51 protein-coding genes and 1 tRNA gene (2 of these 52 only partly in view) are annotated in these 57,671 nt (G+C 69.2%); 26 read left to right on the top strand and 26 right to left on the bottom strand.

Going from position 1 to position 57,671, the window contains the following annotated elements:
* Positions 1-23, top strand: the final stretch of a protein-coding gene (locus K9S39_RS21095) for a hypothetical protein (RefSeq protein WP_248864923.1). Its footprint begins 175 nt before the window's first position; 23 of the gene's 198 nt are visible here — the last part of the coding sequence; its start codon lies off the left edge, out of view; its stop codon occupies positions 21-23.
* Between the two features lie 64 nt (positions 24-87).
* Here the strand turns inward: K9S39_RS21095 and K9S39_RS21100 are convergent, their stop codons facing one another.
* The 3 genes from K9S39_RS21100 to nth form a co-directional block, all read right to left on the bottom strand.
* The gene (locus tag K9S39_RS21100) at positions 88-1,287 is read right to left on the bottom strand and encodes a MarP family serine protease (protein ID WP_248864924.1); all 1,200 of its coding nucleotides are present in this window, start codon (positions 1,285-1,287) and stop codon (positions 88-90) included.
* A 13-nt stretch (positions 1,288-1,300) separates the two neighbouring features.
* Positions 1,301-2,053 carry an NUDIX hydrolase gene (locus K9S39_RS21105; protein ID WP_248864925.1) on the bottom strand — a complete coding sequence of 251 codons (753 nt, stop codon included), beginning with the start codon at positions 2,051-2,053 and terminating at the stop codon, positions 1,301-1,303.
* 82 nt (positions 2,054-2,135) lie between these two features.
* Entirely contained in the window at positions 2,136-3,212 is a 1,077-nt protein-coding gene (nth, locus tag K9S39_RS21110; RefSeq protein WP_319949569.1) for an endonuclease III, read from the bottom strand.
* A 442-nt stretch (positions 3,213-3,654) separates the two neighbouring features.
* Between nth and K9S39_RS21115 the strand changes: the two genes are divergently transcribed.
* Entirely contained in the window at positions 3,655-4,329 is a 675-nt protein-coding gene (locus tag K9S39_RS21115) for a Crp/Fnr family transcriptional regulator (protein ID WP_006604164.1), read from the top strand.
* Between the two features lie 115 nt (positions 4,330-4,444).
* On the opposite strand, the gene K9S39_RS21120 is transcribed toward K9S39_RS21115, so the two are convergent.
* The 4 genes from K9S39_RS21120 to K9S39_RS21135 all read right to left on the bottom strand — a co-directional run bounded on the left by K9S39_RS21120 (position 4,445) and on the right by K9S39_RS21135 (position 7,025).
* Positions 4,445-5,275, bottom strand: a complete 831-nt coding sequence (locus K9S39_RS21120; RefSeq protein ID WP_248864927.1) for an MBL fold metallo-hydrolase — start codon at positions 5,273-5,275, stop codon at positions 4,445-4,447.
* Positions 5,272-6,261 (bottom strand): NUDIX hydrolase, encoded by a 990-nt coding sequence (locus K9S39_RS21125; protein ID WP_248864929.1) that lies wholly within the window; start codon positions 6,259-6,261, stop codon positions 5,272-5,274. The genes K9S39_RS21120 and K9S39_RS21125 overlap by 4 nt, the downstream gene beginning before the upstream one ends.
* Positions 6,262-6,405: 144 nt before the next feature.
* Positions 6,406-6,870, bottom strand: a complete 465-nt coding sequence (locus K9S39_RS21130) for a RidA family protein (protein WP_248864930.1) — start codon at positions 6,868-6,870, stop codon at positions 6,406-6,408.
* On the bottom strand, positions 6,867-7,025 hold the full coding sequence (locus tag K9S39_RS21135) for a DUF4177 domain-containing protein (protein ID WP_003967454.1): 159 nt from the start codon (positions 7,023-7,025) through the stop codon (positions 6,867-6,869). The genes K9S39_RS21130 and K9S39_RS21135 overlap by 4 nt, the downstream gene beginning before the upstream one ends.
* A 210-nt stretch (positions 7,026-7,235) precedes the next feature.
* On the opposite strand from K9S39_RS21135, the gene K9S39_RS21140 reads away from it, so the two are divergent.
* Both K9S39_RS21140 and K9S39_RS21145 read left to right on the top strand, forming a co-directional pair.
* The gene (locus K9S39_RS21140) at positions 7,236-8,294 is read left to right on the top strand and encodes an ArsA-related P-loop ATPase (RefSeq protein WP_248864931.1); all 1,059 of its coding nucleotides are present in this window, start codon (positions 7,236-7,238) and stop codon (positions 8,292-8,294) included.
* A complete protein-coding gene (locus K9S39_RS21145) occupies positions 8,291-9,739 on the top strand; it encodes an ArsA family ATPase (protein ID WP_248864932.1) in 1,449 nt (482 codons plus the stop codon). The genes K9S39_RS21140 and K9S39_RS21145 overlap by 4 nt, the downstream gene beginning before the upstream one ends.
* A 192-nt stretch (positions 9,740-9,931) precedes the next feature.
* On the opposite strand, the gene K9S39_RS21150 is transcribed toward K9S39_RS21145, so the two are convergent.
* Positions 9,932-10,090 carry a hypothetical protein gene (locus tag K9S39_RS21150; protein ID WP_248864933.1) on the bottom strand — a complete coding sequence of 53 codons (159 nt, stop codon included), beginning with the start codon at positions 10,088-10,090 and terminating at the stop codon, positions 9,932-9,934.
* Between the two features lie 179 nt (positions 10,091-10,269).
* Complete coding sequence (locus tag K9S39_RS21155) at positions 10,270-10,611, bottom strand: WhiB family transcriptional regulator (protein ID WP_248864934.1); 342 nt, start codon at positions 10,609-10,611, stop codon at positions 10,270-10,272.
* A 382-nt stretch (positions 10,612-10,993) separates the two neighbouring features.
* Here K9S39_RS21155 and K9S39_RS21160 point away from each other — a divergent pair, with 382 nt between their 5' ends.
* Positions 10,994-13,195 (top strand): transglycosylase domain-containing protein, encoded by a 2,202-nt coding sequence (locus K9S39_RS21160; RefSeq protein ID WP_248864935.1) that lies wholly within the window; start codon positions 10,994-10,996, stop codon positions 13,193-13,195.
* 452 nt (positions 13,196-13,647) lie between these two features.
* Here K9S39_RS21160 and K9S39_RS21165 read toward each other — a convergent pair whose 3' ends face one another.
* Positions 13,648-14,115: a GatB/YqeY domain-containing protein gene (locus K9S39_RS21165; protein ID WP_248864936.1), complete on the bottom strand. Its 468-nt coding sequence runs from the start codon at positions 14,113-14,115 to the stop codon at positions 13,648-13,650.
* A gap of 164 nt (positions 14,116-14,279) precedes the next feature.
* On the opposite strand from K9S39_RS21165, the gene K9S39_RS21170 reads away from it, so the two are divergent.
* From K9S39_RS21170 to K9S39_RS21190, 5 genes are all read left to right on the top strand, one after another.
* Positions 14,280-15,212: a metallophosphoesterase gene (locus K9S39_RS21170; protein ID WP_248864937.1), complete on the top strand. Its 933-nt coding sequence runs from the start codon at positions 14,280-14,282 to the stop codon at positions 15,210-15,212.
* Between the two features lie 139 nt (positions 15,213-15,351).
* Positions 15,352-15,425: transfer RNA gene (locus K9S39_RS21175), tRNA-Pro, on the top strand.
* 632 nt (positions 15,426-16,057) lie between these two features.
* Positions 16,058-16,513, top strand: coding sequence for a very short patch repair endonuclease (locus K9S39_RS21180; protein ID WP_248864938.1), 456 nt, complete (start codon positions 16,058-16,060; stop codon positions 16,511-16,513).
* On the top strand, positions 16,510-17,517 hold the full coding sequence (locus K9S39_RS21185) for a DNA cytosine methyltransferase (RefSeq protein ID WP_248864939.1): 1,008 nt from the start codon (positions 16,510-16,512) through the stop codon (positions 17,515-17,517). The genes K9S39_RS21180 and K9S39_RS21185 overlap by 4 nt, the downstream gene beginning before the upstream one ends.
* Positions 17,514-18,830 carry a DNA cytosine methyltransferase gene (locus K9S39_RS21190; protein ID WP_248864940.1) on the top strand — a complete coding sequence of 439 codons (1,317 nt, stop codon included), beginning with the start codon at positions 17,514-17,516 and terminating at the stop codon, positions 18,828-18,830. Before K9S39_RS21185 ends, K9S39_RS21190 begins: the two co-directional genes overlap by 4 nt.
* Here K9S39_RS21190 and K9S39_RS21195 read toward each other — a convergent pair.
* From K9S39_RS21195 to K9S39_RS42450, 3 genes are read right to left on the bottom strand one after another with little or no spacing between them, the layout of a single operon-like run.
* Positions 18,751-19,686, bottom strand: a complete 936-nt coding sequence (locus K9S39_RS21195) for a DUF6339 family protein (protein ID WP_248864941.1) — start codon at positions 19,684-19,686, stop codon at positions 18,751-18,753. The genes K9S39_RS21190 and K9S39_RS21195 overlap by 80 nt on opposite strands.
* Entirely contained in the window at positions 19,683-20,639 is a 957-nt protein-coding gene (locus K9S39_RS21200; RefSeq protein WP_248864942.1) for a hypothetical protein, read from the bottom strand. The genes K9S39_RS21195 and K9S39_RS21200 overlap by 4 nt, the downstream gene beginning before the upstream one ends.
* Before the next feature lie 32 nt (positions 20,640-20,671).
* Positions 20,672-24,130 carry a sigma-70 family RNA polymerase sigma factor gene (locus K9S39_RS42450; protein ID WP_319949570.1) on the bottom strand — a complete coding sequence of 1,153 codons (3,459 nt, stop codon included), beginning with the start codon at positions 24,128-24,130 and terminating at the stop codon, positions 20,672-20,674.
* Positions 24,131-24,403: 273 nt separating this feature from the next.
* Between K9S39_RS42450 and K9S39_RS21215 the strand changes: the two genes are divergently transcribed.
* The 8 genes from K9S39_RS21215 to K9S39_RS21250 all read left to right on the top strand — a co-directional run bounded on the left by K9S39_RS21215 (position 24,404) and on the right by K9S39_RS21250 (position 35,782).
* Complete coding sequence (locus tag K9S39_RS21215; RefSeq protein WP_248864943.1) at positions 24,404-26,020, top strand: nuclease-related domain-containing DEAD/DEAH box helicase; 1,617 nt, start codon at positions 24,404-24,406, stop codon at positions 26,018-26,020.
* A complete protein-coding gene (locus K9S39_RS21220; RefSeq protein ID WP_248864944.1) occupies positions 26,017-29,175 on the top strand; it encodes a helicase-related protein in 3,159 nt (1,052 codons plus the stop codon). Before K9S39_RS21215 ends, K9S39_RS21220 begins: the two co-directional genes overlap by 4 nt.
* A 5-nt stretch (positions 29,176-29,180) precedes the next feature.
* Positions 29,181-31,079, top strand: coding sequence for a DUF1998 domain-containing protein (gene drmB, locus K9S39_RS21225; RefSeq protein WP_248864946.1), 1,899 nt, complete (start codon positions 29,181-29,183; stop codon positions 31,077-31,079).
* The gene (locus tag K9S39_RS21230) at positions 31,076-32,176 is read left to right on the top strand and encodes a DEAD/DEAH box helicase (RefSeq protein WP_248864947.1); all 1,101 of its coding nucleotides are present in this window, start codon (positions 31,076-31,078) and stop codon (positions 32,174-32,176) included. The genes drmB and K9S39_RS21230 overlap by 4 nt, the downstream gene beginning before the upstream one ends.
* Positions 32,177-33,515: 1,339 nt before the next feature.
* On the top strand, positions 33,516-33,737 hold the full coding sequence (locus K9S39_RS21235) for a hypothetical protein (protein WP_248864949.1): 222 nt from the start codon (positions 33,516-33,518) through the stop codon (positions 33,735-33,737).
* A gap of 96 nt (positions 33,738-33,833) precedes the next feature.
* A complete protein-coding gene (locus tag K9S39_RS21240) occupies positions 33,834-34,907 on the top strand; it encodes a sporulation protein (protein WP_248868886.1) in 1,074 nt (357 codons plus the stop codon).
* Between the two features lie 122 nt (positions 34,908-35,029).
* Positions 35,030-35,485: a tellurite resistance TerB family protein gene (locus K9S39_RS21245; protein WP_248864951.1), complete on the top strand. Its 456-nt coding sequence runs from the start codon at positions 35,030-35,032 to the stop codon at positions 35,483-35,485.
* 33 nt (positions 35,486-35,518) lie between these two features.
* Positions 35,519-35,782, top strand: a complete 264-nt coding sequence (locus tag K9S39_RS21250; protein WP_248864953.1) for a GlsB/YeaQ/YmgE family stress response membrane protein — start codon at positions 35,519-35,521, stop codon at positions 35,780-35,782.
* Between the two features lie 69 nt (positions 35,783-35,851).
* On the opposite strand, the gene K9S39_RS21255 is transcribed toward K9S39_RS21250, so the two are convergent.
* Together K9S39_RS21255 and K9S39_RS21260 are read right to left on the bottom strand one after the other, a co-directional pair.
* Positions 35,852-36,781: a M56 family metallopeptidase gene (locus K9S39_RS21255; protein WP_248864954.1), complete on the bottom strand. Its 930-nt coding sequence runs from the start codon at positions 36,779-36,781 to the stop codon at positions 35,852-35,854.
* A gap of 4 nt (positions 36,782-36,785) precedes the next feature.
* Positions 36,786-37,190 (bottom strand): BlaI/MecI/CopY family transcriptional regulator, encoded by a 405-nt coding sequence (locus tag K9S39_RS21260; RefSeq protein WP_248864955.1) that lies wholly within the window; start codon positions 37,188-37,190, stop codon positions 36,786-36,788.
* 412 nt (positions 37,191-37,602) lie between these two features.
* On the opposite strand from K9S39_RS21260, the gene K9S39_RS21265 reads away from it, so the two are divergent.
* Complete coding sequence (locus tag K9S39_RS21265) at positions 37,603-38,187, top strand: TerD family protein (protein WP_248864956.1); 585 nt, start codon at positions 37,603-37,605, stop codon at positions 38,185-38,187.
* Here K9S39_RS21265 and K9S39_RS42140 read toward each other — a convergent pair.
* From K9S39_RS42140 to K9S39_RS21290, 6 genes are read right to left on the bottom strand one after another with little or no spacing between them, the layout of a single operon-like run.
* Positions 38,184-38,312: a hypothetical protein gene (locus tag K9S39_RS42140; RefSeq protein WP_283112584.1), complete on the bottom strand. Its 129-nt coding sequence runs from the start codon at positions 38,310-38,312 to the stop codon at positions 38,184-38,186. The two genes, K9S39_RS21265 and K9S39_RS42140, sit on opposite strands and share 4 nt — an antisense overlap.
* A complete protein-coding gene (gene nhaA, locus K9S39_RS21270) occupies positions 38,309-39,739 on the bottom strand; it encodes a Na+/H+ antiporter NhaA (RefSeq protein ID WP_248864958.1) in 1,431 nt (476 codons plus the stop codon). The genes K9S39_RS42140 and nhaA overlap by 4 nt, the downstream gene beginning before the upstream one ends.
* Before the next feature lie 53 nt (positions 39,740-39,792).
* Positions 39,793-40,254 carry a CBS domain-containing protein gene (locus tag K9S39_RS21275; RefSeq protein WP_248864959.1) on the bottom strand — a complete coding sequence of 154 codons (462 nt, stop codon included), beginning with the start codon at positions 40,252-40,254 and terminating at the stop codon, positions 39,793-39,795.
* Positions 40,241-40,738 carry a DUF3040 domain-containing protein gene (locus K9S39_RS21280; RefSeq protein WP_248864960.1) on the bottom strand — a complete coding sequence of 166 codons (498 nt, stop codon included), beginning with the start codon at positions 40,736-40,738 and terminating at the stop codon, positions 40,241-40,243. Before K9S39_RS21280 ends, K9S39_RS21275 begins: the two co-directional genes overlap by 14 nt.
* Positions 40,739-40,762: 24 nt before the next feature.
* Positions 40,763-41,563 (bottom strand): slipin family protein, encoded by an 801-nt coding sequence (locus tag K9S39_RS21285; protein WP_248864961.1) that lies wholly within the window; start codon positions 41,561-41,563, stop codon positions 40,763-40,765.
* Entirely contained in the window at positions 41,560-42,909 is a 1,350-nt protein-coding gene (locus tag K9S39_RS21290) for an NfeD family protein (RefSeq protein ID WP_248864963.1), read from the bottom strand. The genes K9S39_RS21285 and K9S39_RS21290 overlap by 4 nt, the downstream gene beginning before the upstream one ends.
* A gap of 173 nt (positions 42,910-43,082) precedes the next feature.
* Between K9S39_RS21290 and K9S39_RS21295 the strand changes: the two genes are divergently transcribed.
* A complete protein-coding gene (locus tag K9S39_RS21295) occupies positions 43,083-44,294 on the top strand; it encodes a PucR family transcriptional regulator (protein ID WP_248864964.1) in 1,212 nt (403 codons plus the stop codon).
* A gap of 364 nt (positions 44,295-44,658) precedes the next feature.
* Positions 44,659-45,060: a MerR family transcriptional regulator gene (locus tag K9S39_RS21300; protein ID WP_248864965.1), complete on the top strand. Its 402-nt coding sequence runs from the start codon at positions 44,659-44,661 to the stop codon at positions 45,058-45,060.
* A gap of 76 nt (positions 45,061-45,136) precedes the next feature.
* On the opposite strand, the gene K9S39_RS21305 is transcribed toward K9S39_RS21300, so the two are convergent.
* Together K9S39_RS21305 and K9S39_RS21310 are read right to left on the bottom strand one after the other, a co-directional pair.
* Positions 45,137-45,625, bottom strand: coding sequence for a VOC family protein (locus tag K9S39_RS21305; RefSeq protein WP_248864967.1), 489 nt, complete (start codon positions 45,623-45,625; stop codon positions 45,137-45,139).
* Between the two features lie 172 nt (positions 45,626-45,797).
* Entirely contained in the window at positions 45,798-46,475 is a 678-nt protein-coding gene (locus K9S39_RS21310; protein WP_319949571.1) for a TetR/AcrR family transcriptional regulator, read from the bottom strand.
* A gap of 55 nt (positions 46,476-46,530) precedes the next feature.
* On the opposite strand from K9S39_RS21310, the gene K9S39_RS21315 reads away from it, so the two are divergent.
* A complete protein-coding gene (locus K9S39_RS21315) occupies positions 46,531-47,985 on the top strand; it encodes an MFS transporter (RefSeq protein ID WP_248864969.1) in 1,455 nt (484 codons plus the stop codon).
* Positions 47,986-48,029: 44 nt separating this feature from the next.
* On the opposite strand, the gene K9S39_RS21320 is transcribed toward K9S39_RS21315, so the two are convergent.
* Both K9S39_RS21320 and K9S39_RS21325 read right to left on the bottom strand, forming a co-directional pair.
* The gene (locus K9S39_RS21320; RefSeq protein WP_319949572.1) at positions 48,030-48,683 is read right to left on the bottom strand and encodes an MFS transporter; all 654 of its coding nucleotides are present in this window, start codon (positions 48,681-48,683) and stop codon (positions 48,030-48,032) included.
* Positions 48,667-49,347 (bottom strand): antibiotic biosynthesis monooxygenase, encoded by a 681-nt coding sequence (locus K9S39_RS21325; RefSeq protein WP_248864972.1) that lies wholly within the window; start codon positions 49,345-49,347, stop codon positions 48,667-48,669. The genes K9S39_RS21320 and K9S39_RS21325 overlap by 17 nt, the downstream gene beginning before the upstream one ends.
* A 144-nt stretch (positions 49,348-49,491) precedes the next feature.
* On the opposite strand from K9S39_RS21325, the gene K9S39_RS21330 reads away from it, so the two are divergent.
* The 4 genes from K9S39_RS21330 (at position 49,492) to K9S39_RS21345 (ending at position 56,363) form a co-directional block, all read left to right on the top strand.
* On the top strand, positions 49,492-50,172 hold the full coding sequence (locus K9S39_RS21330; RefSeq protein ID WP_248864973.1) for a TetR family transcriptional regulator: 681 nt from the start codon (positions 49,492-49,494) through the stop codon (positions 50,170-50,172).
* Between the two features lie 613 nt (positions 50,173-50,785).
* The gene (locus tag K9S39_RS21335; protein ID WP_248864974.1) at positions 50,786-54,889 is read left to right on the top strand and encodes an nSTAND1 domain-containing NTPase; all 4,104 of its coding nucleotides are present in this window, start codon (positions 50,786-50,788) and stop codon (positions 54,887-54,889) included.
* A gap of 291 nt (positions 54,890-55,180) precedes the next feature.
* Positions 55,181-55,939: a glycosyltransferase family 2 protein gene (locus K9S39_RS21340; protein ID WP_248864975.1), complete on the top strand. Its 759-nt coding sequence runs from the start codon at positions 55,181-55,183 to the stop codon at positions 55,937-55,939.
* A 163-nt stretch (positions 55,940-56,102) separates the two neighbouring features.
* A complete protein-coding gene (locus K9S39_RS21345; RefSeq protein ID WP_248864976.1) occupies positions 56,103-56,363 on the top strand; it encodes a transcriptional regulator in 261 nt (86 codons plus the stop codon).
* A gap of 179 nt (positions 56,364-56,542) precedes the next feature.
* On the opposite strand, the gene K9S39_RS21350 is transcribed toward K9S39_RS21345, so the two are convergent.
* Positions 56,543-57,671, bottom strand: partial view of an amidohydrolase family protein gene (locus tag K9S39_RS21350; RefSeq protein WP_248864977.1) — the 3' portion only. The gene runs 89 nt beyond the window's last position; only the last 1,129 of its 1,218 coding nucleotides appear in the window; its start codon lies off the right edge, out of view — the gene reads right to left on this strand; it ends in the stop codon at positions 56,543-56,545.

Below are 57,671 nucleotides of genomic sequence, written 5' to 3' on the forward strand. Positions count from 1 at the left end.
GCCTGCGCCATCCCCGCGGCTGAGCCCCGCGCGCCGCCGGCATGTGGCGTGGGAACCCACCCCGCAGGCCCCCGCGCCCCGCACCGCTCAGATCGCGCAGCCCTGGCTGTCGACCTGCCGCTGGGCCGTACGCCCCTTGGCGATGTCCCCCCGGACCTCGTCGACGGTCAGCGCGTAACCGGTGCGCGAGTCGTCCAGCGACTTCGCGAAGACGACGCCGTAGACCTCACCCTGAGGAGTGAGCAGCGGGCCGCCGGAATTGCCCTGCCGGACCGTGGCGTAGAGGGAGTAGACATCGCGGCCGACCGTGCCGCGGTGGTAGATGTCCGGGCCGTTGGCCTGGATGCGGCCGCGGATACGGGCGGCGCGGACGTCATAGCCGCCGTTCTCCGGGAAGCCGGCCACGATGGCGCTCTTGCCGGTGTTCGCGTCCTTGTCGGCGAAGCGCAACGTCGGGGCGTTCAGCGACGGCACGTCCAGGACGGCGATATCGCGCTGCCAGTCGTAGAGCACGACCTTGGCGTCGTACGTCCGCCCCTCGCCGCCCACCTGCACGGTCGGTTCGTCGACGCCGCCGACGACATGCGCGTTGGTCATCACGCGATGCCGCCCGAAGACGAAGCCGGTGCCTTCGAGAACCTTCCCGCAACTCGGTGCGGTGCCGACGACCTTGACGATGCTGCGCTTGGCCCGCACCGCCACCGGGCTGTCGGCCAGCGCGGGATCGGGCGCGGGCACGGAGGTGATCGGCTCGTTGGCGAACGGGGAGAAGACCTGCGGGAAGCCGTTCTGCGCGAGCACGGAGGAGAAGTCGGCGAACCAGGTGTTGGCCTCGGGGGGCAGCACGCGGGACACCCCCAGCAGCACCTTGGAGTTCCGTACCTCCTTGCCGAGCGTCGGCAGGGACGTACCGGCCAGGGCGGAGCCGATCAGCCAGGCGACCAGCAGCATCGCCAGGACGTTGACCACCGCGCCGCCGGTCGCGTCCAGCGCCCGCGCCGGTGACCAGGTGATGTGGCGGCGCAGTTTGTTGCCCAGATGGGTGGTGAGCGCCTGGCCCACGGATGCGCACACGATCACGATGGCGACCGCGGCGATGGCCGCGAAGGTACCGGGCGACGCGCCGTCGGTGATCTCGTTCCAGATCAGCGGCAGCAGATAGACCGCGATCAGGCCGCCCCCGAGGAAGCCGATCACGGACAGGATGCCGACGACGAAACCTTGCCGATAGCCGACGATCGCGAACCACACGGCCGCGACCAGCAGCAGAATGTCCAGGACGTTCACGCCCGACACCGTCTCACGAGCGCCAGTCCAGCGGGACGTGCTTGTCACGGTCCCACGGAATCTCCCAGCCCGCGTAATGCAGGATCCGGTCGATGACTCCGGCCGTAAAACCCCAGACCAGGGCGTTCTCGACAAGGAAAGCCGGGCCGATGTGGCCGCTGGGATGGCGTGTGGTCACGCGATGGCCGGGGTTCGTGAGATCCGCCACGGGAACCGTGAACACCCGGGCGGTCTCCGCCTGGTCGACCGCGCCGACCGGGCTCGGCTCGCGCCACCAGCCCAGGACGGGTGTCACGACGAAGCCGCTGACGGGGATGTAGAGCCGCGGCAGCACGCCGAAGACCTGGACACCGCGCGGATCGAGGCCGGTCTCCTCCTGGGCCTCGCGCAGCGCCGCCCGCACCGGGCCGCGCCCGTCGGGATCGCCGTCCTCCGGGTCGAGGGCGCCTCCGGGGAAGGAGGGCTGGCCGGCATGCGAGCGCAGGGTGCCGGCGCGCTCCATCAGGAGCAGCTCGGGGCCGCGCGGGCCGTGGCCGAACAGGATCAGCACCGCGGACTGCCGGCCGCCGCTCTCGGGCGGCAGGAAGCGGCTGAGCTGGCGGGGCTCGATCGTGTCCGCAGCCCGGGCCACCGGGGTGAGCCATTCCGGCAGACCGTCGGCTGTGACGGTGACCTCCCGCCCGCCGGCAGCGCCGCAGGGGCCCCCGGCCCCCGCCCGGCCGGGGGCGTCCGTCGTCTCCCCGTACTGCTCCCGTGCTCTCGTCATACGCGTCCCTAGGGTCTCGGCTTCGATGGTCGGGGCCGCGCGGCCGGTCCCGGGCCGACCCCCGCGGTCCCCGCGACTGCCGTCATGGTGCCGCCATCGGGGGCGCGGGCTGCCCCGGATAGCCGGCCGGCGGCTTGAGCCGCTGCCCCGGCTGGCCGCCCAGCTCGTACTTGAGCAGCTTCTTCGCCTTCTCCGGGTCCGTCTCACCCTCGCCGTACGCGGGGCACAGCGGGGCGATGGCGCAGGCACCGCAGGCGGGCTTACGGGAGTGGCAGACGCGGCGGCCGTGGAAGATCAGGCGGTGCGAGAGCATCGTCCACTCGCTCTTCGGGAAGAGCGCGGCGACCTCGGCCTCGATCTTGTCCGCGTCCTCCTGGGTGGTCCAGCCGAAACGGCGCGCCAGGCGGCCGAAGTGTGTGTCCACCGTGATGCCCGGTACGCCGAAGGCGTTGCCCAGCACCACATTGGCGGTCTTGCGGCCGACCCCGGGCAGCGTGACCAGATCCTCCATACGGCCCGGCACCTCACCGCCGAAGCGGTCGCGCAGCGCGGCCGACAGCCCGAGCAGCGATCTCGTCTTGGCGCGGAAGAAGCCGGTCGGCCGGATCAGCTCCTCCAGCCGCTCCGGATCCATCGCGGCCATGTCCTCGGGAGTCGGGCAGACCGCGAAGAGCCGGGGAGTGGTCTGGTTGACCCTCAGGTCGGTGGTCTGCGCGGACAGCACCGTCGCGACCAGGAGCTCGAAGGGGTTGGTGAAGTCCAGCTCCGGGTGGGCGTACGGATACAGCTCGGCGAGCTCGCGGTTGATCCGCCGGGCCCGCCGCACCATGGCGGCCCGCGATTCGGGCTTACGGGCGGCGGGGGCCTTTTTCTTGGCGGCGGTCTTCTGGGAGGTGGCCTTCTTGGCGGCGGGGGCCTCCTTGGCGGTCGCGGCGGTCTTCTTCGTCGCTGCCGCGTTCTTCGTCGCGGCGCCCTTGGCCGTCACGGCCTTCTTGGCGACGGCTTTCTTCGCGGCTGCCTTTTTCGCGACGGTCTTCTTCCCGCCGGTCTCCGCCGTCGCGGCCTTTTTCGTGACGGCTTTCTTCGTGACGGCTTTCGTGACTGCCTTCTTCGTGACGGCCTTCTTGGCCGCCGCCGGCTTCTCGTGGGTCTGCTTCACGGCGGTCTTCTTCCCTGCCGATCTCTTGCTTGCCGACGTCTTCCTTGCTGAGGTGTTCGCCATCGGGTCCCGCACCGCCGGACTCGACGCGCCGGGATCCCGCCTCGCGGGCCTCCGGCCGGACACCACACTGGAGGGCGATTTGTCACTTTTATCCGCATCCGAGACGCCGGAGGGCAGCTGTTCGCCCACAGCGGAATGACATCCTGCGCTCACTCGCCCAGCCCCCAGTCCTGTGCTCCCACCGGCGTATTGGACACTCGGCCAGACTAAGGCCAGCCACTGACATCCGGCCCGATCACCGTGATTCGTGACCCCAATCGGCCCCCTGCCGTACGGCTCGGAGCACGGGTCCGGCAAACTTGTGATTGATCGCACTGTTTTGCATTCCGGCATGATGGGGACCACAGTCCCCCGGAGCATGTCGACAAGGAGAGATCTCGTGGACGACGTTCTGCGGCGCGCACCGCTCTTCGCGGCGCTCGATGACGAGCAGGCGGCCGAGCTGCGCGCCTCGATGGGAGAGGTCACGCTCGCCCGCGGCGACGCCCTGTTCCACGAAGGGGACCCCGGCGACCGCCTCTACGTGGTCACCGAGGGCAAGGTGAAGCTGCACCGCACTTCCCCGGACGGCCGGGAGAACATGCTCGCCGTCCTCGGTCCCGGAGAGCTGATCGGTGAGCTCTCGCTCTTCGACCCGGGCCCGCGCACGGCTACCGCATCCGCCCTCACCGAGGTCAAGCTCCTCGGCCTGGGCCACGGTGACCTCCAGCCCTGGCTGAACGCCCGCCCCGAAGTGGCCACCGCCCTGCTGCGCGCGGTCGCCCGCCGCCTGCGCAAGACCAATGACCAGATGTCCGACCTGGTCTTCTCGGACGTTCCGGGCCGTGTGGCCCGCGCCCTGCTGGACCTGTCGCGCCGCTTCGGCGTGCAGTCCGAGGAGGGCATCCACGTCGTGCACGACCTGACACAGGAGGAGCTGGCCCAGCTCGTCGGCGCCTCCCGCGAGACGGTCAACAAGGCACTCGCCGACTTCGCGGGCCGCGGCTGGCTGCGCCTGGAGGCGCGCGCCGTGATCCTCCTGGACGTCGAACGCCTGGCCAAGCGCTCGCGCTGACACCAGCCGCGCGACCGCACCGCGCACACGCACAACGAAGGGCCCCGCTCCGGCGGGGCCCTTCGCGCGTGTTCATCGCGTGCCACCCGCCCTCAGACCAGCCCGTACTCCCCGGTCAGATCAACCCATGCTCCCCGAGGTAGTCCAGCTGCGCCCGGACCGACAGCTCCGCCGCCGGCCACAAGGAGCGGTCGACGTCGGCGTAAACGCTGGCCACGACCTCGGCGGGGGTGCGATGACCGGCCTCGACGGCGGTCTCCACCTGGGCGAGACGGTGGGCACGGTGCGCCAGGTAGAACTCCACCGCGCCCTGGGCGTCGTTGAGCACCGGCCCGTGGCCCGGGAGGACGGTCGAGACGCCATCGTCGACCGTCAGGGAGCGCAGCCGGCGCAGCGAGTCGAGGTAGTCGCCCAGCCGGCCGTCCGGGTGCGCCACCACCGTGGTGCCGCGCCCCAGGATCGTGTCGCCCGTGAGGACCGCGCGGTCGGCCGGGAGATGGAAGCAGAGGGAGTCGGAGGTGTGGCCCGGTGTGGGCACCACGCGCAGCTCCAGTCCCCCGGTGGTGATGACATCGCCCGCTTCCAGCCCTTCACCGCCGAGACGCAGCGCCGGGTCCAGGGCTCGTACGGGCGTACGGGTCAGCTCGGTGAAGCGGGCGGCGCCCTCGGCGTGGTCCGGATGACCATGGGTCAGCAGGGTGAGCGCGACCCGTTTGCCGGCCCGTTCCGCGGTGTCGACGACAGCCCTGAGGTGGGCGTCGTCGAGCGGCCCCGGGTCGATGACGACGGCGAGGTCGGAGTCCGGCTCGGCGACGATCCAGGTGTTGGTGCCGTCCAGGGTCATGGGCGACGGGTTAGGGGCCAGTACGCAGTGGGCGCGCGCGGTGGCCGGTCCCGAGATCACCCCGCCACGGGGCTGGCCGGGAAGGGCGGCTGCTTCGGTCATGCGGGGGCTCCTCCGGAGGGGCTGGGGGTGCCTGAGGGACCGTCGGGGGCGCCGTCCCCTGGGCCGCCGTCGTCCGGAGCGATGTCCTTGGTGAATTCCTCGTGGCCGGGCCAGCTCAGCACGATCCTGTCGTTCACGATCTTCGCGCGGGCCAGCACCGGCGTCAGGTCCTGGGCCGGTGCCGCGGCCAGCGCTTCGGCCACGGTGTCGTACGGCTGGAGCGCGCGCAGCATCGCGATGGTCGGCGGCATCATCAGCAGCTCACCACGGTCATACCCGTCGGCGGCGTCCGCCGGCCTGATCCACAGCGCCCGGTCCGCCTCCGTCGAGGCGATGCGGGTCTCCCCCGGACCGGAGCCGGCCTGCGGCCCTTGGGGGAGTGTGCGCTGCCCCTCGGGCAACGCGGCGACGAAGAACCACGTGTCGTAGCGCCGCGGCTCGAACTCCGGCGTGATCCAGCGCGCCCACGCACCGAGCAGATCGGAGCGCAGCACCAGGCCGCGCCGTCCCAGGAACTCGGCGAAGGACAGCTCATGGCCGATCAGCGCGGCGCGGTCCGCCTCCCAGTCCGCGCCCGTGGTGTCCGCCACGACGGTCCCGGCCGACGCGCCCGCGAGCAGCACGCCGGACTCCTCGTACGTCTCCCGCACCGCCGCGCAGACGATGGCCTGGGCGGCGGCCGGGTCGACGCCCATCCGCAGGGCCCACTCGGTGCGCGAGGGCCCGGCCCAGGCCACCGGGGCCTCGTCACGCGGGTCGACGGAACCGCCCGGATAGGCGTACGCGCCCCCGGCGAAGGCCATGGAGGCGCGTCGGCGCAGCATGTGAACCGCGATGCCACCGGACGCGCCAGGGGGCGCGTCCCGCAGCAGCAGGACGGTCGCGGCCCGCCGGGGCGTGGCCGGAGTCAGCTCACCGCTCGCGAGCGCCCGGATGCGGTCCGGCCATTCCGGCGGATACCACTGGCCATTGGTCGTGGACGACATGACCGGATGCTATGCGTTCGCGGGCGGATGTTCGAGGGTATCGCCCGGCGCGAACGACGCTCAGCGTCGGCGCCGGGCACGTCAGGCGTAGCGTAGGCGCCGGGAACCGCGAGGCTCCCCCACCAACCACCCCACGCCCAGCGGCTATTCCGCGGTCTCGACCTGGATCTCGACCTCGACCGGCGCGTCGATCGGCAGCACCGCCACACCCACCGCGGACCGGGCGTGTACGCCCTTGTCGCCGAGGATCTCGCCCAGCAGCTCACTGGCGCCGTTGATGACGCCCGGCTGGCCGGTGAAGTCCGGCGCGGAGGCCACGAAGCCGACGACCTTCACGACCCGCTGGATCTTGTCCAGATCGCCGATCACCGACTTCACCGCGGCCAGCGCGTTGAGCGCGCAGGTCGCGGCGAGTTCCTTGGCCTGCTCCGGTGAGACCTCGGCGCCGACCTTGCCGGTGGCCGGCAGCGCGCCGTCCACCATCGGCAGCTGGCCGGAGGTGAAGACGTACGCCCCGGAGCGCACCGCCGGCTGGTACGCGGCCAGCGGCGGCACGACCTGCGGCAGCTTCAGCCCCAGCTCCGCGATCGTGGCCTCGACGGCACTCACGCCTTCTCCCGCTTCAGGTAGGCCACCAGTTGCTCGGGGTTGTTCGGGCCCGGTACGACCTGGACCAGCTCCCAGCCGTCCTCGCCCCAGGTGTCCAGAATCTGCTTCGTCGCGTGCACGAGCAGCGGCACGGTCGCGTATTCCCACTTGGTCATGGGCCGAGCGTAATGCCTGCCCCCGGCCGCGGTGGACGGCGCCCGGCGTGGCCCGCTCATGAGGCGGCCTCAGAGGGATCCGCAAGCGCCTCCGGGGAACAACCCTGACCCGACCCTGACCCGACCCTGAGATTTCCGCGGCGGAACCTCAGGGTCTTCCCCGGTGTATCCGGTGCGTAGCCGCGACGCGGACTGGTTAGGCTCCTGGGCGTGAGCAGGCTCCATGTCGTCAGCGGCAAGGGCGGCACCGGCAAGACCACGGTCGCCGCCGCCCTCGCCCTCGCGCTGGCCACCGAGGGACGACGCACCCTCCTGGTCGAGGTCGAGGGCCGGCAGGGCATTGCCCAGCTGTTCGAGACAGAAGCGCTTCCCTACGAGGAGCGCAAGATCGCCGTGGCACCAGGGGGCGGCGAGGTGTACGCGCTGGCCATCGATGCCGAGCGCGCTCTCCTGGACTACCTCCAGATGTTCTACAAACTCGGCACCGCGGGCCGGGCCCTGAAGAAGCTCGGCGCGATCGACTTCGCCACGACCATCGCCCCCGGCCTGCGGGACGTCCTGCTGACCGGCAAGGCGTGCGAGGCGGTCCGCCGCAAGGACAAGAGCGGCGCGTTCATCTACGACGCCATCGTGATGGACGCCCCGCCGACCGGCCGGATAACCCGCTTCCTGAACGTCAATGACGAGGTCGCCGGGCTGGCCCGGATCGGTCCGATCCACAATCAGGCGCAGGCCGTGATGCGGGTCATCAAGTCCTCCGAGACCGTGGTGCACATGGTGACCCTCCTGGAGGAGATGCCGGTCCAGGAGACCTCGGACGGCATCGCCGAGCTGCGCGCCGCCGGCATCCCGGTGGGCGGCATCGTCATCAACATGACCCGCCCGGCCGTGCTGGAGAACGGCGATCTGGACATCGCCGCCCCCGGAACGCGTACGGCCGTCGCCAAGGCGCTCGCCCAGGCCGGCCTGGGCGGCGCGCGCCGCGGCGGTGAGGAAATGGCGCGGCGCGAGGGGGGTCCCCCCGGACGAAGTCTGGGGGAGGCTCCGGCCGGGGCGGCGGCGGGCGACGGGTGGGCGGACGGGCTGATTGACCCCCTGCTGGAGCAGGCCCGCGAACACGCCGAGCGGGTCGAGCTGGAGCGCGTCGAGCATGCCGAGCTGACCGCCATCGGCCTGCCCACCTACGAGTTGGAACTGCTCCCCGAGGGAGTGGATCTCGCCGGGCTCTACCGCCTGGCGAGAGACCTGCGGAAACAGGGGCCCATATGACCTCGGACGACACGACGCTGGACGCCTCGGCCCCGTGGCTGGAGGTCGACGCGCTGATCGACGACCCGCACACCCGCATCGTGGTGTGCTGCGGCTCGGGCGGCGTCGGCAAGACCACCACCGCCGCGGCGCTGGGCGTACGCGCCGCCGAGCGCGGCCGCAAGGTCGTCGTACTGACCATCGACCCGGCCAGACGGCTGGCACAGTCGATGGGCATCTCCGAGCTCGACAACGTCCCCCGGCAGGTCAAGGGCGTCGACGACGCGGCGGGCGGCGAACTGCACGCGATGATGCTGGACATGAAGCGCACCTTCGACGAGATCGTCGAGGGGCATGCGGACGCCGACCGGGCCCGCGCCATCCTGGAGAACCCCTTCTACCAGTCCCTGTCGGCCGGTTTCGCGGGCACGCAGGAGTACATGGCCATGGAGAAGCTCGGCCAGCTCCGCGCCGGCGACGAGTGGGATCTGGTCGTGGTCGACACCCCGCCGAGCCGTTCCGCGCTGGACTTCCTGGACGCACCGAAACGCCTCGGCTCTTTCCTGGACGGCAAGTTCATCCGGGTTCTGATGGCGCCGGCGAAGGTCGGCGGGCGGGCCGGGATGAAGTTCCTCAACGTCGGCATGTCGATGATGACCGGCACCCTCAGCAAGTTGATGGGCGGCCAACTCCTGCGTGATGTGCAGACGTTCGTGGCCGCGATGGACACCATGTTCGGCGGTTTCCGCACCCGCGCGGACGCCACGTACCGGCTGCTGCAGGCGCCCGGCACGGCGTTTCTCGTGGTGGCCGCGCCGGAGCGGGACGCGCTGCGCGAGGCCGCGTATTTCGTCGAGCGGCTGGCCGCCGAGCAGATGCCGCTGGCCGGCCTCGTACTGAACCGTGTGCACGGCAGCGGCGCCGCCCAGCTGAGCGCGGAGCGTGCCCTGGCCGCCGCGGAGATACTGACCGACCACGGGGCGGAGGACGCCGGCGCGGACGAGGCACGGGCTACCGGGGCGGACGGGGCGCAGGAAACCGACGCGCACGAGACACGGGCTACCGGGACGGGCGACGCACGGGACGGCAGCGCGGACGATGCGCGGGACGCCGACGCCGAAAATCTTGCGTCGGCCGGCATTGTGGATCTCGACGGCGGGAAGGCTGCAACAGGTACCGCCGGCGGCCTCTCCCCCGCTGCCGCGGCGGAGCATGTGGCATCTCCCTCGGCCTCGGCGGCGCAACTCGCCGCCGGGCTGCTGCGGCTGCACGCGGAACGCATGCAGGTCCTCGCGCGCGAACGGCGCACCCGGGACCGCTTCACCGCGCTGCATCCCGAGGTCCCGGTGGCGGAAGTCGCCGCGCTGCCCGGTGATGTCCATGACCTGGCGGGCCTGCGCGCAATCGGCGACCGCCTCGCGCTCGGCCCCACCGACCCCGACGTCCGAACCCACCCCGACGCCTGAACCGACACCGGCACCTGAACCGACATCGGATCCTGAACCAACACGACAGCGAAACGCCTGAACCGCCGGCGATACCTGCACACCGACGTCCGAATCGACCACGGCGGCGACCTCAGCCCGGGGGGAAAAAACCACCCCCGTGGCCCTCACGCCACCCCGTCCCTCAGCAGGCCATCGCCCCTCGACAGGCCATCAGACCCCCGGGACCATCCGCCACTCAAGAGCCCCGACCAGCCACTTCGCCTTGTTCGCGCGCTGCTCACGGCCCTGTTCGCGCTGCTCGACCCGCTCACGCAGCCCGGCTGATCCCCGTCCGCCGCCGCCACCCGCCATCCCCCGCACAACGGACAACTCGCACGCTCCGCGCACACGCCGGGCGCGCCCATCGCGCACTGCTCCACGAGCAAGGTCCACCCGGCGCAGCCACTGGCCACCGGCCAGCAGCAACCCTGAGGGCGTCCAGCCCCAGGGCACGCCAACGTCACTGATGGACCCTCGTCAACTCGTGGTCCGCCGACCGAGAACCTCGGCTAGCCGACCGCAGCAAACTCGTTGAAGGTCTCGTCCTCGCAGTCCACCGGCAGGATGCCCGTGCTGCGCTCGTATTCCGTACGCGCCGTCTCCAGCAGGCGACGCCATGACGTCACGGTCGGGCGCCGACGCAGCAGCGCTCTCCGCTCACGTTCGGTCATCCCGCCCCACACGCCGAATTCCACCCGGTTGTCCAGGGCGTCGGCCAGGCATTCCGTGCGGACCGGACATCCGGTGCACACCGCCTTGGCGCGGTTCTGCGCCGCACCCTGAACGAACAGTTCATCCGGATCGGTAGTGCGGCAGGCTGCCTGTGCACTCCAGTCGGTTACCCAGCTCATGCTGGCGCCGTCCTCTCCCGAATTGAGGCTCCCCCACGGCGGCAATCGGCATATTCACCGTTGCCAGTTGAGGACGTTACGGAAGGCAGGCAGGGCGCAACACCCCCTTCGGGCCCAATCTTGAATGGCCCGAACGGACTATGCGTATGCGGCACATCACCCGACGGAGTGACCGAACGACATTCGTCACATTCCCCACAAGACGGACAGTCGGGTGCGGTGACGCGGGATTCCAGTGGCACAAGCGAGGTCGTGGGGGCACGGTCCGCGCGGGGAGAGGGGGTTGACGAACCGGGGCGTAACCATTCCGTTGTGGCGGGCGAGAACAGGTTAAGCGAACAGGTGCGCCCCTGTCCGGCGATTGAGAACGTAGGCTGCTCACATGGCTAAGAAGCGCGACGGCGGGGGTCTGACCAGGACCCAGCAGGCCGCGAAGTTCCTCGGTGTCAGCGTCCTGGCGGGAGCCGTGCTGGCCGGCCTCGCGCTTCCGGCCGCCGGGGCGCTCGGCCTCGCGGCCAAGGGCTCCGTCGAGGGCTTCGACGACCTCCCGGCGAACCTCAAGACGCCGCCGCTCAGCCAGCGGACCACGATTCTGGACGCCAACGGCGGTGAGATCGCCAAGGTCTACTCCCGCGACCGTACGGTCGTCGGCCTCAAGGACATGTCGCCCTACATCCAGAAGGCGATCGTCGCGATCGAGGACGCCCGCTTCTACCAGCACGGCGCTGTCGACATGAAGGGCATCCTGCGCGCGCTCAACAAGAACGCCCGCTCCGGCGGCGTCTCCGAGGGCGCCTCGACGCTGACCCAGCAGTATGTGAAGAACGTCTTCGTCGAGGAGGCCGGCAACGACGCGGACAAGGTCGCGCAGGCCACACAGCAGACGATCGGCCGCAAGGTCAGGGAGCTCAAGTACGCGATCCAGGTGGAGGAGGAGCTCGGCAAGCGAAAGATCTTGCAGAACTACCTCAACATCACTTTCTTCGGACAGCAGGCGTACGGTATCGAGGCCGCGTCCCAGCGCTACTTCAGCAAGCACGCCAAGGACCTGAAGCTGGAGGAGGCGGCCCTGCTGGCCGGCCTCGTGCAGTCGCCGAGCCGCTACGACCCGGTCAACGCCCCGGAGGAGGCCACCCGGCGCCGTAACACCGTCCTGCAGCGGATGGCCGATCTGAAGGACATCACCCAGGCGCAGGCCGACGCCGCCGCGAAGAAGCCGATCCAGCTGTCCTACAGCCGCCCCAAGAACGGCTGCATCACCGCCGTCGACGGCGCGGGCTTCTTCTGTGACTACATCCGCAAGGTGTTTCTCAGCGACAAAGCGTTCGGCAAGACGCGGAAGGCCCGCGTCAAGCGCTGGAACCAGGGCGGCATGACCATCCGCACCACCCTCGACCCGCAGACCCAGAAGTCGATCCAGACGTCGATGAGCAAGCACGTCTACGAGGACGACCCGGTCGCCGCCGCGGGCGCCATCGTCGAGCCGGGAACCGGCCGGATCCTCGGCATGGGCCAGTCGCGCCCGTACGGCTTCGGCAAGACCGAGACCACGATGAACCTCTCCGTGGAGAGGAACATGGGCGGCGGCGCCGGCTACCAGACGGGGTCGACCTTCAAGCCGGTGGTCGCGGCGGCCGCGCTGGAGCAGGGCACCAGCCCGTATCAGAAGTACTCCTCGCCCTACCGGATGCGCTATCCGAGCCCGGTGCAGACCTGCAACGGCGAGTGGACGGGCAAGGGATCCGCTCAAAACGAGAACAAGACGGAGGTCGGCCCGTACGGCATGAAGGAGGCGACCGCGAAGTCGGTCAACACCTACTTCGTGCAGCTGATCAGCGAAATCGGCATCTGCCCCGCGGTCAAGATGGCGCAGAGCATGGGCATCGAGCGCGCGGACGGCAAGAAGCTCAGACAAGTGCCCTCGATGGCGCTCGGCGGGCAGGAGATGTCGCCGCTGACGATGGCCGCCGGGTACGCCACGTTCGCCAACGGCGGCCGGTACTGCAGCCCCGTCGCCATCGAGTCGATCACCGACGCGCGGGGCCGGGCGATGAAGGTTCCGCAGTCCAGCTGCCGCACCGCGATGTCCAAGCAGACCGCGGACACGATCAACACCCTGCTCAAGGGCGTCGTCGAGGACGGCACCGGCAAGCAGGCCGGCCTCCAGGGCCGGGACAGCGCGGGCAAGACCGGCACCACCGACAGCCGCTACGCCGCCTGGTTCGTGGGCTACACCCCGAACGCGTCCGGCGCGGTCTGGGTCGGCGACCCGCAGCACACCACCAAGATGTACAACATCACCATCGGCGGCGTCCTGCACGAGAAGGTCTACGGTGCCGACACCCCGGGCCCCATCTGGCGCGATGCGATGACGGGCGCCCTGGCCGGCAAGCCCGCGCCGGCGCTGCCCACCATCCCGATCAACGACCCCGGCACGGATCAGGGGGACGACGGCAAGGGGCACGGTGACGGCAAGGGGCAGGGCAGGGACAAGCCCGGCCGGGGCGGCCATGACAAGCCGGGCCACGGATGGCACGTCCCGGGCTTCCCGGACATTTTGGGCGGCGGTAGCGGCGGCTGGTAGCCGGACCGAGGCCGACGACGGTAATACGGACACCGTCCCTGGCGATGACGAGACGGAGAAGGGGCGCCCCCGATGGGGACGCCCCTTCTCCGTGCAGGGAGCTTCTCGTGCAGGGAGCTTCTCCGGACGCGCAGCCTCTCCGTGCACCGAGCGCCTCCGTCCGCCGAGCGTCTCCGTACGGAGGGCACGAGCGGTACGCGGTACGGCACCCGAGGCACCACGGAGGTAAGCGCGGCACGAGAGGCAGGTACGCGCAGCACGAGAGGTACGAGAGCCACCCACTCGCGGCACGAGAGGCACGTGACTCACGGCACGAGAGACCCTACGCGCAGCACGAGAGGTGCGAGCACCGGACGCACCACGAGCACCGGACGCACCACGAGCACCGGACGCACCACGACTCCCCAACGGCATCCGGCCGGCCGGCGCATCGGCTCGCCGGCCGCCGCTCCTCAGCCTCCGGACAGCAGCTTCTTCACCGCCGCGGCCACCCGGCCGCCCTCGGCCCGGCCCGCCACCTTCGGGTTCACGATCTTCATGACGGCGCCCATCGCGCGCGGCCCCTCGGCGCCGGCGCTCTTGGCCTCCGCCACGGCCGCCGCCACCAGGCTCTCCAGCTCCTCGTCGGTCAGCTGCTTGGGCAGATAGTCGGCGAGCACCTCGCCCTCGGCACGCTCACGCTCCGCCGCATCGGCCCGGCCGCCCTTCTCGAACGCCTCCGCGGCCTCCCGGCGCTTCTTCGCCTCCCGCGCGATGATCTTCTCGACCTCACCGTCGGACAGCTCGCGCGCCTCGGTGCCCGCGACCTCCTCCTTGTGGATCGCGGTCAGCGTGAGGCGGAGGGTGGCGGAACGCAGCTCGTCGCGCGCCTTGATCGCGGTGGTGAGGTCGTCCTGCAACGTGGTCTTGAGCGTGGTCATGCCGTTGAGTATGCCCCCACCCACCGACAATCGCCGCGCCATTTCCCCGCGCCTCCGGCGTCCCGGAGCACCAGACGCCCCGTAGGCCGACGGGTACGACGCCACGCCGCCCCCTCCCCGGATCCCCGAACGGCCCGCCCCGCGACTCTGCGACGATGGGGAGCATGCGCGCGCGATATGGAGTCCCCCTGTCCCTGACCGCAGTCGGCGCGGCCGGCCTGGCCTACGCCGCCGGCTTCGAAGTCCGCTCCTTCCGCCTCCGACGCGTCACCGTGCCCGTACTGCCGCGCGGTATGCGGCCGTTGCGCGTCCTGCAAGTCTCCGACATCCACATGGTCCGCGGCCAGCGCAAGAAACAGCGCTGGCTCCAGTCGCTCGCCGGCCTGCGCCCCGACTTCGTCATCAACACGGGCGACAACCTCTCCGACCCCGAGGCCGTCCCCGACGCGCTGGACGCGCTCGGCCCGCTGATGGAGTTCCCCGGCGCATACGTCTTCGGCTCCAACGACTACTACGGCCCCAAGCTGCGCAACCCGGCCCGCTACCTGATCGAGCGTACCCAGGGCCGGCACGGCCTCAACGGCAACGCACCCGCCGTCGGCGTCGTCCACAACCCGTGGGAAGAACTGCGCGACGCCTTCGACACGGCCGGCTGGGTCGGCCTGTCCAACACCCGCGGCCGCCTCAAGCTGGAGGGCGTCGAGATCGCCCTGACCGGCCTGGACGACCCGCACATCAAGCGCGACCGCTACGCCGAGGTGGCCGGCGGCCCGGAATCCGGCGCCGATCTCTCCCTTGCCGTCGTGCACGCCCCCTACCTGCGCTCCCTGGACGCCTTCACCACCGACGGCTACCCGCTGATCCTGGCCGGCCACACCCACGGCGGCCAGCTCTGCATCCCCTTCTACGGCGCCCTGGTCACCAACTGCGACATCGACACCCAGCGCGTCAAGGGCCTCTCCACCCACACCGCCGCCGGCAACACCTCCTTCCTCCACGTCTCCGCCGGCTGCGGCACCAACCGCTACACCCCGGTCCGCTTCGCCTGCCCCCCGGAGGCCACCCTGCTCACCCTCACGCCCCGAGACCACACCTGACCCCGCCCGCCGAGCCGACGGAGCGGGGCCGACCTGGGTGACCGCAGTGGTGATCACCCAGGTCAGCCCCGCTTTCCCGCTCCACAACAACCGGATTTCGCCTACGGGGATCAGTCCGCTAAAGTAGAGCTCGTTGCTTCGGGGTGTAGCGCAGCTTGGCAGCGCGCTTCGTTCGGGACGAAGAGGTCGTGGGTTCAAATCCCGCCACCCCGACTGAAGGAACAACAGGTCAGGGGCCTGGTCCGCATCGCGGGTCGGGCCCCTGATTCGTTCCCAGGGCCGTTTGGAAGCCGATCTCGGACGTCGGACCCCGGATCGGTTCCCGTTCTGCCCGCTCCTGACCTGCCCGCAGGACTACTGCCGAGCGCTGCTCAGCAAGGTCCGGCCATGGAACTCCGCATCAGCTTGAATGCGTGCGGACTGCCGCACAGCGGAGTCCTATTCGATGAGAGTTACCCCATATCGGCGAACCAATAAAACGGTGGGATTCAGAGTGGGCGGCCGCCCAGAGATCATCCGGCTGTCACTGCGACGCTATCGTCGCCGTGGGCTGTCGTCGCAAAGGGATGGCCGGCAACCCGGGCTCCGGTGATCAGCTCGTGGGGTCCCTGGTCCGCAATCGGCGGGGCTCTCGTTCTGTACCCGGTGAGCGAGGACGAGTCCCACCTGCCTGCCGACGGGGGGATCGATCTCGCCATGTGGTCATGACGTTCGCTCTGGTCGCGCCCACCCTCGCGGACGACGAGACAAGGGCTTACCCCCGCGCTTCCGCACCAGGAACTCCACTCGGCGTGCTCCAGCCCTCGTGGACCGAAAACGACATCGGGAAATAGGACACTGGGACCATGCATGCTGCACTCCCCTCCAGCCCTGACGTCTCCGCGCGGATGAGCCGGCAGACCAACCGGGACACCAGTGCCGAACGTGCGGTGCGGCAGCTTCTTCATGCCTCCGGATACCGCTACCGAATCCACTATCCGGTGCCGGGCATGCGCAGACGGAAGATCGACATTGCGTTCACGCGCGCCAAGTTGGCCGTCCTCATCGACGGCTGCTTCTGGCACGGTTGCCCTGAACACGCCACCAGCCCCAAGGCGAACGCGGAATGGTGGCGACAGAAGCTCGATCGCAACATCGAACGGGACCAGGAGACGAACGCACAGCTGCTGTCCGAGGGCTGGACGGTCCTGCGCTTCTGGGAACACGAGTCACCGGACGCCGTTATGCGTCAGGTGGCCGCGGCTGTCGAGCGGGAGAAGGCAAGCAGGCGGAAACGACCCACGAAGGGCGGGGGCCGATGAGCGAACTACGATTCGTCGACGTGTGCGCAGGGGCTGGTGGATTGGACTTGGGGCTGGAACACGCCGGCTTCGAACCCGTACTGCTCCTGGACAAGAAGCCTGTGGCTTGCGACACACTGCGCAGGAACCGTCCGACGTGGCACGTTCTGCAAGCGGACCTGCTGGACTTCGCCCCTTCGCGGCACCGGGAGATCTATGACATCGATCTGCTGTCGGCCGGACTGCCCCGCGTGAAGTCCAGCGCGACCGTCGCCCGGACCGAGAGCGAGGGCGAACTGCGCTTGCTGGAGGCGACCGTCTACCTGGCGCATGCCGTCCGGCCCCGAGCTCTGGTCATCGAGAACGTACCGGGACTGGTGGGCGCGCCCGACTTCGAACCGATACGCGACCTCATCCACAAAGAGCTGAATCATCTCGGCTACCGGTTCCGGTGGTTCCTCCTGAACGCAGCCGACTTCGGGGTACCGCAGGACCGGAGGCAAGGGCTGCTCGTGGCGCTCAAGAAGCAGCACTTCGACGCGTTCCGTCCACCGGAGCCGACGGTTCGCAAGCATCTGCCCGTGGGCCGAGCCCTGCGCCGCTCGATGGCCATGGGCGGTTGGCGGGACGCCGACCGATGGGCAGCCCAGGCGCTCAGCGTGGCACCGACCTTGGTGGGCGGGTCGGACAGGCGAGGAGGCGCGGATCTCGGACCGGCAGGGACGAAAAAGGCCTGGGCCCGGATGGGCGTCGATGGAGGCACCGTGGCCGACAACGTTCCCGGCCCGGACTTCGCCTGGGCGCCGGAGACGGGACGGCACGGGATGGTCAGGATCACGACGGACCAGGCCGCGCTCCTGCAGGGCTTCCCGTCCGATTGGGGATTCGCCGGGAAGAAGACGGCCCGCTATCGCCAGATCGGGCATGCCTCCCCACCGCCGGTGGCCAGGGCGCTCGGGCTGGCGATCCGAGCCGCACTGACGGCGCCAGCACCCCCCGTCGCCGGCTACACTTCAATCCCATGAACAGCCCGGGATCACAGGTTCACCATCTCGACGGAATCCGGATCTTGGACCTCTTCGCAGGTCCTGGTGGACTCGACGTGGCCGCGCATTTCCTGGGCTTCAAGAGCATCGGGATCGAGTGGGACCGCAACGCGTGCGAGACACGCTACGCGGCGGGACTGCCGACGATTCACGCCGATGTGAGCGTCATGCGCGAGAGTCGCTTCGACGAGATCCCGAAATCGGTCGACGTCCTGGCCGGGGGGCCACCCTGTCAATCCTTCTCCGTCGCGGGAAACGGCGCGGGACGTCGAGCACTGGACACAGTGAAGAAGTTCATCCACCGCCTTGTGGACGGGGATGACGAAGCGAAGATCGACGAGGATCTGCACGCCCTCGGCGACTCGCGCACCGCCTTGGTCCTGGAGCCCCTTCGCTGGCTCCTCAAAGCGATCGAAACAGAGGGGCGTGACCCGTACAGGGCGATCGTTCTGGAGCAGGTGCCTGCGGCCCTGCCCCTCTGGGAGGTCTACGCGAAACTTCTGCGCGGCGGAGAAGGAAGGCTGAAGGGCGTCAAGTACGAAGCGGAATGCTGGGAGTTGAAGACCGAGCAGTTCGGGGTGCCGCAGACTCGCACCCGTGCCGTACTCGTCGCCCGGCGCCCGGGGCGTGGGGCCATCGAACCGCTCGAAGCGACTCATCTTCCCTTCGACCTGCATCGGGGGAAACGCAATGCCGCTCAGGCGGATATGCTCCCGACCGACTCTGCGATTCCCGGGGCCAAGCAGCGCTGGCTCTCCATGGCGGAGGCCCTCGACGCGGCGAGCAAGCTGAAGAGCTCGCCCGTGGACATGTCCCGGCTCCGGACGGAGGGCAAGATGAAGTTCTTCGTCGTCTCGAACTACGGCTCCGGGGGCGACCCGAAGAACCGAGGCCGGCGCCTGTCGTCCGAGCCCGCCTTCACGGTCACCGGGAAGATTTCCCGGAACAAGGTGTACAAGAGCAGCGCGGAGTACGAGGCTGAGAAGCCCGACCGCTTCACCATCCCTGAGTCCGGGGTGCTCCAAACCTTCCCGCACAACTTCCCCTGGTCGGGAAACGACCAGGCGCAGCAGGTGGGCAATGCGGTACCACCCCGGCTCGGCATGCACGTACTCAGCAGGGCACTGCGCGGGAACACCCCCTCGGACGACGAGTTGGCGGCCGCGACCACTTGGCCGACTGTGCCCCGGACCACCACGGACGAGCTGCGCATCATCGGGTGCGGCGATCAGAGCCGATGCCCTCCGCACTCGCACAGAGTCCCTCGCCCTCGTCGGAAGCCCGCCCCCTGACCGGCGCATCCGCGAACAGCTCCTCGAAGTGGGCGACCAGTCTCCGAACCGCCTCCTCCGGGACACGCTCCTCCTCCGGGCCTTCAGGAAGGTTGTTCCGGGGGGACGGGAGGGCTGATGCGGCCCCCGCGATCCAGTCGCGCAGAGGCTCCCCGTCACGCTCCACATCCGGGGCAATGACGTCGTACATCAGTGTCGCCGCAGCGGTGTTGACTGCGGGCGTCAGGGCATTGACCTCGCGACCGGTGCGCACAATCCCGCTCTCCATGAGTCCGACGAGGGCAAGAGCGGTTGGGCGATGGTCGACGATGTCCAGACGAAGAGCGGAGTTGAGCATGTCCTGATTACCGCAGGCCACGACGACGGGTTGGTAGTCCGAGCCGTCGCGGAAGAGCTCGGCCGCCCACCAGAGCCGGGCGAACGTCTGCTTGTAGTGAGGGCCGACGAACCTGTCCCGGGCCACTCGTCCGCGCGAACCGTCCGCCTTCGGATCGGACAGGTGCCGCCAGACGACGTAGTCCGGAGCCACCCCAAGGGCCATATACGTCCAGAGCCTCTTCTCGGCCGCTTCCCGGCGAGTCAACCGAAGGGTCTCGTGCAGACGCGGCGCCAACCACGCATCCGCCGCCGTGGGGCGCTCGTCCCGGAACTTGGTCACAGCGTCGTCGATCAGATCTCGTACTCGGTGCAGCCGCAGTCGCGCATCGTCGCCGGGCAGCGCTTCGGCAACCTTGTTCAGCGCGATGGAAGGCACGTCCTCGCGCCCCTCGAGCAGTCCTGTGGAGATGTACTCGGCAGCCTGCACATCGGAGATCAGAGCAAGCCGTTCCGGCAGGTGCTCGGGGCGGGAAGTCACGTGTGGGTCTCCTGGTTGAGTCGTTCGATATCGCGGACAGTGCCGGCCAACGCTTTGGGGACCTCGGCACGACGGGCAGCTGCGTACTGGATACGCGGTTGTAGATCCGTCCAACTCCCCTCGCCGGTGCGCCGGGTGTGCACCTCGCGAAGAGCATCCTCCACCGATCGCCCGGGAACGATGTCCGGAAGCATCTCGCGGAGCACCGCACCTCGCCAGTCGGGCGGGAGGAGCGGCGTCCCGTCGTCCTCGATCTCCAGGTCACCGATGGCGGTGTGGAAGACAGCGGTCCACACATCGGCGCACATCTGGGCCAACAGCATCTCTCCCACGACGCTCTCCACCTTCGAGCCCTGGCCTTCCACGAGTGCTGCGAGGCCCTCGAAATCCGAGTTCAGGCGAACGGTGGGCATCCGACCAGCGGTGTCCACGATCCAGGGTGCGTCCCGGAAACTCCGCAACCACTCGGCACCACGGGCGAAACTCACCTTGCTGACGTCGAGTTCGCGATCTCTGAGCGGGGCGTCGGCCGTCACGTCGATCAACCACTCCTGGTCGGTGGAGGCGATGATCCGCCCCTCCACCCCCCCGACTGTGGCCACCACGTGCACAGCGAGCGACGCACGGTCCAGGTGGTCGTCCCGGTCGAGCTCGATCTCCCCCGTCCATTCCCTATCGCCCCCCGCACTGGGCGCCAATCGGGCAACAGTGCGTGCGTTGGTGGCCCCCTCCGTCAGAACGGCGACAACCGCAATGTCGGACCAGTGGCCCTTCGTCTCGATCTCACGAACCGGTATGGTCGCCGTCAGAGCGAGCCGTGCAGTCCGCCAGTCGGCGCGCTCGGCCCTACCAAGTGCCACGACCTGCTCGACAACCGAGTATCCCCTTGTGTCCAAGTGCTCTCGGGTGTCATCGGGGCCACGCAGCCGCACGGCCGTGACCCGCGCCGTCACCGCACCGGTCAGTCGAGGGTACGGGTAGGCCCTCACGCCACGCCTCCCTTGCTCTCCTGCAGTTCGACGACGAGACCGGTCAGCGCGGCCCGCACCGGATGTGTGGACACATCAGTGACGCCCCGGAAGACGGCACGGCGGGTCCCAGGCGGGAAATGCAGTACGCCATCGCACAGTTCACAGTTGCTGACAGCGACGAGCTCAGCCCACTTGACGACTGGACGAGGGCCGGAGCGAACCTCCAGCTTGGCGACGGGGCTCATACGCCAGGGCTCTCCCCCAGGCGTCACCTTGACCTCGGCGGTTATCTGCCACGCTCCGGAAGGGTCGATCACGGCCTCCAAATCGTCCAGTCTCGGAGGCATCACCGTCCCCCTGATCTTTCTGCTGGGCCTGCCCGAGAGCTTGAGCCGCTTGCTCACCTTGCTCGTTCCGCTTGGCTTCTTCTCCTTGGGGATCGCCACAAGTTCGTGAACGGCCCTGTTTGTCTCCGACGTCAACGCTGCAATCCGTCGATGGGCCGAGGGCGAGTAGCGCATCCTCAACTCCTCGGTCTGGCCCCACTTGTTGTGCTCCGGCGGCTCGGAGGAACGAAGAAACTCCTCGGCCTCGGCCGCGAACGGCGCATCACCCCCCGCCGCCCGACCCGCAAGCAGAACTGCCTGGAACGGATTGGTCCCCACAGGGAGGCCAGGCACCCAACTGGTCTTGACCGTCATGCGATTGCCGCGCATCGCAGTCACCTGGTTGATCCTGCCATCGGCGTCAGTGGCCTCGGTGACGAGGAGCACCGCCCGGTGCTCGCCGGCCGTACCGGTAAGACCATCCCTCTCGGGAATCTTCAACGGTACCGTGGTGAGGGCCACTTGGCCCGACTCGGTGAGGCGACCCACCGTGGTGCCGCTCAGGAATGCCTGAAGAGCACGGGCGCGCGCAGGTTGATGCACTTGTGGATCGACCCGCTCCTCCTCAAGGTGCTCCACACCATTGCGCAGCGTCCGCACCGATGCCTCCAACAGTGGCCGGTGGTCGCCTCCCGCTGTCATCGCAGCCCAGAAGTTGCGGCCGAGCGCACGAACCAACCTCTGGTGCATGCGCTCCAGGCTGTCCTCGTCGTCGCCCGCTTCGCCATCTTGATCAGGCCCGGCCTCGGCGAGGCTGGCGACATCATGTGCTCCGACGATCAGGAAGGACGTGCCGGGATCATCGCTCTCGCGGGTGAGATGCAGTTTCTCGACCGTGTCTTCGTCAGCCCACCAGGAGCGGACAACCTCTGCGTTGTCCGCCTCGGCATCCGGCCGCCCCAGCCAGGCGGGACCGGCAAATCTCCTGCCGTCCACCTCCCTCCAGGGCAGATCGAGTCGTCCGATCAACCGCCGCTGGGTGTGCCCCTCGTGTGGTTCGGAGAGCGTGGAGTTCATGAGGACGAGCCCCAGACGGCTGGTCGCCCAGAGCGTGGCCTTCCCGAGGCCGTATGAACCTCCGGCCGCCACATCCGACTTGCGGCTTTCGAGCTGACGCCGCACCACGGCGGCAAATCGGCCGTCCTCGTAGTCGTCACCGGTCAGCCCGTTGGCGTTGTAGTCGTCGACGCGAAGAAGGACCAACCGATCCCGCTCGCACATCTCCCGCAGACCGGCGCTGATGACGCGCCCGACCTTCTGGTCCTGCGCGGCGGCCGCCTCATAGTGCGGGTGGAGGTCGTGCCAGCGGATCGCCGTACGGAACCGGGCCAGAGTGTCACCGGTCAGTTCGTGCAGGGTGTAACGGACCCTGACCGGGAGGTCGTTCCTCCTGTCGCGCTCGTCCAGGCTGTTCTGGGTGGCCTCACGGGCCAGGACCTCCAGATCGGCCTCGAAGGCGAAGGCCGCCGCGTTGCCGAACTCCCTGCCACCATCGTCGTGTCCAGGGCGGTGATACCACACGACAGACGTCTCCGCAGGTTCGTCCTGCGATTCCGGACCAACCACGGAGACCTGCCCTGCTTCGTCCTCGAATCCAGGAATCTCCTGCACCCTGGCCAAAAGGTCCGGGCGAGGCACAGCGCGGTCGTCGAGCCAGGCATCGACGAGCGCTCGCGTCACCCCCAGCCAGTGTGCGAGTTCATTTTCGTCCGTCCCATTTCCTTGCATGCGCTCGGCCAACCACCGACCGAACTCCGTCTCCTTCGACGCCACCGTTCCCTCTCTCACGTCGGAACTGCTCTCTGTCTCCGGCGTGCCGACACGATCGTTCGGCAGCGCCTCGCCGCCCCCCGTTTCCTCCCGCGCCTCCGGGCCTCTGCGAGGTGCGGTCCTTCGAGCGGCCTCCTGAGCGATTCGTCGAGCAGCCTTCAGACGACGGCGCTCCGCCTCGGGATCGTCGGGATCCAATCCCACTTGGATCCTCAGGTCCTTCAGCGCTCGCTTCTCGATCTGCCGAATACGCTCGCGCGTGACGCCGAATTCCTTACCGATTTCGTCCAATGTCCAGGATACGCCGTCGATGAATCCGTATCTCAGCAGAAGAATTTTCCGAATTCTCTCCGTGAACACGCACTTATCGAACAGCTGGAAGATCTCTTCGCGCTCGAATTCTGACCACAGCGCCTGTTCCGGGCCCGGCACCAGCCGAAACTCATCGACGACAAATTCTCCGAGAGTCGTGTTCTCACCGACGGGTTGCTCAAGCGACAGAACCGCCCGATGCCCCAACCGCAGGCAGTCCATCACCTTTGCAGGAATGAGCTCACACGCCAAGGCAAGATCATCGACAGTGGGGGTTCTGCCCTGGTCGAGAAATGCCCGCTCCTTCTTCCGTACCCTCTCCACATCGGTCCAGACGTGGAGAGGGAGTCGAATGGCCGCCCCTTCGTTGACCACGGCCCGGGTGATGCGTTGCCGAATCCACCAGGTGGCATAGGTGGAAAACTTGCACCTCATGGAAATATCGAACTTCTCCACGGCACGGATGAGCCCGATCATGCCGTGCTGCGCAAGGTCCTCGTACAAGGGACTTCCTGGCCAGTACCCCATGCCTTGCATGATCTTATGAACGAGACGCTGATTATGGATCACCATCGCGGAAAGGGCCCGGTACGCCTCGCCATCCGGCGAAATTCTCGCCAGATAGCCGTCGGGCAATAACTCCGATGGGGTTCTGGCTCCTCGGAACAGGAGACAGAGGCCCACTTCCTCCTCGGCACTCAGCAGACGCCGGTGCGGGTGCACTCGCCTCCGATCGCCCTCGAGCAAGTCCCGAGCGGCACGACGAGCCGCGTCCATGTCGTCGACACGCACCGTCCCTCGAAGGGACTCGACGTCCGGGACTTCTTCTTCCTCCTCGGGGGAATCCAAGTTGTCGAGAACATGGTCGAGATCGTCCCCGTGGTCGGCAGTCGCGCTCTGAGTGAAGGCCGGTTCCTCTTCGACGTCCTCGTCTTCCACCTCCGGCGCTGTCACAGCTTCGTACAAGGCCTGGGTCTGCTCCGCGTCGAGGCGCGCGGCCCTCATCACCTGCCTCAGAGCCGTCCGGCGGTCGAGTCCTTCGGCCGTGAATCGACGTATGAGTCCGACGAGTAGACCCCAACCAGCATCAGTCATCCGCCTGCTGGATGCACCGTCCCGCTCCGTGGTCATCACGCCCCCGCGCCCGCACTCCGTCTCTGTTCGTAGTCCATCACTCATCGGGCCTTCGCTGCCAGCACCTCCTTGCCAGGGCCCGTGCCCCGAGGATCCATCACTCGGTATTTTGGGAACCTGTTGGCGTGACCATGGGGAGAGTGGATGCGGATCATTCCGAGCGAGATCTCGGGCAGCACCAGGAGCCAGGCCGAGCGCAGTGTGTTCGCGGCACTCAAGGCAATTCCTGATGACCGGAGCGTCGCACTGCACACGGTTCATCTCCCCCAGCACCGCAAGAAGCGTGTCGGCGAGATCGACTTCGTCGTCATCATGCCCGACATCCTGCTCTTCATCGAGGTCAAGGGCGGTCGCGTCCACCACCGCGACGGGAAGTGGTACTACGGCCCGCCCGGACGCGAAACAGGCCCCGAGGAGAGCCCCTTCGCGCAGGCCAGCGGCGGCATGCACGAGTTCGACCGGGAGATCGGCGCCCTGGTCGGTGACCTGCGAGATCATGGCGTCCCCAGCGGCTATCTCGTGATCACCACAGACATCGACCTTCAACGCACGACCGAATTCGAGCCCCAACAGTATCTCGGCAAGACCGCGTACGACGGCGGACGCGGTCTTGCGCAAGGCATCGAACGAGCCACCCGCTTCTGGCTGAAGCGGAACAGGTGGGCCCGCATCCCCGTCTCCGCCTCCCTGCGCAAGAGAATGCTCGAGGCCGTCCGCCCGGATTTCGACCTCGTGCCCAATCTGCAGTCCCGGCTGACGCATCTCGACGTCACCTTCGAACGCCTCACCAACGAACAGCTCGACAGGCTGGACGAGCTGGAGTCCAATCCGCGCCTCATCTGGACCGGTGGAGCAGGCACAGGCAAGACGTTTCTCGCCGCCGAGGCGGCCCGCCGCAAGTCCGCCAACGGCAGCGTCCTGTTCACCTGTGCGAGTACCACGCTGGTTGCCCACATGGACCGGATCCTCACCGACGACGCGATCACGGTCCTGCCGTACGACCGTCTGGACGAGGTTCGGGACCGCGCCTTCGACCAACTGATCGTGGACGAGGCACAGGATCTGATGACCTTCGAGCGTCTCAGCACCTTGGAGGAGCTGGTATCGGGCGGCCTCGCCGAAGGCCGCTGGATCTTCATGCTGGATCAGAACAACCAGGTACTCGCCCCGGACGCCTACGACCCCGAAGCCTGGGAGTACCTGCGCCCTCTGGGCTCCGTGTACGGGCCCATGAAGCGCAACTGCCGCAATACGGTGCAGATCGTCAAGCAGGTCCGCTTCTACACGGGGGCCGACGTGGGCATCGCCTCCGCGGGCGAGGGTGAGCCGGTCCGCTTCGCCGACGTGCACGACGCCCAGGAGGAGGCCACCGTTCTCGACGCCTATGTGAACGAACTGGTGCGGGAGGGTGTCTCGCCGAAGGACATCACGCTGCTGTCCGCTTCCGGGGACTGGGAAACGAGCTCGGCCCGTCTGTCACAGCGAGCCTCCAAGATCGAGCGATTCGCCGACGTAGTCGGGACCGACCGCACGAAGCACCGTCTCACCTGGTCCTCCGTCTCCGACTTCAAGGGGCACGAGAACCATGTCGTCTGTCTGATCGACCTCGAACCCGAACACCTCGACGGCCGTCTCGACGCGCTCTACGTCGCCTGGACCAGAGCCCGCGCCCAGCTCTGGGTCGCTTGCCGCCCCGGCACCCACCAGACGCTGAAGGACCTGGGCGTGGCCGTGCTGACTCGGGAGGGGCGTCTCAAGTGAACGACTCCGAATCACGGCTCTCCGATCACCGCACCGACTTCGTGAAGTACCTCCGCCGCCAGTTGGTCGGCCCGGCCGTCGCCGAGGACGAGACCCTCGTCGACCCGCCGGACCGGCGCTACCTGATGGGCACGTTGTATCCGCGTGGAGCCTCCTTGCTGGAGCACTCGCAGGAGGACGGCGAGCAGGATTTCAACGAGACCGAGGCCGGTAACGGAGAGGAGGACAGCTTCGCCGACGATCCGGTGGCCGAGGCGAATGCGTGGCTTCCTTCATCTCTCGGCTTCTCCTTCTTCACCAACGCACCTGAAATCGAGGTGACGTGTGGGGCCTCCCGCTACGTGACGTCCCGCGAGGGCGGACGTCGCAGCTGGCGAAGGCAACCGCGCCTCTCCACGACGAAGACCGTCGGCGCGGAACGGACGGCCCCGATCAGCGTTCTGGACGATCACGGTCGTCTCCATGTTCGGTGGCGCCCTTTCGGCGCCGGACATCTCGTCACGTGCGTGCTCGCCAACGCGCACGACGAAGAGGAGAGCACATACAAGGATCGGGACCTGATGCTCTTTCAGGCCGAACTTCAGGCGACGACGGTCGGCGGGACCGTGCTCGAGTACCCGAGCACCCGTCTCAACAGCCGCGACGAGGAGGAGCAGGAGCTTCGAGTCCAGTACCGGCACATCGTGACCAGGGCCGTGGGGCACGGATGCGCCGTCGAGTGGGACCCCGATTCCGACCTGGTCACCACCGTGCGAGCGCAGGTCATGCCTCAGCAAGTGGTCGAGCACATCAAACCCGACGGCCCCAAGGACTTGCCGGTACTCAACCTCGCGCACCTGTCCCGGACCGGTCTCGCAGTGGAAGACCTCCGGGCCGAACTGCACACCTTCGTCCTGGGCTACCGCAAGTGGTTCGACACCCAGCGGTCGCAGGCGAAAGGTTTGCAGCCATGGGCCGCCGCACCCGCCGCACGAATCCTCCAGCGCATCGAGACCGCACTCGACCGTATGACGTCGGGAGTGGAGGCCCTCACCGCATCAACCCCGGCAGGAGACAAGGCACGCGAAGCCTTTCGCCTGGCGAACCGAGCCATGGCGCTCCAGATGCTCCACAGCCGCCCGGAACTGGCGGGCAACCGACGCCGCAGGGGCGGCGAAGTGCTCGAACTGTCCGAGCCCGGTGGCGACTATGCGTGGCACCCGTTCCAGCTCGCCTACTTCCTGCTCGTGGTCGAGGGCCTGATGAGCCCGGAGCACGAGGACCGTAAGACGGTCGACCTCATCTGGTTCCCCACAGGAGGAGGCAAGACGGAGGCATACCTCCTCACCGCCTGCTTCGAGATCCTCTGGCGCCGGCTGCGGTTCGGCGCGGCCGGGGGCGGCACTGCCGTTCTGAGCCGATACACGCTGAGCCTGCTCACCACACAGCAGTTCCAGCGCACGGCGACGGCCATCTGTGCCCTCGAGTACATCAGGAAAGGACACGACGGGCCGCTGCCCCACGATCTGGGGCAGGAGCCCATCTCCATCGGACTCTGGGTGGGCAAGGACACGACGCCGAACAAGATCTCCGCCGCGCAGGACGAGCTCGGCATCCTGAAGCAGATGAACGCGCCCGATGATCGATTCCTGCTGGAGCGTTGTCCCTGGTGCGGCACCGAGATCGTCCCGGAACGCCAGGGGCAGGACCGGGACTTCGGTATCCGGGCGGATGGCGTCACCACCTCGTTCTTCTGTCCGCGCGACACCTGTGTCTTCCACGAGCGCCTCCCGGTATCCGTCGTGGACGAACAGATCTACAAGGAACCCCCGACGTTCGTGCTCGGCACCGTGGACAAGTTCGCACGCCTGGCATGGGAACGGGAGGCCGGGAACCTCTTCGGCAGGGACGGCAAGCGCGCACCCTCGCTGGTGATTCAGGATGAGTTGCACCTGCTGGCCGGCCCCCTGGGAACAACGGTCGGTCTGTACGAATCGGCCATCCTTGAGCTGTGCGCCTGGGGCGGCACCGTGCCGAAAGTCATCGCGTCGACCGCGACGATTCGACGCTCCCAGGACCAGATCCGCAGCCTCTATGGTCGCCCCGCACAGCTCTTTCCTCCGTCGGGGATCAAAGCCGGTCACTCCTACTTCGCCTCGCCCGACAAGGACGAGCCCGGACGTCTGTACGTGGGTGTCATGGCACAGGGGCACACCGCCTCGACCTCGACCGTTCACGTGGGTGCCGCCGCATTGCAGGCCCCGAAGGAGATCTGTGACGACGACACCCTCCGCGACGCGTACTGGACTGCGGTCGCCTATCACAACAGCCTGCGGGAACTCGGACGTACCGTCACAATCGCGAGAGACGACATCCCCGCGCGTCTTGAGCATCTGACGAAGGACGAAACCCGACGGCGTAAGCTGAACGACGACTCGGTGGTCGAGCTGACAAGCAACATCCCGCGCGCCGCTCAGCCACGACTCCTCGAGCGCCTGGGCAAAAGCTTCAAGGAACGCGGCAGTGTCTCCTTCCTCGCCACGACCAACATGCTCTCCGTGGGCGTCGACGTTCCGCGGCTCGGCCTCATGCTCATGAACGGGCAACCCAAGACGACATCGGAATACATCCAGGCCACCAGCCGCGTCGGTCGTCGTCATGTACCGGGACTGATCGTCACGCTCTTCCGATCGTCCAAACCACGCGACCGATCCCACTACGAGTCGTTCGGTGTCTACCACCGCTCGCTCTATCGGCACGTCGAACCGACCAGCGTCACACCGTGGTCCTTGCCCTCTCGTAACCGAGCCCTGCACGCGGTGCTCACCATCCTGGTGCGACACGGAATACGTCTGGACGCGGAGAACAAGGCCGGGGACATCCTCGATCGCACAGCCGAAGTCGCCCGGATCCGTGACCTCGTGGTGGACCACGTGCGGCGGGCCGATCCGGACGAGGCCGATGCCGCGGCTGCACAGTTGGACTCGCTGATCGTAGCCTGGCGGCAGGAGGCCGAAATCGCGCGTGCCGATGGCAGCCGTCTCTACTACCAGCCCCAGGGGCGGTCGCACGAGGCACTCCTCACCGACTTCGGCAAGCAAGGTGGCCTGTGGGAGACGGCTCAGTCGATGCGCAACGTCGACCGTGAGTGCCTCGTCGCCGTGAAAGGAGCGTGAGAGCAGTGAAGGATATTCGTCGCAAGGTCCGCAGGGCACAGACCATCGTCCCCTTCGGCGTCGGCGGGATCCTCGACCTCCGAGGCGAATCGTTCGTAGCCGCCGATGTCCGAAGCTGGGCGCCCAGCGCCGAGCGGGTGGAATCACCACGGCTCGCGAGGAAATTGAGGGTTGCAGAGTTCCGTTCGGCCCCCGTCATTCCCTCCGGAAAGGCCGCCTACGCGACCCGTATCGGACCCTCGTACGTACGATTCCCCAAGTGGCTGTTCTGCCCTCAGTGCAGGGAAATGCAGCTCTGGCGCCTGGATCGCGAGCGAGAGCTACGGGACAAGCAACCGACCTGCGGACGTTGTGCAGGAAAGCCTCAGCTGGCCCCGATGCGCTTCATTCAGGTATGCAGGGCAGGTCATATGGCCGACATCGACTGGCGTCGATGGGCTCACTCCAAGAGTGAAGGGCATGATCAGCGCCAATGCCAGGTTCGCCGGCTTCGGTTCGTCGCCACTCCCGAATCCTCTGGGCTGGAAGCCCTGTGCGTCGTCTGTGCCGTATGCCGGGCCGGACGTAATCTGGCCGGAATCAGCCAGAAGAACATCCTCAAGCAGACGGGCCTGCAATGCTCGGGAACCCACCCCTGGCAATCCGAGACCGATGAGGCGGATCCCTGCGAGGAAACACCGCAAGCGGTACAGCGCGGCGCCTCCAATGTGTACTTCCCGATCACGCACTCCGCTCTCGACATCCCCGCGCCTGCGGGTCTGTCCGAGGAAGACGCATTGACCCAGAAGGTCGTCAATCATCCCATGTGGCTGGACTTCAACAGTGCGGATGGTAGCCCGATTTCCGATCACTTCAGAGCTGTGATCGCCATCCAGTGCGAGGTTTCGGAGGAATTCGTAGAGACTCTGCGACGCCGCCATTCCGACGAAGCTGCGTCGATGCCGTCTGCGGCTGATGCGGATGACGACCTCAGTATCGCCGAATGGGCGGCCTTTTCCGTCCCTGGATCCGTCGTCAATTCGAAGACCTTCTCCGTGCGACGGACCCACCTCGGGATCGACGACGACGCACCCGAATCCATGCAGGAACTGGCTGCGGGCATCTCCACGATCGTCGTCGCGGACCGGGTTCGCGAGGTACGCGCGCTCGAAGGATTCTCGCGGTACGAGCCCAGCTCCGGCAACGGCGAAGAGGGCGAAGGCGGGCGCGTCGTGTCGGTCAACACGCAGGCCCGGGCCCAATGGCTTCCCGCCATAGAGACCTACGGTGAAGGTATCTTCATCGCCCTCGACGAGGAGCGTGTGAGTGCCTGGGAGAGACTTCCGTCGGTGCGCGACTGGACACGACGCATCGAACGCAACCTGGACGCCTCTTTCAAGACCGACCGCCTCAGAGGAAAATCGGGTCCGGAGCTCCGCCCGCGATTCGTGATGCTGCACACCTTGGCCCATCACTTCATCCGTCAACTCTCTTATGACAGCGGGTACAACGCAGCCTCGCTACGGGAACGCGTCTATGCCCGAAGTCACGCCCCGGGCAGCGAACTTCCGCCCCAAGCCGGCGTGTTCATCTACACAGCCGCCGGGGATGCAGAAGGAACGCTGGGCGGCCTCGTCCGCCAGGGACAACCACCGAACCTCGTCGAAACCTTGATCCGGCTGCTCGAATCGGCGCAGTGGTGCTCCCAGGACCCTCTGTGCGCCGACTCGACCGGTAGGTCTCTGGCCAACCTCAACCGTGCTGCCTGCCATGCGTGCACGCTCCTTCCCGAGACATGTTGCGAGATCGACAACTCCCTTTTGGACAGAACACTGTTGATCGGTGACGGCGAGGTCCCGGGATTCTTTCGGGGAGTCGTACAGGCCGCACTCGAGGAATCGGCCGAAGCCGTCGATCTACCATGAAGGTCCCTTCCCTCCTCGACCTCGAGTTCGAGCAGCAGGCCGTCATCGATCTTCCGTTCCACGGAAGCCACGTCATCACTGGGGCACCCGGCGCCGGAAAGACCGTGACGGCCGTCTACCGCGCCTGGGCACTGGCGACCGCCGGTCGCGATGTCGCCCTCTTCACGCGCTCCAATCTGCTGCATCAGTACCTCGCGCAATTGGCTCCGGACCTCACGGAAGCTCTGTCCGTCACCACCTACCATCGGTGGATCAGGGAATTCTGGCGCCGGCGCTTCCGGGCCGATCCGCCGCAGACCGACGAGGACGGTTGGAGCTACGACTGGATCGAGATGCAGCGGAACTGCATCTTGCAGAGTGTCGGGTCGACCACACACCTGGTGATCGACGAGGGTCAGAACCTGCCCGTCGGCTTCTATCAGTTGTGCCGAATCCTTGGTGTCGGCGTCACTGTATGCGCAGACGAGAACCAGCGGATCGGCGACGATCAGAGCACCGTGGCCGAGATATGCCGGGCCCTGGCCATACGGGCCGATCCACTCGTGCTGCGCGAGAACCGCCGGAACAGTCGGGAGATCGCGAAACTGGCATCCAAGTTCCGCGAGGAGGCCGGAGGTGAGATGGCCTTGCCGACACGCGCCGGTCGTACGCCCACAGTCCTGAAAGTTCCCTCACTGGAGTATCTGCTCACTGAAGTTTCCCGGTACTTCAACGCACATCCAGAGCGAAGCATCGGAATCATCTGCAGGTCGACCCACTTGCTGCGAGATATCCAGAGCAGACTCACGCACCTCGGTCTTGCCAAGTACACCCAGGCCTATGCACACGACGATCAGTACCGGAACGCCATCGACTTCTCGGCGCGCCCCATCCGAATCGTGAACGCGGCCAGTATGAAGGGCCTGGAGTTCGACAGCGTCTTCGTGCCGGACCTGGACGCATACACAGAGGACGCGACCAGTGTGGAGGCGCGTCTTCGCCTCTTAGTGCTGTGTACTCGCGCCCGCGAGGATCTCCACTTCGCTCACCGCGGCCCCCAAGAACCCGCCATCTTGTCGAGCATCCCGGAATCCTTGTTGGTCCGACACGCCGGTTGATCTTGCAGCGCAGTCATTCCATCCCGGGGCAGAGGCAGAACCGCACCTGCACGCCGGGCTTGGGATCCGTATACACCGGCACTTCGCACTCGTTCGTCTACGGCGTGGTCCGATCTCTATAAGATCAGGCTCACATTTACTCCGGCGTTCTCGCTGCACAACTGGCAGTGACCCCGAGGGTGAAGCGCGCCGACCCTTCCCAGTTGAGCTCTGCCTCCTTTCGCGCGCCGTAGTCGATATCCATAACATCCTGGAGCCGGATCAGGGGCACCCGATGACGGCGAGGTGGAGGCCACTCAGGAGCCGGTCGGCCTCTGGGACTCGGACAACGGCACCAACGGCGGCGACTACGCCGGGGAGGACGGGAGCTGATCACATGAAGTCGGAGATCACCTGACGACCCCAATGACTGATCCGAGGCTTGCGCTACATCATCGATCCCCCCAAACGGATCGTGACGGTCGGCCTGGAGACGATGGAGATCGTGGATGGCCTGCCGCCTCTGTCTATCCTGGAGTAGCAGACGAGGCGCGGTCTCCAGGGAAAACCGGGAGAAGATCTTGGTCGAGGTCTCCCAGCGCGCGATGGCCGGGCAGGTGTGACGCGCGCCTCACGCGACCGATCGCGGCTGCGCGTTCGCAGACCCGGCCGCCAACTCGCCTCTGAGGACTGCTCGTGGACCAAGAGTTGACCGCCGTGGGCGACGCCGACGCGGCAGAGCCGGTGGGACTCCTCCTCTGCACGATCTGTGGCGCGGCGACGGAGTACTGGCGGCCGTGCGGCCAGAAGGCTCGATGGAGTGCCGGCCGCCGCGCAGCCAGAAGTACTGTCCCGCGCCGTGCCGTTCCGAGGCCGCCGAGAAGCAGCGGACCGTACGGCCGAGGGACTCACCGGAGGTGCGCGCCCAAGCCGACGCTCACGCTGCGCGCCCTCGCATGCGGAGTGCTGGGCGAGCGCCACCGGTTCGTCCGGAGTGCGGGAGGCGAGCTTTTCTTGCGGTTCCGGGCCGAAGCGCCGTACGGCACGGTTCGCGGGTGTTGTTCGGGGCAGTAGGGCTTCGGTCCTCGCGGGGTGTTTTCCGTCGCCCGTCCGGGTGCTTTTCGGACGTTCCCCGGCAAGCCGCCGGAATGCCGCCTGCGTGCGGCGCCTCAGTCCTATGCTTCTACATGCGTGTAGAAAACGCGAGGGGCGGCCTGGATGTTCCGGGCCATCCTGCGGGCGACGGGCAGCCGGACGGGAGAGGCGCGCCACATTGAGCAGGCCATTGGCTGCCGGACGCGGCCACCGAAGCGGCAGATCGCCCTCGCCATCCATTCGTCGTTTCCCTAGGAGGGGTGTCGTGGCTTCGATCGACCTGGACAAGGTGCTGGACAAAGCATGGGCGGACAAGAGTCTGCCGGAGATACTCGCCGCGCCGGTGTCGGCGCTGAAGGGCGTCTCGGACCGGGACGGCGAGCTCCTGCACGAGGCGTTCGGCGTCAAGACGGTCGCCGATCTGGCCGAGTTGAAGTACGCGCGCTGGGCGCAGGCCCTGGCCGCGCTGGACACCTCAGCCAAGTAACCATCCCCTGCTGGTCGGTGGGTTCCCCCCTCTTCGGGCGGCCCACCGGCCGGTGGCTGACGAACCACATGTACACATGAAGGAGTGAACACCACGATGGTGTTCAAGCGGCTGTTCGGCTCGCTCGGCGTGGGCGGGCCCACGGTGGACACGGTCCTGGAGCCCGGCGCGGTGCTGCCCGGCGGCGCCTTGAGCGGGCAGGTCCATCTGAAGGGCGGTGACCGCGACTTCGCGATCGAGCACATCGCCCTGGAGCTCGTGGCCCGCGTCGAAACGGAGCACGACGACGGGGAGTCCGAGGGTGCCGTCGTCTTCGACCGGTTCAGCGTCGGCGGGAACTTCCGCATCGCCGCCGGCGAGCTGCACAGCGTGCCGTTCAGTGTGATGCCGCCGTGGGAGACCCCGATCACCGAACTGCACGGGCAGGGCCTGGGGATCGTGCTCGGGGTGCGCACCGAACTGGCGGTGGCCGGCGCGAAGGACAAGGGCGACCTCGACCCGCTGGCCGTGCGCCCGCTGCCCGCCCAGGAGGCGGTCCTGGAGGCGCTCGGGCAGCTCGGCTTCGGCTTCAAGTCCGCCGATCTGGAATACGGGCACATCGGCGGCACCGGCCAGCAGCTGCCCTTCTACCAGGAGATCGAACTCACCCCGCCTCCGCAGTACGCACATCAGGTCAATGAGATCGAGGTGACGTTCCTCGCGGGTCCGGGCGGGCTGGAGGTGGTCCTGGAGGCCGACAAGCGCGGTGGCCTCTTCTCCGAGGGCCACGACGCGCTCACCCGCTTCACCGTCGGCCACCACCGCGTCGCACTGGTCAACTGGAACGACGAAGTCGACTCCTGGATCCGTCGGTTGGTCGAGCACCGCGCCTCCCATGGTGGCCATGGACCGTACGGGCACGGCGACTCGCACCACGACGGCCACCACGGACACGGTGAGCTCTACGCCGCCCACAGCAGCCACGCCCCCAAGGACGGGGACGGCCACGGTGGTCACCACCTTGGTGACAGCCACGGACACCGCTCCGGGCCGGGCACCGGCACGGCGATCGCGGCCGGTGCGGCGGGACTCGCCGTCGGCGTGGCCGGCGGCATGGTCGCGGCCGAAGTCGTCGACGAGGTGGGTGACTTCTTCGAGGGCGACGAGGAGGAAGAAGGCGAGGAAGGCTGAGGCGCCCGCGCTTCCCTGCTACCTTCTACATCAATGTAGAAGAAGTGGTTGTCCGGGCCGACCTCCCAGTCGGCCCGGACGGCTCGACGGCCCGGACGGCCCCTGACACATACGGAGTTCTCATGGCCCTGTGGGATCGCATCAAGGAATCCGCGTCGACGATGCAGACTCAGCTCAACGCCAAGAAGAACGACCTCAAGAGCGGTGCCTTCCGCGACGCGAGCATGGCGATGTGCGCCCTGGTCGCCGCCGCCGACGGCACCATCGACCCCTCCGAGCGGCAGCGGGTCGCCCAGCTCATCGCCACCAACGAGGTGCTGCAGAACTTCGATGCCACGGACCTGCAGCGGCGGTTCGAGGACAACCTCGTCAAGCTGACCACCGACTTCGACTTCGGCAAGGTCAGCGTCCTGCAGGAGATCGCCAAGGCGAAGAAGAAGCCCGCCGAGGCCCGCGCCGTCGTCCAGATCGGCATCGTCATCGGCGGCGCCGACGGCGACTTCGACAAGACCGAGCAGGCCATCGTCCGCGAGGCGTGCTTCACGCTCGACCTGCCGCCCCACGAGTTCGACCTCTAGTCCTCAGAGAGTTCTCAGGACCGGGCTACGGCTGTGGAGAGTTCCGGGGTCATCAGCGCGATCGTGATCGGCACCGTCATCGGCACGCTGGGACGGCTGGTCCTGCCAGGCCGTCAGCACATCGGTGTGCTGTGGACGATCACCGTCGGTGTCGCCGCGGCCTTCGTCGGCAGCGGCGTCGCCGGCGGCCTGGGAGTGGCGGACGCCAAGGGCGTCGGCTGGATCGAATGGCTCATCCAGACCGGACTCGCCGCCGTTGGCGTGACCGCCCTCGAACGCGTCAACGCCCACAGCTGATCACATCGCCGGGTGGGATTGCTGCCATCACAACGGACAGCCGGCCCCGCTTCCGTGCCCGCGGCCCGGCTACATCGGCGTGGCCGCGTGCAGGATGACGAACAGGGTGACGGCCGAGTTCGCCGAGGACAGCGCCGAGACGGTGGTGCCCGCGGCGGCTCCCCAGGCGGCCAGGCCGACCGTGGTGAAGACCGGCGGCCAGACGCGTCCGGTGGGGGTGGGGCCGAGCAGGGCGGCGACCCGGCGCGGCACCGGGCCGGCGGCCGCGAATCCCGCGAGCGTGGCGATCGGTGCGCCCCGGGTGACCAGCGCGGACTTGCCGATGGCCCGTGCCACGGCGCGCCGGCTGCCGGTGCGGGTGGCCGCGTCCTCGTCCGCCCACCGCTCGGCCGTGTACGTGACGGCGGTACGCAGCGGCCGGAGGAACGGGTTGGCATGCGCCGCGAGCTGCACGGTGAGCAGGAACCGGTGGTGGCGATGGACCAGATGGGCCCGCTCGTGGGCGAGCAGGGCGCGCCGCTCGGCTCCGTCGAGGCCGGCCAGCATCCCGGTGGTGACCACGATCCGGTCCCGCCTGCCGGGCAGCGCGTAGGCGTACGGGATCTCGTCGGGCAGCACCGCCACCGGTGTGGCGGGAAGCCCCGCAAGGGCACGTTCGGCACGGCGGCGTACGCGGTGATGGCGCCACGCCGTCCGTGTGCACGCGGCGACCACGGCGATCAGCGCGGGGATGGCGGCCCTGCCCGCGACCTCGTCGTAGGGCACCGCCCGGCGCACTTCCGGGTCCGACCAGCCGTCGGGGAGCGGGTTTCCCGGCAGCTGGGCGGTGCCGACCACCATCAGCAGAGCCAGGCACAGGGTGCTGCACACGGCGAGCACTCCGGCGACCCCGGTCAGCAGCCAGGTCGTCGCCCGCGGGTGGAGATGCTGTTCGGCCAGGCGGGCGATCGGCCAGGCCGTCAAGGGCAGGACCAGCGGCAGGAAGACGAAGACCCCCATGGCGTCAGTCCTCACCCTCCCCGGACGCCTCGACCAGCAGGGCGCGCAGCAGCTGTTCGTCGCCCGGTGTGAGGGCGGTCAGGAAGCTGACCAGGACCGCCTCCCGGTCCGTCTCGGCGTCCAGGACCTTCCGCATGCGCAACGCCGCCAGCCCCGCCTCATCGGCGACCGCGGTCCACTCGAACGACCGCCCCGCACGCTTGCGGGCGACCGCGCCCTTGATGTGCAGCCGGGTCAGGATGGTGATCACCGTGGTGTGGGCAAGGCCGCCGCCCAGGCGTTTCCGCACCCAGGCCGCGGTGACCGGCCCTCGGGCCTCGCACAGTGCGGCGAGCACCTGCGCCTCCAGCTCGCCCTGACCGCGCCGGCGGGGCTGCTGCTCCAGACCGCCGCTCTTCCGGTCCGTCACGTCCGTCTCCCTCCCCGCCCAGGTGCCCCGCACGCCATCGCGGGGGTTCATCGTAATCAGTCGCGGCCCGGCCGCCGGTCGGTCTTCCGGCCCGCTCCCGACGTCGCCGTACAACCGTCGTTGGCCCGGCCGTGTGCAGGTGTTCCGTCGCAGCGGCGCCGCACTCGCCTGGGCTCCACCAGACCGACTTCGCCGGCCCGACTTCACAAGCCCTGCAGCGCGCTTGCGGGACCGGCACCCCTACGCCCTGCGCCACCCGTGCCTCGGCCGACAGGCTGAGCGCGTACGGGCCGGCGCGGAAGCCTCTGCCCCGACTTCTACAGTCCTGTAGACGCGCTCCTGTAGATTCCGGCATGCCGCCCACGCGCGTGGGGCCTGCGCGGCCCGGCGCCCGAGCATCAGGAGGAAGCACATGGGAGTGACGCTTACCAAGGGCCAGCAGGTCAGCCTGGAGAAGTCCGGCGGAGGTGCCCTCGACGTCGTGCGGATGGGCCTGGGCTGGCAAGCAGCCCCGCGCAAGGGCTTCCTCGCCAGGCTGACCGCCCGCGAGATCGACCTGGACGCCTCCGCGGTGCTCTTCGCCGGCGAGGATGCCGTCGACGTCGTCTTCTTCCAGCACCTGATCAGCAACGACGGCTCGGTCCGCCATACCGGCGACAACGTCGTCGGCGGGGCCGGCCAGGGCGGCGACGACGAGGCGATCCTCGTGGACCTCCAGCGCCTGCCGGCGCATGTCGACCAGATCGTCTTCACCGTCAACTCCTTCACCGGGCAGACCTTCGCCGAGGTGCAGAACGCCTTCTGCCGCCTCATCGACGAGACCACCGGCCAGGAGCTGGCCCGCTACACCCTCTCCGGCGGCGGGGCCTACACCGCCCAGGTCATGGCCAAAGTCCACCGCGCCGATGGCGGCACGTGGCAGATGTCCGCCATCGGGGAACCGGCCAACGGCCGCACCTTCCAGGACCTGATCCCCGCCATCTCCGCCCACCTCTAGGCCCCTGCCCGCCCCCTGATCACGCACCGCGCCTCGGGCGTCCGACGGGGCAGCACGAGTCCGGTGCGGTAGCGGCGGGCGATGACGTTGCCGGCCCCGGCCGGGGGCAGCGCGGTCCTGGTCATCGCGAGTTCGGGTCCCGCCGGTCGACCGGGCCGCGTCCGGATGCTGTGGGCCGGTGTCGGGGCTGTCCGGCGGGACCGCCGTCCTGCGGGTCGATGTTGTTGACACCATTGACACCATTGATGCCGTTGACGCCGTCGATGTCATCGCTGCCGTTGGTGTCGGGGACGGTGTCGGCGTTCCCGTTGGCGATCTCCTCCTCGTACAGCCGCCGGTACTTGTTGTTCCGCAGTTTCAGCAGCACGGAGGCCAGGAGTGCGGAGATCAGGGATCCGACCAGGACGGCGGCCTTGATGTGCTCGACGTCCGCCGGGTCCGGGTAGGCGAGTTCGCCGATCAGCAGGGAGACGGTGAACCCTATGCCGGCCAGCATGGCCACGGCGATCACGTCCGCCCAGGCCAGGTCCGCGCTGAGGCGGGCACGGGCGAAGCGGACGGCGAGGAGGCAGCCGCCGAAGATGCCCAGCACCTTGCCCGCGGCCAGCCCGACGGCCACGCCCAGGGGTTCCGGGCGGCTGAGGACTTGGCCCAGCGTGTCGCCGGAGATCGTGACGCCTGCCGCGAACAGGGCGAAGAGGGGGACGGCCACCCCGGCCGAGATCGGGCGGACCAGGTGGGTGATCTGCTCCGCCGGACGTCTGCCGCTCTCTCCGTCCTTGGTCGTCCGCAGCAGCAGTCCCATGGCGACGCCCGCCACGGTGGCGTGGACCCCGCTGGCGTGGGTCAGGCCCCAGATGATCAGCGCGAGGGGTACGTACCAGTACCAGCCGTGCACGCGCCGTTGGTCATGCAGATGGAAGAAGAGCGCCAGCCCGAGGACGGCGCCGATGAGCGCGGGCAGGTGGATGGTCGAGGTGTAGAACAGGGCGATGACGACGATGGCGCCGAGGTCGTCGACCACCGCCAGCGTGAGCAGGAAGGCGCGCAACGCGGAGGGCAGATGGGTGTCGATGACCGCGAGGACGCCCAGTGCGAAGGCGATGTCGGTGGCCATGGGGACGGCCCAGCCGTTCCAGGTGCCGCCCGCGGTGGTCGAGACGACGCCGTAGACGAGCGCGGGCACGACCATCCCGCAGACGGCCGCGACCACGGGCAGGACCGCCGTTCCGGGATGGCGGAGTTCCCCGACCACCAGCTCGCGTTTGAGTTCGGCGCCCGCGACGAAGAAGAAGATCGTCAGAAGTCCGTCGGCTGTCCAGTGCGCCACGGACAGATCGAGGCCCAGTGCCTTGATGCCGAAGTGGAAGTCCCGTACGGCCGCGTAAGTGTCGCTCACGGGGGTGTTGGCCCAGATCAGCGCCACGGCCGCGGCGCCGAGCAGCACCATGCCGCCCACGGTCTCGGTGCGCAGGGCGTCCGCCACGACGGTCCGCTCCGGCCGTGGGGGACGGCCGAGGACGGTGCGGGGTTCGCGGTTCGCTGAGCGCATCCGGCTGGCCTCTCGTTGCTCGCGGCGGGCCTCGGTCGCGGCGGCGTGGCCGCTTACGCGGCCTCAAGGAGGTACTGCAACAGCCGTGTGGCGGTCACCACGCCGATCAGCTGGTCCTGGCCCGAGTCACCTGGTTCGACGACGGCGACGAGGGGCGTGCGCATGCGGGCCATGAGCTCGGCGATCTCCACGGCCGTGCTGCCGGGACCGGTGGTGGGGAGATACGGCCTGCCCACCGGCAGGCAGTCGGCCACGCTCCGGCCCCTCAGCGCACGGCACAGGTGGTCGGCATGGGATTCGTCGATCACCTCGGCCAGCAGGGGGTCCTCCTGTACGTAGCCGGGGACCAGCGTCCTGACCAGGTCGGCGGCGGGCAGGATGGCGTACGGCTGTCCGGTGGGGTCGACCACCAGGACGCCGTGCAGGCGCCGTGTCACCAGCAGGCGGACCGCCTCGACGGCGTTTGCGTCGCTCCTGATCGAGACGTATGGCTCTGCGAGATCACGTGCGCGCATGGCGTCCGCCCTCTGGGCGTTCGGTCGGTGAGCGGGGTGCGGGACTCCCGTGCGGGGGCCGGAGGCCCTGGCGGTCGCCGGGACCGGCCACGGGTCTCCGGGTGAGCACGGACACGGACACGGCGGAGGAGCCCTGGGGCCTGCCCTGCCTGTCGTCGCCGGGGGGAGGCTTGGTGAAGACGCCGACGAGGATCATGCCGAGCACGGCCAGCACGCCCAGGACTATGGCGACCGTCCACCGCCAGTCCCGGGTCTTGCGGTCGTCGTCGGCGCGGCTGTCGTCGCCGGTGTGGTTGCCGTCACCGGTCCGGCCGTCGTCAGGTGCGCGGCCGTCACGGGGCCGGCCGGGGGACCGCCCATCCGCCCCGCCCGCGAGCAGGTCGTTCAGTGCGTCCATCCGCGCGGCCAGCTCGGGATCGTCCAGGGCCAGGTGCCGCTCCATCTCGGCGAGGATGCGTCGGACGTCCTTCGAGGGCTTGCTCATGGCCAATCACCGTCGCTCCGTAGCTCAGGACTGCGGCGCCTCGCCCACCGGAGCGGTGGGCCGGGCCTGGGGCGCGCGGAGCATGTCGACAAGGCGGAGGACCTCCATCGGCAGCGGGAAGATCAGCGTGGAGCTCCGGTCGGCGGAGACCGCCGCCATGGTGGACAGGATCCGCAGTTGCATGGCCGCGGGGTGCGCCTCCAGCCACTCCGCCGCGTCCGCGAGGGTCTCCGCGGCCTCGAACTCCCCTTTGGCGTGGATGACCTTGGCCCGCCGGTCCCGCTCCGCCTCGGCCTGGCGTGCCATGGCGCGTCGCATGGGCTCGGGCAGTTCGACGTCCTTGACCTCCACCAGGGTGACCTTGACGCCCCACGGGTTGGTCACGGTGTCGATGATCTGCTGCAGCCGCTGGTTGATCTCGTCCCGGTTGATCAGCAGTTCGTCCAGGTCCACCTGGCCGAGGATGCTGCGCAGGGTGGTCTGTGCGATCTGCGAGGTGCCCTTGATGTGGTCCTGGATGGCCACGACCGAGCGGTTGGGGTCGACGACGTTGAAGTAGGTCACGGCGTTGACCCGTACGGTGACGTTGTCCTTGGTGATGACGTCCTGCGGCGGGATGTCCATGGTGATCGTGCGCAGCGAGATGCGGAACATGCGGTCGACCACCGGGATGATGAAGAACAGCCCTGGTCCCTTGGCTCCGATGATCCGTCCGAGGCGGAAGATCACGCCGCGTTCGTACTCGGGCACGATCTTCACGGCGGCCATCAGGAGCAGGAGCAGAACAGCGGCGGCGAGAACGATGCCCCAGACTTCGGCATTCATGATCCTTCCTCCTGTTCGGTGCCCTGCGCCCGGCGGGGCCCGGCGCTTTCGACGATCAGTTCCAGGCCGTCGCGGTCGACGACGCGGACGTGCTGTCCCTCGGTGAGGACCGTGTCCCGCCCGCGGACCGTCCACCACGCGCCGTCGAGCAGCACCTGACCGGTGCCGCCGTCGGCATGGCGGACCACGGCCTCGCTGCCCAGCAGCCGTTCGTGTCCCGTGGTGGCCGGGGCCCGGCGGGCACGCCAGGCCAGCCGCCCGGCGAGGACGGAGCCGCCTCCGACCACCACCGCGACCGGCCAGAGCACGGCGGGATCCACGCCCAGCTCGCCGCGGAACAGCAGGACTCCGGAGAACGCCAGGGCGACGGTTCCCCCGGCGGCGAAAACGCCGATACCGGGGGTGAGCACTTCGGCGGCGAACAGCGCGGCGGCCAGGCCGAGGAGCAGCAGTCCCCCGACGTTGAAGGGCAGCACGCTCAGCGCGACGAACCCGAGGACGAGCAGGACGGCGCCGATGACGCCGCCGAGTCCCATGCCGGGGCTGGCCAGCTCGTAGATCACGGCCAGGGTGCCGATCGACAGGAACAGAAAGGCCAGTTCGGGACTGGCCAGCAGCTGCCGCACTCCGCCGAAGAAGCCCAGTTCGTGCTCCACCACCTGGGCACCGGCCGTCCGGAGGACGACCTCGTGCCGGTCCCCGGCCGGTCCGACGCCGACACGGCGGCCGTCCACCTCGCTCAGCAGCGCCTGCCGGGACGAGACCTCCAGGTCGGCCACGTCGGTCCGCACGGCCTCCTGGGCGGAGACCGCCTCGCCCTCCCGCACCATGGCGCGGGCGAAATCCGTGTTCCGGCCGCGCTGCTCGGCGATCGAGACGGCGAAGGCGACCGCGTCGTTGACCACCTTCTCGCTCGCCTCCTCCCCCTGACCGGTGACCGGGGTGCCGGCGCCGATGTGGGTGCCTGGCGCCATCGCGGCGACGTGCGCCGACAGCGCGATGTAGGCGCCGGCCGACGCCGCCCGCGCCCCGGACGGGGTGATGTGGACGATGACCGGCACCGGTGAGCCGAGAAAGTCCTGGACGATCTCCCGGGTGGACTGCAGCAGCCCGCCCGGGGTGTCCATCTCGACGAGCAGCGCGGTGTGGCCTTCGCGCTCGGCCGTGCGGAGCCCTTCCTCCAGGTGTTCGGCGACGACGGGGGTGATGGTGTCGTCGACCCGTGTCACCAGTACGGTCGGCTGCTGCGCCGCACCCGTGGCGGGAGCGGCGAGCAGGCAGGCCAGCGCCACCAGGAGGACCTGGGCGAACCTCCGCAGCGGTGAGGTGGGACGACTTCGGGGCACGGCGTCGTATCCCCTTCGGCCCTGGGTACGGCTTTCATTCCTTGATGCGACGTTCGTCCTGAAATCCTTTACCCACGGCTTACCCCCGGGCGTCGTCCGGACTCTCGCCGCAGGCGGCAAGGGTCGGCCGTCTTGAGGCGACGCTTTTTGCCGGTTTCCGGCAAAATGTTCCTATGGCGACGGGACATCGTGCCCCCCATTCCCCGCCCGCCGCACCGGGCGCCACGGGGCCGCCGCCCGGTGCCGCAGCCCCTGCGGGCGGTGCGGAGACGGGCAGTGCGGAGACCGCGCCGCGGCCCGCCGATCTCGACCGCTACCTGGAACAGCTCGCACGGGTCTCGGTCACCCGGCGACGCCTGCCGGACGGGTACCTCGACGACATACGGCAGCTGGCGGCCACCGCGGCGGCCCGGGGAACGGCCCTGCGGGCCCTGGTCGCCGCGCTCCTCACCCCGGCCTGCCGTGCCTGGCCGGACCTGCCGGGCGCCCTCCAGGCACAGGACCTCCGGGAACTCCGGGACGTCACCTCGGCACTCATGCGGGCGATCAGCGAGACGACCGTGGCACTGACCGAGGGGTACGAGACCGCGCACCGAGCGGCCATCCGCGGCGAGGAGGCCACCCGGCGGGAGTTCGTCGACGACCTCCTCGAAGGTCCCGCCAACCTCGGCCGGCTCGCCGAACGCGCCGAGCGCTTCGGGCTCCGGCTGGTCGGCCCGCACACCGTCGCCGTGGCGCGAGCGGCCGACCCGTTCGGCGCGGGCGATCCCGCCACCCGCTACGTCGAAGAAGCACTGACCGCCCGGTTCAGCGCGCGCGATGTACTGATCACCACCAAGGACGCCCTGCTCGTATGCGTCTCGCCCGGCACCGTGCCCGAGGTCCCGGAACACTTCGCCACCGCCGTGTGCCACGCGGTCGGAGAGCGGTACACCATCGTCGTCAGCCGGCCACGCCCCGGTGCCGGCGGCATCGTCCGCTCCTACCACGAGGCGCGCAGCACCCTCGACCTCGCCGCCCGGCTGCACCTGACCACCCCGGTCGTCCACGCCTCCGACGTGCTGGTCTTCCAGGTCCTCGGCCGGGACCACGCGGCCATCACCGATCTGGTGGCCGCCGTCCTCGGCGGACTGCAGGCGGCACGCGGCGGCCCCCGGACGCTGCTGGACACCCTCACCACGTACTTCGCCAGCGGCTGTCTGAACGCCGCGACGGCCCGCCGCCTCGGGCTGAGCGTCCGCACCGTCGGCTACCGCCTCGGCCGTATACGGCAGCTCACCGGCCATGACCCCACCGACCCCGACCAGCGCTACATCCTGCAGACCGCCGCACTCGGAGCCCAGCTCCTGGACTGGCCCGCCCGCCCCCTCCAGCCCACCGACTGACCCAGGCCCTGACGGGACGTGGTCGTGGGCGTCGCCCGGGCGGGTAAGCCCGGCCGGGCGGCGGGGACGAAGGCCGTCCGTCGACCGCCGGGCATCAGCCCCACCGCGGGCACCCGGTCGGCCGCGCGGGACAGCCGGACAGCCCGACAGCGCGGAATCCCCCGGCGTCCCGGCCGCTCGGCGGGGCCCTGCCGGACAGGGCGGCAGTCTCCGGTTGCCGGTCGGGCATCATTGCCCGGAAGTCTTCGGGCGCCGCCGCGGCCCGGTGGGGGCCCGCGCTACTGCAAGATCGCCTCTACCGTGTACGGGACGGCGGGGGGCGGTTGTGACAACAGGCCGGACAACAGAAGGAGAAGGCGCGGCGATGGGTGAGCGGCAGATGCAGATCGGCGAGGTGGCCGAACGGACCGGCTTGTCGCTGCGCACCATCCGTCACTACGAGGAAGTCGGCCTCGTCATTCCCTCGGCCCGCAGCAAGGGCGGCTTCCGGCTGTATACCGAGGCCGACGTCGAGCGGCTGATGGTGATCCGCCGGATGAAGCCGCTGGACTTCTCCCTGGAGGAGATGCGGGACCTGCTGGAGATCACCGACCGGCTCGCCGCCACGGACGACCCGCCCAGCGGTGCGGAGCGCGAGCGGCTGCGCGAACGCCTGGACGCGTACCGCAAGATCGCCGACGCCCGCTGCGAGACGCTGCGGGCCCGCCTGGAGATGGCCGAGGACTTCGCCGCCACCCTGCGCCGACGGCTGGGCCCGGGGGCCTGACGACACCAGTACGCGAGTACTCCCAGTACGCGAGTACTGGAGTACTGGCGCCCGGTCGGGCCCGGCCGGGTCCGGGTCAGCGCGCTCCCGCGACCTCTTCCGTGTTCTCTCCCGCGACCTCTTCCGTTGCCTTCCCCGTGACCGCTTCCGTGATCTCTTCCGTCACCCCGTTCAGCGCCGAATCCGGATCACTGCCGTACGGGCGGGTGATGACCTCCAGGCCGTGGCCGGCCGGATCCATGAAGTACACGCCGCGACCGCCGTCGTTGCGGTTGATCCGGCCGGGGTGCTTTCCGTGCGGGTCGGCCTGGATGGGCACCTCGGCCTTCACCAGCCGGGCGAGGACCTGGTCGAACTCCTCCTCGGAGACGAGGAACGCGTAGTGCTGCCTGGGGATGTCGATGTCGACGGTCGCGAAGTCCAGGGTGACGCCGTTGGCGGTCACGACAGGCAGGAAGATCCCGGCCGGTTCGCCGACTTCGAGGCCCAGGATCCCGGCGAGGAAATATGCGGACTTCTCCCGGTCACGGGAGAGAACGATGGTGTGATTGAACTCGACTGACACTGTGGAATGCCTCCACGGGCATCTCAAGGGGCACCTCCACACCTCACCCGGCCGGTGACGGTGCTGCGATGCCGCGCCGGGCATCGTAGGCACCCCTGTCCGGCCGCGTCGAGCGTTTTCCGGCCGGATCTCGCGCCCATAGCGGCTGACGGGCTGACGGGCAGTGGCCGGGTCAACCGGCATGTCCGGCCGCGCCGTTCGCGCTCGGGGACGGATCCGTGGGACGGGCGAAGAGCTGGTCGACGTGGGTGCGCAGGACGCCCATGGCCGCGTCGGCGGTGCGCTGGCCGACCAGCACGCTGGTGCCCAGGCCGTGACTGAGGGAGAGCAGGTGGGCGGCCTCGGCCGCCGCGTCCCGCTTCCGGTCCACCGCGCCCTCCCGCTGGGCCTGTTCCAGCACGCCGGTCAGCTGCCGCTCCAGACGGTCGGGGCCGGCGACGAAGGGCTGGGCGGCCAGTTCGGGGTCGGTCATGGCCAGCACCGCGTACGAGGTCCACACCAGGTGGAAGGCTCGGCTGGCCTCGTCGGTGGGCAGCGCCTCGGCGAGGAACGCCTCGACGAAGGCGTGCGCACTCACCGGACGCGACAGGCCGTCCAGCCGGGCCGACCACCGCAGGTGGCTCTGCTGCTCCAGGCGCTCCAGGGCCGCGTGCAGCAGCTGGGCCTTGGTCTCGAAGTAGTACTGCACCAGGTTCGGCGACATGCCCGCCTCGGCGGCGACCGCGCGCATCGTCACCGCGTGCAGGCCCTCGGCCGCGGCCACGCGGACCAAGGCGTCGATGATGTGCGCCCGGCGCTGGGCGTGGTCGACCCGCTTCGGCACGGCTCCCCCTTCGGTCTTGTGCGGCAACCCGTTTTCATAGTACCGCTGTACGATAAAACCGCCGCGGCGACGGGTGAAGCGCATGGGACATCGCGAAACACAGGGCACCAGCAGCCGACCGGGCACCGGGCCGACAGCCGGAGCGGCGGGTCGGCGGGCGGCGTCGGCAGTGCTGTGGCTGGCCTGTGCGGCGCAGTTCATGGTGGTGCTCGACGTCTCGGTCGTGAACGTCGCCCTGCCTTCCATCCAGTCCGCCTTGGGCTTCGACGCCACGAGCCTGCAGTGGGTGGTCGGCGGCTATGCGCTGGTCTTCGCCGGATTCCTGCTGCTCGGGGGCCGCCTCGCGGACCTGTACGGCCGCCGTCGGGTCTTCGTGTGGGGGCTCGTCCTGTTCGCCACTTCGAGCCTTGTCGGCGGGCTCGCCGCCACGCCGGGCGTGTTGATCGCGATGCGGGCCGTACAGGGCCTCGGGGCCGCCGTGTTGGCCCCGGCCACGCTGACGATCCTGACCACCACGTACACCGAAGGGCCCTCCCGTACGCGGGCGTTGGCGATCTGGACCGCGGTCGGCTCCGCCGGCGGCGCGGCCGGCAACGTGATCGGGGGAGTGCTCACGCAGTCCTTGTCCTGGCGGTGGATCCTGCTGATCAACGTCCCGATCGGAGCCGTGGCCGTACTCGCCGCCGTACGACTGCTCACCGCCGACCACTCCCCCAAGGAGGCGCGGCCGGCGCGGCTCGACGTGCCGGGTGCGGTGCTGGCCACTGTGGGCGTGAGCGGACTCGTCCACGGCGTCACCCAGGCCGAGAAGCACGGCTGGAGCGGGCCGACGACCGTGGCGGGACTGTCGGTCGGCCTCGTCGCGCTGACCGCGTTCGCGGTGGTTGAGACCCGGTATGCGACGGCGCCGTTGATGCCGCCGCGCCTGGTACGGATGCGCCCGGTATGGGCCGGCAACGCGGTGATGCTGCTGGCCGGGGCCTGCTTCATCCCCATGTGGTACTTCCTGTCGCTGTATATGCAGGACGTGCTGCACTACGGGGCGCTCGCCACCGGTGTGGGATTCCTGCCGCACACCGTGGTCGGCATCGCGGCGGCCCGCCTCGCCCCGGTTGTCATGCGGCACACCGGTGCCCGTGCCCTGATCGCGGGCAGCGCTGCGCTGTCAGCGGCGGGCTTCCTGTGGCAGAGCCGGATCGGCGCGGACAGCGGCTACCTGGACGGGCTGTTCGGACCCGCGGTCGTGATGTCCGCCGGGATGGGGCTGCTGATCACCCCCATCACCAGCACGGTCACCTCCGGCATCGCGCAGAACGACACCGGCGCGGCCTCGGGGCTCATGAACACCACCCGACAGATCGGCGGCGCCGTCGGCCTGGCCGCCCTGGTCACCCTCGCCGCGGCCACCACGGGCACGGTCGCCTCCTACCGATCGGTGTTCCTGGCCATCGCGGTCACGTGCGCAGCGGTGGCCGTACTGGCCCTGGCGCTGCCCTCCCCGCACCGCCTAGACGAGGGCGCCGGGCCGGGGCGGTGAGCCCCAGTCCAGCGCCTCGGTCACGACGTACGGGCGTAACGCCGTCAAGACCCGTGCCGCGGCCGGTCGTCGACCGGCGTCTGGCGCGGAGCGCCCATGCCCGGCTCCGCATCGTCGGCCGTCGGCTCTGGCGCCCGCAGCCGGAACAGCGCGGCCAGGTAGACGGCGAACGGCGCGTGCCAGGAGTGATTCCCCAAGGCGCCGGCGGCCAACGGGTAAAGGAAACCGCCCGCGGTGGTGGCCGCGGTCCGCCAGCCCATCCCCCTGTCCCGCATCTCACCCCGGCACAGGCCGAGCAGGGCGGCGGTGGAGCACGTGAAGACCGCCGCCGCGCCCACACCGAGGATCAGCCGGGAGGCGAACAGCACCGGGTAGGAGTGGACGACCAGGCCCGCGCCACCGCCCAGCGCGTAGACCACCAACCCCGCCGCGAGGGGCAGCCGGACTCCGCAGCGGTCGGTGGCCCGGCCCACCAGCGGACTGACCAGGGCAATGGCCAGGCTGTGGGACGTCAGCACCAGCCCGGCCGCGGTGCCGCCGACATCCAGGGCCTGGCGAATCGCCTCGATGACCGGAGCGATGGTGGCGCCACCCATGACCCCCAACGTGGAGGCCGGCAACAGCACCGCCAACGACGCCCGCCCCGCATGCGCAGCCGGTGCACCCGACGCGGAAGCAGGGTCAGCGGACATCGCCATCGGCGACGTCGATCAAGGCGGTGTGGAGATGCCAGCGGCGGTACCCGCAGGGCCGTACGCCCGCGATCTCCCCGGAGACTCGGCGCTGCACGCCCCGTGGGTCATCGGCGGCGAGCGCGTCGACGTGGGCCTGCTCGTCCGTCCACTCCGCGTAGTTGAACACCCGCGTGCCGTCCAGACTGGTGTGGAAGTGCCCCGCGATCGCCCCGGGCACCGGGGGCAGGTCCTCGGTCATGGCGAAGACCTCGTCGATGAAGTGCCGTTGGCGCTCCGGTCCGTCCACGTCGAACACCGGTGTCACCACACACCCCACCCCGGCCTGCCCGGCGGCGCTCACGCGGGAGCGGTGCAGGCGATAGCGGACCGGCACCGAGGGCTCGGTACCCGCAATCCCCGGTACGTACGGCACCGGCAGGACCAGAGCCGCGTCCAGCGCCTCATCACCTGTCCACTGTTCGTACGCCATCAGCGACAATCCGTCGGTGCCGGCGAACAGCGACCAGCTCAACAACCCGTCCGGCCAGGGCTCCTGCTCCCGAGTCCGGACGGCATTTTCGGCCACCGACTGCTGGTTGGCGGCATCCCCCGTGTGCCGGACGGTGATCGCCACGGCCCGCGCATCAGTACGGGCGATGTCGGGCGGGGTCTTGGTACGGCGGATCACGACAGCTCCCCCTACAGGTCAGCCACGTGGGCAGGCCGAGGCCCGACCCACACGAGAAAGTGGGACCGAGTCCGATAATGGCACGAGTACCGAAAGGGCTCCAGTGCCATTTCGGCCCGGGTCCCGCATCGGTAACCTGATCCCGTGGCCACCGACACTTCCGCCCCCGGCGGCGACACCGCCCTGTCGCTGCGCGAACGCAAGAAACAGCGCACCCGCCGTGCGCTGGCCGACGCCGCGCTGGACCTGTTCAGCGAACGCGGCTTCGACCGCGTCACCCTCGAAGAACTCACCGCCCATGCCGAGATCGGCCGCAGCACCTTCTTCCGCTACTACGGCACCAAGGAAGACGTCGCCATGGCCGCCGAGGGCGAACTATGGGACGCCTACACCGCCCACTTCGCCCAGCACACCGCCCCCGGCCCCGCACTCGACGCGCTGCGCGCCTCACTGACCGCGGCCATCGTGTCCATGCCCGACGGCTGGGACCACCGCTTCCTGCGCACCCGCCGTCTCGCCGCCGGCACCCCCGTGCTGCACGACCACAGCATCGTGACGTCCATGAAGGTCCAGCAGCGCCTGGTGGAGATCCTCGAAGAACGCCTCGGCACCGACAGTCGCGACGACGTACGGCTACGCCTGCTCGGCGAGCTCGCCCTCAGCGCCTGGCGCTGCGGCGCCCGCAACTGGGTCGCCGGACGTGGGCCCGACCGCCACCACAGGCGCCGCGGCCACGGCGGCGCCAAGACCCTGGCCCGCCGCGTCGAGGAAGCCTTCGATGCCATCCCTGCCGCGCTGGCGACCGGCCTGAGCGGCGGCGGCTGAGCAATCGCGCCTGACGCGGGCCGCTGGGAGCGATCGGTGCGAGCGGCCTGGATGTGACCGGTACGGATGCGAGCGGATGAATGTGAGCGGCATCGCTGTGACCGGCACGCGATCGCTCCCGCGTCGGACACCGCGTACCGACCCGCAGTACCGACCCGCACGCCCGCAACGCGCCGCGTCGTCCGGCGCCGGTCCCTCCCCTCGTGGGGACCGGTGCCGAACGGTGGGGGCGGCGTCGGTCCGCGCCATACCGGTGCGGACCGAGGAAGGGGCCGGACCCGTGGTCGGCGCGACGGCCGTCCGAACGGGACCGGTTCCCCGGATCCGTCAAGCTCGCGCGACGAGACCGTCGCCGCCGTCTCATAACTCCGGCGGAAGCTGACCGAGAACGAGCGGCGTCACGATGTACCTCTCCGGGCTTGTCCGTCCGGGCGCTGAGCTGGTGGCCTGTCTGGGAAAGTAGGCGCGCGGTGGGGCGCGCTGCTGCGACATGATCCTGCCCGCTGCGGCTCCCTCCGAGGAGGTTCCGGTGGTGAGCCGACGGCTTCGCCGCAGGTCAGCCGTATAGAGTGAGTTTTCCGGTCCGGATGTCCAGGTGCGGGGGAAGTAAGGAGTGGAGGCCTTGAGTTCCGACTCAGGGGCACGCACAGCCTTCGCGGAACGTCTCGCTCTGCTCTACAAGGAGGCCGGTAACCCTCCCCTCAAGCGCGTGGCCGAGTCGGTCGTCCGGCTTCAGCGGGTCGACGAACGAGGGCGGCCCGTGCGGGTGTCCGCGCAGCGGATCAGCGACTGGCGACGGGCCAAGAACGTGCCTGCCCAGTTCACCGCCCTCGCGGCGGTGCTGCACGTCCTGGTCCCCGAAGCACGGCGCCTGCGGCCCGTTCCGGTGTCCACGGGCCTGTACGACCTGGCCCAGTGGCAGCGCCTTTGGGAGCACGCGGTGGCCGACCCGGTCGGCGACCCGGCGACATCCGTGGAGGAGAAACGCCCGCCGGTCGAAGCCCCGGCCATCCCCGGTGGTGTGTGCCCCTACCGGGGGCTGTCCTCGTACCGTCAGCAAGACGCCCGGTGGTTCTTCGGCCGGGAGCGGAGCACGGACGCCCTCGTCGCTCAGCTCCGCGCGGCGGAGAAGACGGGTGGCCTGGTCATGCTCGTGGGCGCCTCGGGGGCGGGAAAGTCCTCCCTGCTGAACGCCGGCTTGGTGCCCGCGTTGGAGAACGGCGCGCTGGGCGACGGGAGCGGCCGGCCGAGGGAGGTACTGCGGCTTGTGCCGGGAGGTGATCCTCTCGCGGAGCTGGCCCGGCGGATTCCTGAGCTCGCGCACGTCGCCTCTGCCCCGGAGACAGCACGGGAACCGGCGGCGAAGGAGCCCGGTACGCCCCCTTTCCGGCACGTGGTGAGGGAGGCCGTCACGACATGGGCACGGCGCGAGGCTTCGTCCGCCGCCCGTCCGGTCGTCATCGTGGACCAGTTCGAGGAGGCGTTCACCCTCTGCTCCAGCGAAGCGGGCCGGCGCGCGTTCATCCAGATCCTCCACGCCGCGTGCGCGCCCTCCCCGGGTGACCCGGTCCCCGTGCTCGTCATCCTCGGCATACGCGCCGACTTCTACGAGCAATGCCTCGCGTACCCCGAACTGGCCGACGCGCTGCAACACCGGCACATGGTGCTCGGGCCGCTGACCACCACGGAGCTGCGCGAAGCGGTGACCGGCCCGGCCAAGGCCGTGGGTCTGGAACTCGAACCCGGGCTCGCGGAGATGATTGTGCGGGAGGTCAGCGCCGACGGTCCCCGCGGGACGCACAACGCGGGCGTACTGCCGCTCCTCTCCCACGCCCTGCTCGCCACCTGGCAGCGACGGAAGGCGGGCAGGCTCACGCTGGCCGGCTACCGCGCGGCGGGCGGAATCCAGGGCGCGGTGGCGGCGACCGCCGAGCGGGCCTGGTCCGGCCTCGACCCGGCGGCACGCACGGCCGCGAGACTTCTCCTTCTCAGGCTGGTACGGCTGGGCGAAGACACCCAGGCCACCCGTAGGCGGGGGACCCGGCGCCAACTGGCGGCGGAGTCGACGGACCCCAACAAGACGGATGAATCGCTCGAAGCACTGGTGCGCGCCCGATTGGTGACACTCGACGCGGAGACCGTGGAGATCACCCATGAAGCCCTGCTCCACGCCTGGCCGCGGCTGCGCGACTGGATCGACGAGGACCGGAACGGCAACCTGCTGCGCCAGCGCCTGGAAGAGGACAGCAGAGCCTGGGAGGGCTCGAACCGCGACACCTCACTGCTCTATCGGGGCACCCGTCTGGAACAGGCCCACAACTGGGCGGAATCCGCCGGGGACCCCTTTCTGACCCGGAACGCGGTGGACTTCCTGGCCGCTTCGGTCCGGCTGCGCAAGCGCATCGTCTGGATCAGCCGCGGTGCGGTGGCGGCTGTGGTCGTCCTGGCGATGCTGGCCGTCGGTTCGGCGGTGGTGGCGTGGCAGCAGCGGGACGACGCCGTGTTCGCGCAGGTGCTCGCCGAAGCCGATCGCGTCCAGGACACGGATCCGTCGCTGTCCGCCCAGCTCGACCTGGTGGCGCACCACTTGCGGCCGGACGACGAGGGCGCGAACAACCGGTTGATCTCGATCGTGAACGCACCGCTGGCCACACCGCTTCTCGGCCACACCGGCGCCGTCTACCTCACCTCGTTCAGCCCGGACGGACGGACCCTGGCCACCGCGAGCTACGACCGCACCGTGCGGCTGTGGGACGTGTCGGACCGGACGCACCCGAAACCCCTGGGCAAACCCCTCACCGGCCACACCAGCTGGGTGAGCACCGCGGTCTTCAGCCCGGACGGAGACACCCTCGCCAGCGCTTCGGACGACGGCACGATCCGGCTGTGGGACGTGCGGGACCCCGGCCACCCGCACCCGATCGGCGCGCCCTCGACCGGCCACGACGGCACGATCTCCCTGCTCGCCTTCAGCCCGGACGGCCGCACGCTGGCCTCCGCCAACCAAGATCGCGCCGTCCGCCTGTGGGACCTGGACGACCCGCACCGGCCGAGGACGCGCGCTGTCCTGACCGGCCACACCGCCGCCGTGCGCTCCGTGGCGTTCAGCCCCGACGGACGGACGCTGGCATCCGGCGCCGACGACGACACCATCAGGCTGTGGAACCTGGCCGACCCACGCCGTCCGAAGCCGATCGACACGGTGCTGACCGGCCACACGGACCTGGTGCACTCCGTGGCCTTCAGTCCCGACGGCCGCACGCTCGCCAGCGGCAGCGCGGACGACACCATCCGTCTGTGGGACGTGGCCGCCCCACATCACCCGAAACCGCTCGGCGCGCCGCTCACCGGCCACACCGCTCCCGTATGGTCAGTGGCCTTCAGCCCCAACGGCACCATGCTCGCCGCCGGCAGCGCGGACAGCACCGCGAGCCTGTGGAACGTCCGCAATCCGAAACACCCGTCGCAGGTCGGCGAGCCGCTCGCCGGCAGCAGCGGCGAGATGTACGCCGTGGGCTTCGGCCCCGACGGGCGCACCCTCGCCACCGGGACCGGCGACAGCAAGGTCCGCCTGTGGTCGATCCCGACATCGGACATGATCGGCCGCATCGGAGCGTTCCGCCCGGACGGGCGGGTGCTCGCCACGGCCGCCCGCGACGAAAGGGTCCGGCTGTGGAACGTGAAGGCTCCCAACCGGCCCGTACTGCTGGGCAAACCGTTCAGGCCCGAAAAGGGTGACGTACGGTCGCTGGCGTTCTCCCCCGACGGCCACACGATCGCGGTGCTGACGGGAAGCCGCGCCGTGCAACTGTGGAACGTCACCGACCCGTCCCGACCTGCCCCCTACGGGCCGCCCGTCGCGCTGCGGACACGATTCGCGGGCCCCGAAGCGCTGGCATTCAGCCCGGACGGGCACACGCTGGCAACCGCCCATGACGACCGCACCATTCAGCTGTGGAACGTCGGCGCCCCTCCCCCAGACTCGGCATCTCCCTCAGACTCGGCTTCGCTCGACCGGGGGGACCCCCATGACCGGGGGGACACCCATGACCGGGGGGATACCCATCGCCTTCTTCCGCTCGGCGCCCCGCTCACCGGCCACAAGGGCTACGTCAACTCCCTCGTCTTCAGCCCGGACGGCCGCACTCTCGCCAGCGGCAGCGCCGACGGCACCGCCCGGCTCTGGAACGTGTCCGCCCCACGCCGTGCCGCCCCACTCGGCGCGCCCCTCAAGGGCCATCGAGGCCCCATCAACACGCTCGCCTACAGTCCGGACGGCCACACACTGGCCAGCGGCAGCGACGACAACACGGTCCGGCTCTGGAACGTGTCCGCCCCTCGCAAAGCAACCCACCTCTCCACTCTCACTGGCCACGCCCAAGCGATCGCGTCGCTCACGTTCAGCCAGGACGGCCGCACCCTGGCGAGCGGCGGCAACGACGACATGGTCCGGCTCTGGAACGTCACCCACCCCTCCAAGGCCACTCCCATCGGCCGATCCATGAGCCCCAACGCCAGAACAGGCAATTTCCTCTCCTTCAGTCCCCACAGCCGCATGCTCGGAATCTCCAGCGGCACCGGTACCGTCCGGCTGTGGAACCTGGACACCGACGCGGCCATGCGCCGCATTTGCTCGACCACTCGGGGCGTGATGACGCCGGACACTTGGCACGAGTATCTGCCCCGTCTCTCGTACGCGCCTCCGTGCGACGAGTAGCGGAGCCGAGGCCCGGCCAGCGGTGCCGACGGCCGACATGACGTGACACCGATCACAACCCGCCGTTGCAGCTGGTCAGTTGGCTCCCGTCAGGCAAGCAGCCTTGTTAGGCTGGGCCGCAGCCCGATCGCTGGTGCATCCCCCGTCGCCAGCGATCGGGCGTTGCCATGTGATCTCCCTCTTCAGGAGCCGTAAGCTGAAGCCGTCCGTCCGGCCAGGCGTCCGGCCCGCCGCAGCCTGGCGACCGGACGGAATGCTCTTCACCACTCCCCTGGAAAGGTGGTGAGTGCCGTGCGCCGGCGCATCATCATCGTCACCGCCGTGCACGCGCCGTCGGCCCGGTTCCTGCCGGACGCGTACAAGTCGCTCTGCGGCCAGGAGCTCCCCGAGGGGTGGGAGTGGCACTGGGTCATCCAGGAGGACGGGAAGAGCGACGAGGTCGCCCCCTGCGTCCCTGATGACGCGCGGGTCACCTTCCGCCAGGGCCGGCCAGGAGGCCCGGGCGTGGCCCGCACCATCGCCCTGGCGCACGCGGACGGCGCGTACGTCAAAGTGCTGGACGCCGACGACCAGTTGACGCCCGGCGCACTGGCTCGTGACCTGGCCGCCCTCGAAGGCGACCCGAGTATCGGCTGGGCGACCTCCCGCGTCCTGGATCTACTGCCCGACGGCTCAACGGTCGGATTCCCAGGGGATCCTGAGGCGGGGCCGATCGAGCGTGGCGCCGTACTCGACTACTGGAAGGCGAACGGCTTCCGCGCGCAGGTCCACCCGGCGACGCTCTTCGTCCGCCGTGACCTGCTTCTCGCCCTCGGCGGTTGGATGGCGCTGCCGGCCTCCGAGGACACGGGGCTGCTGCTCGCGCTGAACTCCACGAGCCGCGGCTGGTTCTCGCCCGAGGTGGGGCTCCTCTACCGCAAGTGGCCCGGCCAGGCGACCAGCCAGGCGTCACACACCGACACGGCCGAGCGGGATGCCCGCATGGCGGTCATCGAGGCCAGGGCGCGAACGCTGGCCTCCTATCAGTGGCGGTGCCCGGCTGCCGATTGATTGGGCCGCGTCCCGGGTGCCCCACGGACGGTGAGCGGCCCGACCCTGGGGAGGGTACGGACCGCGATCCGAGAACCTGCGGGCCGGCTCAGGCTGCCGCGAGGGTCCCCACACCGAGAGCGAGTCGGCGGGCAGGGCGGCAGCCAGGGCGAGGCCGGCCCGGTTGTCAGTCGTCGCGCTGCTGGCTCCGGCCGACTGGGTGGAGTTCGGCTTCGTGCGGGACGCCGTCGGCACCAGCGACTCGGCCCTGTCCAAACAGGTCGCAGCGTTGGCAGACGCCGGCTATGTGGAGGTGCGCAAAACACGGAACCGCACGGGACGCCACACCCACCTCCGGCTCACCGCACACGGGCGGCGGGCATTTCAGCGGCACGCCTCCTCCCTGGAGAGGATCGTGGCGGCAGCACGCGGGCCACAGGTGTGAATACCCGAGGCTTCAGTAGCGGTGGGCCAGTGCGACCCCGATGCGCAGGTGGCCCGTGAGCCGGGCGGCTGCACCCCGCCTGACGGCGAAACGCCCGGCGTATCACAAGAAGGCTTGTGTTCTTGTGACCACCTCCCCCACCGCGAGGGGCGACAGGAGCGAGGGGCCTGCGCAGCCGCTCACTCCTGGTCGAAGGCGAGATCCAGCATGCGGATGGCATTGCCGCGAAGAACCTTGTACGCCACGTCCTCAGGGAGGCCCGCCACATGCTCGGCCGCCACCCGCTTCGTGTGCGGCCAGGTCGAGTCGACGTGCGGATAGTCCGTCTCGAAGGTCGCGTTGTCGACACCCACGGTCTCGATCGAGTCGATGCCGTGCTTGTCACGGAAGAAGCAGCAGTAGATCTGCCGGTAGTAGTACGTCGACGGAGGCTCCGGAATCAGGTCCTTGACCCCGCCCCATGCCCGGTGCTCCTCCCAGACGTCGTCGGCGCGCTCCAGGGCGTAGGGGATCCAGCCCATTTGGCCTTCGCTGTAGGCGAGTTTCAGCCGCGGGAACTTCACCAGGACGCCGCTGAACAGGAAGTCCGCCATCGAGGCCATCGCGTTGTTGAAGCTCAGCGCGGCCTGGACGGCGGGCGGTGCGTCCGGGGACGCCGCCGGCATCTGCGAGGACGAACCGATGTGCATGTTGACCACCGTGCCGGTCTCCTCGCAGGACGCGAAGAACGGGTCCCAGTAGCCGGAGTGGATCGACGGCAGGCCCAGGTACGTCGGGATCTCGCTGAAGGTCACCGCGCGCACGCCGCGGGCCGCGTTCCGCTTGATCTCCGCGACCGCCAGATCAACATCCCACAGCGGAATGAGGCACAGCGGGATCAGCCGGCCACCGCTGTCCCCGCACCACTCCTCCACCATCCAGTCGTTGTACGCCCGGACGCATGCGAGCCCGACCTCCTTGTCCTCGGCCTCCGCGAAGGTCTGCCCGCAGAACCGCGGGAACGTCGGGAAGCAGAGCGACGCCTCCACGTGGTTGAGGTCCATGTCTTCCAGCCGGGCCTTGGGGTCCCAGCAACCGCGCCGCATCTGCTCCCGTGTGATGCCGTCGAGCGTCATCTCGTCGCGGGAGAAACCGACGGCAGCGATGATGCGCTTGTACGGGAAGAGCAGGCCCTCGTACTCCCACCAGTCGGTGATCTGGCCGTCCGGGTCGGTGGTGAACCGGTACTTCCCGCCGACGTACTGCAGCTCGCCGATGCCGGCGGTGAAGGGCTTCGGCCCCTTGTCGCGGTACTTCTTCGGGAGCCAG

Source organism: Streptomyces halobius (assembly GCF_023277745.1).
In the GTDB taxonomy this organism is placed as follows: Bacteria; Actinomycetota; Actinomycetes; order Streptomycetales; family Streptomycetaceae; genus Streptomyces; species Streptomyces halobius.

Coding starts and splice junctions, on each gene's coding strand:
- K9S39_RS21105 (WP_248864925.1), bottom strand. CDS start 2,053: ATGACGAGAGCACGGGAGCAGTACGGGGAGACGACGGACGCCCCCGGC.
- K9S39_RS21120 (WP_248864927.1), bottom strand. CDS start 5,275: ATGACCGAAGCAGCCGCCCTTCCCGGCCAGCCCCGTGGCGGGGTGATC.
- K9S39_RS21125 (WP_248864929.1), bottom strand. CDS start 6,261: ATGTCGTCCACGACCAATGGCCAGTGGTATCCGCCGGAATGGCCGGAC.
- K9S39_RS21135 (WP_003967454.1), bottom strand. CDS start 7,025: ATGACCAAGTGGGAATACGCGACCGTGCCGCTGCTCGTGCACGCGACG.
- K9S39_RS21145 (WP_248864932.1), top strand. CDS start 8,291: ATGACCTCGGACGACACGACGCTGGACGCCTCGGCCCCGTGGCTGGAG.
- K9S39_RS21155 (WP_248864934.1), bottom strand. CDS start 10,611: ATGAGCTGGGTAACCGACTGGAGTGCACAGGCAGCCTGCCGCACTACC.
- K9S39_RS21160 (WP_248864935.1), top strand. CDS start 10,994: ATGGCTAAGAAGCGCGACGGCGGGGGTCTGACCAGGACCCAGCAGGCC.
- K9S39_RS21165 (WP_248864936.1), bottom strand. CDS start 14,115: ATGACCACGCTCAAGACCACGTTGCAGGACGACCTCACCACCGCGATC.
- K9S39_RS21170 (WP_248864937.1), top strand. CDS start 14,280: ATGCGCGCGCGATATGGAGTCCCCCTGTCCCTGACCGCAGTCGGCGCG.
- K9S39_RS21180 (WP_248864938.1), top strand. CDS start 16,058: ATGCATGCTGCACTCCCCTCCAGCCCTGACGTCTCCGCGCGGATGAGC.
- K9S39_RS21185 (WP_248864939.1), top strand. CDS start 16,510: ATGAGCGAACTACGATTCGTCGACGTGTGCGCAGGGGCTGGTGGATTG.
- K9S39_RS21190 (WP_248864940.1), top strand. CDS start 17,514: ATGAACAGCCCGGGATCACAGGTTCACCATCTCGACGGAATCCGGATC.
- K9S39_RS42450 (WP_319949570.1), bottom strand. CDS start 24,130: ATGAGGGCCGCGCGCCTCGACGCGGAGCAGACCCAGGCCTTGTACGAA.
- K9S39_RS21215 (WP_248864943.1), top strand. CDS start 24,404: ATGCGGATCATTCCGAGCGAGATCTCGGGCAGCACCAGGAGCCAGGCC.
- K9S39_RS21230 (WP_248864947.1), top strand. CDS start 31,076: ATGAAGGTCCCTTCCCTCCTCGACCTCGAGTTCGAGCAGCAGGCCGTC.
- K9S39_RS21240 (WP_248868886.1), top strand. CDS start 33,834: ATGGTGTTCAAGCGGCTGTTCGGCTCGCTCGGCGTGGGCGGGCCCACG.
- K9S39_RS21245 (WP_248864951.1), top strand. CDS start 35,030: ATGGCCCTGTGGGATCGCATCAAGGAATCCGCGTCGACGATGCAGACT.
- K9S39_RS21255 (WP_248864954.1), bottom strand. CDS start 36,781: ATGGGGGTCTTCGTCTTCCTGCCGCTGGTCCTGCCCTTGACGGCCTGG.
- K9S39_RS21265 (WP_248864956.1), top strand. CDS start 37,603: ATGGGAGTGACGCTTACCAAGGGCCAGCAGGTCAGCCTGGAGAAGTCC.
- K9S39_RS42140 (WP_283112584.1), bottom strand. CDS start 38,312: ATGACCAGGACCGCGCTGCCCCCGGCCGGGGCCGGCAACGTCATCGCC.
- nhaA (WP_248864958.1), bottom strand. CDS start 39,739: ATGCGCTCAGCGAACCGCGAACCCCGCACCGTCCTCGGCCGTCCCCCA.
- K9S39_RS21275 (WP_248864959.1), bottom strand. CDS start 40,254: ATGCGCGCACGTGATCTCGCAGAGCCATACGTCTCGATCAGGAGCGAC.
- K9S39_RS21280 (WP_248864960.1), bottom strand. CDS start 40,738: ATGAGCAAGCCCTCGAAGGACGTCCGACGCATCCTCGCCGAGATGGAG.
- K9S39_RS21285 (WP_248864961.1), bottom strand. CDS start 41,563: ATGAATGCCGAAGTCTGGGGCATCGTTCTCGCCGCCGCTGTTCTGCTC.
- K9S39_RS21295 (WP_248864964.1), top strand. CDS start 43,083: ATGGCGACGGGACATCGTGCCCCCCATTCCCCGCCCGCCGCACCGGGC.
- K9S39_RS21300 (WP_248864965.1), top strand. CDS start 44,659: ATGGGTGAGCGGCAGATGCAGATCGGCGAGGTGGCCGAACGGACCGGC.
- K9S39_RS21315 (WP_248864969.1), top strand. CDS start 46,531: ATGGGACATCGCGAAACACAGGGCACCAGCAGCCGACCGGGCACCGGG.
- K9S39_RS21320 (WP_319949572.1), bottom strand. CDS start 48,683: ATGGCGATGTCCGCTGACCCTGCTTCCGCGTCGGGTGCACCGGCTGCG.